The organism is Mycobacterium sp. OTB74 (genome assembly GCF_029892685.1).
Classification (GTDB): domain Bacteria; phylum Actinomycetota; class Actinomycetes; order Mycobacteriales; family Mycobacteriaceae; genus Mycobacterium.
Genome location: NZ_JARXVD010000014.1, coordinates 1 through 57,671 on the forward strand (window position 1 = coordinate 1; position 57,671 = coordinate 57,671).

A 57,671-nucleotide genomic window follows, 5' to 3' on the forward strand; every position below is an offset into this window, starting at 1 on the left:
GGCCGGTTGACCCCGATCGAATTCGAAGCAATCATGACCGCACCGGCCAGACAAGCCGCGTGAGAAAACTGTCACCTGATCGTGCAGCAGACCCAAGCGTGCGCGGAGTCAAATCGAAAATATATCTTCCAAAAAGCTCTGAACAGTGCGTTTGCTGTCGAGGTGTGTGCGAAACCGCTGAGCAGTTGCACAGCGCTGGCGTTGTAGCAAAGACATGCGAAAGCCCGCGATAGAATCGCTTGAATGCGCTGGATCCTGGGCGCCGCCCGGACGGCCGCGATTTCGCCGCCACTCACGTCATGGGTTGTGATCTTCGACACGGATTGTGATCTTCGAAGTAAGTGGTTGAACTGAACACAATTGCTGCAACCCTTGGCTTGGTCACGGTTCAGAAAGCTGGCCGTCTGGCCGACATCACTGGGCCGAAAACGACGATCAAGATTGAAGACGCGTTAGCGCTGCCGCGCTTGTTCGTCGTTGAATCCGGAGGCCCGGTAGTGCCCTCGCCGTGAGAGGTCGAGCAACTGCGCGGTTATCAGTTCGGGGCCGTCCGGGCATCCGGCCCCCAGCCACCAGGACATTACGGCGATTAGTTCGCCCACCCACACTCGGGCTAGTAGCTCGCTAGCGATGCGCTAGGGACACTCTTTGTGCTGAGCTCGCGCGGTGAAGTGCGCGGAGGCGACCGCTGTGCGATCGTCGGTGAACTGGCGCAGTGGTCGGCCGTCGCCTTCCCCGCGTAGCACGATCCGGTTGGGGCGGCGGATGGAGTCGATGGGCAAGCTGCATTTCCGGAATGCCCAAGACCCCACGGGTTTTTGAAGTTCAGTACCTGCTGCCTTTGGTTCCTCACACCGAGATCAACACCCAAAACCCGACCACCGACCCCAATATGGCTGCACCGTAACAACATAGAGCGATCACCGGGTCAAACCTGCCCAGCTGGAGCCCGTGTTCGAAGGTGAACCGGAATCGATGTGCGGCATGGAACAGGGTCAGCACGCTGACACCGATCAGCACCAACTTCGTCAGCGGATTACGGACGACGGCCAGCAGATGAGCCGGTTCGGGCGCGTCGATCAGCCCGAGCGGAATCAGTACGCCGAACAGCAACATGACGGCAGGCAGCACCAGGGCGGCGGCCATCCCGCCGGCACTGAACAGCAGCCAGAGGAACGGCTCAGGTGAGGATCGACGTGGCGCGGGGGATGCGCTCATATCAACACCACCCAGGCGATTACAGCCGTGACCGCCAGCCACGCCACGTAGTGGCCCGCAAGAACCGCACGCGCCGGAAGTCGCTGTCCCCGAACGTGGATCACCATCGCCCGTGGCGCCAGGCTGAACCAGGTCACCGCGTGCAACAGCAGGAACACCAACGTGACGATGTTGAGCGCGACGACCGGGGGAGCAGCTGCCGTGTGCATGAACTCGCGATACGAATCCCCGCCCCTGCCGACCGCGCGCACCAACAGCACCAGGTACACGACAGACCATGCGACGAAGACGCAACTGAGCTCGCGGAGCATGAACAGCAGATACGACCGTCGTTTCAGCCACCACAGCCGGGGCACCGGCGGCCGGTACGGTCGGGTGGAGGTGGTCATCGCGTCCCCCTGGGAAACACCAGATGCTTCACCGAATATGTTGCCGCCGTGAGCTTGTACCGCTGAATCGCTCCCGCGGGGTCGACGCCCTTCGGGCACGCGGTCGAACACTCGCCGACGTACGTGCATGCCCATGCGCCATCCGCGGCGGCGAGTACGTCCCTGCGATCCGCTGCGCCGTCGTCGCGGGAGTCGAGGTTGTAGCGCTGCCCCAGAGCGATTGCCGCGGGGCCCAGGAAGTCGGGATCCAGGGCGTACACCGGGCACGCCGAGTAGCACAGCATGCAGTTGATGCACATGCTGAATTGCTTGAATTCGTCCAATTCGGCTGGGGTTTGGAGGTATTCGCCGTCATCGACCGACTTCTCGTCGTCGCGAATGATCCAGGGCTTGACCTTCGGCAGCTTGGCCATGAAGTCGCTGATATCAACGACGAGGTCGCGCATGATGGGGAAGTTGCGCAGTGGCTCGACCCGAACCGGGCCGGGCAGATAGTCGACAAGGAATGTTGCGCAGGCCAGTTTCGGGTCCCCGTTGACGGTCATTCCGCAACTGCCGCAGATGCCCATCCGGCACGACCATCGAAATGTCAGGGTGCCATCGAGGTGATCCTTGATGTAGTTGAGGCCGTCCAGAATGGCCCATTCCCGGGTGAGGGGAACCTCGTAGGACTGGAACACCGGGGTGGTGTCGACTTCAGGACGATATCTGCTGACTTCCATGACGATTCGGTCCGCCATCGCTGTCCGTCTCCCGTCGCTTTGTTCGCCCGGGCTTATCGCCCGTAGACACGTTCGCCCGGTGGCCACCGCGTGATGGTGACCGGGAGGTAGTCGACTCGCGCGGTGCCGTCGGTTTCCCGATGTACCACGGTGTGTGCCAGGAAGCGCTCGTCGTCGCGTTTGGGGAAGTCGGTGCGTTGGTGCGCGCCCCGCGACTCCTCGCGCTGCAGCCCGGATTCCACGATCGTCTGTGCGATGTCGAGCATCCCGGACAACTCGAGTAGGGCTGTCAGTTCGGTGTTGAACGTGTGGCTGTGATCGTCGATACCGGCGCCCGCGAAACGCTCCTTGAGTTCGCGGATCTGGTCGACGGCTTTGGTCAGTGTCGGCCCGTCGCGGTAAATGCCTGCCGCCGTCTCCAGGGTGGTTTGCATGGCGGTGCGGATGTCGGCGATTCGTTCGCCGCCTTCGAAGCGGCGAGCGAGCTCGTGCTCTAGCCGACGCGTCTCGTCACGTGCCTGTGCCTGCACGGCGAGTGAGGCCGTGCCGGCGGTGGATACGTATTCTGCTGCGGTGCGACCGGCCCGCGTGCCGAACACCAGCAACTCGGGTAACGAGTTCGACCCGAGCCGGTTGGCGCCGTTGATGCTCACACACGCCGTCTCGCCCGCGGCGTAAAGGCCGGAAAGCGTTGTCGCGCCATTGATGTCGGTGCCGATGCCGCCCATCATGTAGTGCACCACCGGCCGTACCGGGACGAGCTCCGTGACGGGGTCGATGTGCTGGTAGTCACGGCACAGCTCACGCACGAACGGCAGCTTGGCGTCGATCAACTCGGCCCCGAGGTGCCGCAGGTCGAGGTAAACGACCGGCCCATAGGGCGTCTCGTCGGTGCGACCCTTCTCCTGCTCGTGGACGAACGCCTGGGAGACCCGGTCTCGGGGCCCGAGCTCCATGCTGCGCAGCTTGGGCGTCGGTGTCGGCTTGCCGAGGTCATAGTCCTGCAAGTAGCGGTAACCGTCCTTGTTCACCAGCCAGCCGCCCTCCGCGCGCGCGGCCTCGGTGATCAGAATTCCGGTGAACGGCAAGCCAGTTGGGTGATATTGGACGAACTCCATGTCCTTGAGCGGCGCACCGGCGCGGTAGGCCAGCGCCATCCCATCGCCGGTTTTGATGTTCGCGTTCGTGGTGAAGGGAAACACCCGCCCGCAGCCGCCGGTGCACACGATGACTGCGTTGGCGAGGATGGTTTCGACGCGGCCCGTGGCGAGTTCGATGGCGACAACACCGCGCACCGCGCCATCGTCGACGAGCAGCGTTGTGGCGAACCATTCGTCGTAACGCACGATGTCGGGGTATGCCAGAACCCGCTGAAACAGGGTGTGCAGCAAGTGAAATCCCGTTTTGTCGGCTGCAAACCAGGTGCGCAGCTTCTTCATTCCGCCGAATGCGCGAACGGCGATGTGCCCGTCCGGTTTTCGGCTCCACGGGCATCCCCAGTGTTCGAGCTGCAACAGCTCGCGCGGTGCTTCGGCGACGAATGCTTCAACCGCGTCCTGGTCGCATAACCAGTCGCCGCCGGAGATCGTGTCGTACGCGTGCTCATCGAGGCTGTCATCTTCGCCGACCACGCCTGCCGCGCCGCCCTCCGCCGAGACGGTGTGACTGCGCATCGGATAAACCTTCGAGACGATCGCCACTTTCAGTCGCGGATTCGTATCGGCGATCGCGATCGCGGCGCGTAGCCCCGCGCCGCCGCCGCCGATGACCGCGATGTCGAAGGCCGCGGTCATCGGCGTGGCTTACGCCTCGAATGTGGCGTGTTCATCGGTGTGCTCGTCGCTCAGCACCTTCCCATCGTGACGGATCGTCCGCATCCGCGTGGTGCCGTCGTGGTACACATGGCGGATTTCGCGGCAGCCGCACGAATACCTGAGGTCGTCGTAATTGAGGCCGTCGTCGTCGGATTCGATGTGCTGATCTCCCTCGGCCAGGTGGCCGCAGGGCGCCTTTTGCCTGCCAAAATGCGTCGTGGTAGCGACCATCGTTCGCCTCCTCGTAGCCGGGAGAGTGATATAGGTCACATTCAGGGTATGTCAAGACGGGCCCGCGCGTCTACGTGGTGCGCTGGGCGGCAGCTCTGGTGTGGGCGCAGGCTCAACAACTAGGCGGTGCCGCGCGTCGCAGCGCTTCTTCGCCGGCCATGTCCTACAAGGGAATTCCTTGGCGAACGGATCGCCACCCTGGCTGATCCGAAGACCTCGCACGCCGGCAGGACATGGACCCGGCAGTAGGAACTGGCTACGCCGCCATCCAGCACCAACTTAGCGAAGCCAATGGCAGGGTTGCTGCCTTGGTCAACGCGGTGGAGTCTGGTGTGGCCGTTGAGGATTTGACTGTTGTGTCGTGTCGCCACACCGCCCAGCTCGACTAGCAACCGCCTGCACCACCTCGGTATCGGCCACCACATCCACCCCGACCGCAACTACTGGCCTAACCAACAAAAAACCCCGGCCAAAAGACCGGGGTTCCCTGTTACCGATGACCCGACTCATCTGTCACCGATGACTCGACTCATCACAAATGTGTCCGAGGGGGGACTTGGCCACTTACGACACGGGTTGGGGTCTTTGAGTTGAGCCGTTGACCAGCCAGCTTTCTGGCGGCTGGCGAACGGCTGCGCTGGCAACTGGTGGTGACCTCAAAGTGGTTCGACCGGGTGCCGACGCAGTGGCGCCGGCTTCGTTGATCCCCTTGCTGCCCGGCACGCGCCGATCCGGGCAGCAGAAGGTCGAGCAGGCCCAGGCCCTCGTCGACGCCATCGAGCGGGCGCTGCCCGCCGTTACCGACGACCGGGTCCGGACGGACGCGGAGCAGTTGGCGTTGGAAATCCGTGCAGCGTCGGACTCGGAGGCGCCGAAGCCGGGCCGGTTCAAGGATTGGCCACGAAAGCAATGACTTCGCTAGCCACCTCGATCGCCACCGCGGCTGGCTCGGACCTCGGATGCAGCTCGACCTCGCCGACGCGAACCGCCTCGGCACGGTGGCACGCCGCGGCTCCCTGCGGGGAAGAGACGACTCAACGCTGCGCGGCTCGCCGCGTGTCGCTACGCGACTCCAGGGCACCTATGTGCGATCCTGTCCAGCTGCCCAACACAAGGGAGCCACAACTGCGGTGACCATATAGGGAAGCAACGAACATGGAGAACGATGAGCAGGAAGACGTAGCGCATCTGCGAGAGTGGATCGGCCGGCTGGAGGCGTTCAGCGGAGCGCTAGAAGACTTGGAAGGTGAGTCGCCAAGCGACTTCTGCGAAAGCGCCTGTGACGCTTGGAAGAACATCGCCATGACAGACAGCCCGCCACCGACAAGTCCGGCAGTGCTGGTTATTACGGAGTCGTTCGCCGTACTGACTAGAGTGATGACCAAGGTGTCCACAGACTGGGCTGACACGCCTGATGTTCGGGACCGCCTGTTAGCCGTCGCTGAAGATGACGATGACGCCGTCATTGTGTTTGCCGATGTCGTTGGCGGTGTTGGTGGGCGTGGTGACGGGGTGATCGGTGCGTTGACGGCGTCGTCGGCGTGGTGAGGGGTGCTGCACGTCATGCTGACGACGTGCTGCGGGCATGGGAATCCCGTTGACGGGTCGGTGTTTTCAGCCGGAGCGGGGTGGGGATAGCAGCCGGCCCCTGGTGTACATCCCGATCAGGGTCCAAGGCGAGTCGTCGAACCCGCATATCTGGGCGTCCCAGTAGGCCGCTGCGGCCAGTACCTGCAGGGCATGACGCAGTTGACCGCCTGCGAAGCGGAGCTGGGTGAACGCGTCCGGGTTCAGCGCGATCAGCCGTGCGGCGCCTTGTTGGTAAGCCCAGACCAGGTGTGTGTCAGTGGCGCGGCGCAGCCAGCGCCGCACCGTGGACTCGGCCCTGCCCATCACCGCCGCGATACGGCGGAAGCCCAGGCCATGGGCCTTGTGGATCAGGGCGGCACCGATGACCTCGGTGGTATCGGCGCGCCGTGGCTGTAATGCGGTGGGCAGCAGCACATGGGTGCGTACGCAGGCAGTGCACCGTACCCGGGGCGGCCGCACGGTGACCGTGGACGTACCGGGCCCGCGTACGGTGCGTGCCCGCGCGTACCCCCACCGCGTCAGGGGGCCGCCGCAGTCTGGGCACGCCATGGTGGCGTCGGTGAGCCACGTGTCGGCGTCGGCGGGCCGGCGAATAACGATCACGATCGCCCGAAGTGTCCACGGTGCACCAGCGTTACTTACCACCCCGCCCCGGGGGTAGGGGTCAGTTCGTGTTGGTGTCAACGGAATTCACCACTGCCCGTCACCGTCGATGACGACCACCCGGGCTACGTCACCATACCGGCGGCACGGACCCGGTGCGGCACTGTGACCGGCGGACCCGCTCATCATCATCACCGTGATGATGCCGACCAACCCCGATCGCCCCGATCACCGGTCCGCAACCTCAATGACGAATCCCCACCACGTGGTCGCTATTCAACGCGACGGTCAACACCGCCTGGCGCGCAGTGACGTTGAGCATCTTTTGCGAGATGGGTTGGCAAGCATCCTCGATGAGGCGCGACAGTGGCTGCAGGAGGGCCTGCCTTCGGCCGATACGATTAGTGCCCGCAACGCGTCAGTTCGTGCAGTCGTAAGTGGATCCCTGCAGTACCACGAGTCTAGAAACGCAGAGATGGACGCCGACGACGCCGAAGCTGAGGCTGATCCTTACGGAGCGGTTCTGCTGTACCGCGACACCGCGGTCTCCGACGCTCCCATCTTCACGAAGCTGTGTTCCTTCACCGAAGAAGAGCACCAGCGTTACGTAGATGCGCACGAACGGATTCGGCGCATGGTCGACAGTGAACTACTGCAACACATTTCCGATGAGAGCGACCGATTGTTGGACGTACTGATCGCTGTGATGCGCGAGCTTCAGAGCCAACGTGTGTCGCTAGGTGATCAGGACGCCATGGACGAGCGTCGGCGCAGGATTCGTTCGGCCTTGATCTCGTTCACCGCTGCGTTGCAAATCCATGAGTACCAGACGATCCGCAGCGTGCGGCAAACACATGGATTGGGTCGTGATCAGGTGGCTGAAGTCAAGGCGTTGTTTGATGCCCTGAAGACGACTTCATTTGCCTACCGCTGGTTGGAGGCCCTGCGTGATGCCCTGCAGCATGGCGATATCAACGCGTTCAAGTGGAGCTTCAACGTGAGTATGCACGCTGAGCCCGAGGTCACGATCAACCTGGACCGAGGGTTCATGCTGGATTTCATCGGTCGTGAGAACCGAAACAAGCCGTGGCTGAAGCCTCGCGAACTTCAGGAGTTGGATGGCGATCCGAGCGTGCTGGACATGATCCAGGCTGTCCAGCCGCTCATGGGTCCGCTGCAGGAAAAGCTGGACAACGTGTTGTATCCCAATGTTGCCAACGATGCTGCGACGGTACGAGAGCTGATCGCTCGATTTGAGGGCAGACAGGGCATGTACTTCCTGCAGACCGGCCCCGGCTTCACCCGCCGTCGTTTGGCCCCGCCGACAACGCCCCTGGCCCCGCGCGTGCTGCATTTCGCCGAGACTTACGAGCCGGACACCGGCAGTGGTGATGGGGACATGACAGAAGCGTGACAGCAGCGCAGCGGCAATCCGTGTATGAGGCAACGTTGGTCCAGCAGCTGCATTGCTCCGAAATGAAACCGTAAAGCACCGCTGAACTCGTCATTTAAGCCGCTGAAGAATCGCCCGGCATCGCCGCGGCGGGGCCGGAGCGATAGCTAACTCAGGGAGGAAGCGGCTTCCAGTCGTCCTCGACCCACAAAATGACGCCGTTGGCATCGATCACATGTGCGTTGAAGCGGTGCGTCCCGAACTCGTACCGTTCCAATCGACGGCGGGCGCGCTGTCGGCGCGACATGCCTGTTGGATCTGCGAGCCATTCCTGTGGCGGCTCTGGCCCTTGTTGCCACCACTCCGGTCGGTTGTCGTTCTCGAGGCGCCAAAGGGCGTACTCCTTCCCTTTGGACAGGCATTCAGTTTGGTCGACTGAGTAGTGCCGGTGCATCTCATCCCAGAACCACTGATAGAACTCACGCGCCGCCCCGGTGTACCGCTCGATTATCGGAGCCAGTTCAAACGATTCGTTCTGCCCCTCAAGATAGGAACGAGCCGCCGCCCCCCAGCTATCCCATTCGAGAAGATCGTCGCGGGTGAGCGTCAGCGTGTTTCGATGCATCAGTGGGCCGCCCTGTTCCCAACTTATGGTCGTCTCAAGCCCGGGCGAAACGATTGAACGATGCGTGCAGTAGTTCCTCAATTTGACAACGAACTCGGATTCGCCTGGGCGGAAACATTTTGCAAGGGCATCTCGGTATTCGGTCTGAGCGAACTTCGGCGTTTGACCTTCATCCGGCCACCGGTGACGCATTACCACCCGTTGCGCGTCGATCAGCGAAGTGACGGAGGCAAGAAAATTATGGAGCAAGCGGACAAGCTCGTTCTCGAAGTCATCGGACAGTTCTTCCTGCAACACCGGGGCACCCATGAACTGACGGACATGGCTTTCGAGCGCTATCCCGTTATGGCTCATGGTGTACGAGCAGAAGTTCATGGCCCGGATGTCGTCTTTGAACTGTGCGCCGGAGAGGGACTCAAGGTACGCCTCCCGAGCTTTCATTTCTTCGAGCGAGAAACCTGATCTCGGCGGTAGATACCCCACGGAAACAGGGTAGGGGTGTCAGGTGGCCCAATAGGGCGCACCTAAGGCGCCGAACCGACCGGAGCCGTGGTGGACGACGTGCTTGATCATGTCCTCGATGTCAGCGGAGTCGATGTGCGTGGAGCCGATGGTGAGGTGGTGGGTTACGTCGAGGAACTGCTCGACGCTGAGTGTCGTTTTAGGCGTCGGGTGCGTGCACCGTGCCTCCGTACACTCCGCGGCATGAACACTTTCACCGTCATCTCAACCGTCTTTGGCCTGGTCATGACTGCTTTCGGTATCTGGCTGACCATCCGCGCCAACCAAAATGCGAAGAGCGCTCCTTTCGACGAACGCCAGGCAGCTCAGCGTATGGAACTGCGAGCGCGGCTCAACTCGCAGTTCCGTTTGGTGCGAGCAGTTGAGAATGTGGATCGAGGCCTCCTTCCCGGAAGCCCCGTGGAGGCAGATCTAGACGAACTACGGACGTATCTGAACGCGAAGAAGCACCGGTTCATGGTGCCGACGCCCGAGCAGATCGAGGTGGTCATCAAGTCCATCGATAGCGCCCTGGCCGCGCTCGCAGTAGCGCACCACCCGCCAATGAACGACACCGCCTTCATCCCGCACGTGGATGAGATCAAGTGCAATGTGCTGAGGCCATGGCTGGAGAAAGCGCTCGCAGACATTAACGTGCTGCTGGACGCCCTGGCAGCGATCGAGCGGCAGCCGATGGTGCTGCCAGGTGTAAATGGCCATGGCAGCCCAACGTGTCGACGTTCACGGAATTCCCCATGTTGAGCCGGTTGTATCTGGTCTCAGGAGTTAGTTGGCGTTTGAGGCTCATGACATCGTGGGGAGTCTCAGGACATTGCTGACATTCAAATTAGATTCGGGGAGCGTGGATTTTGGCTTTCCAGCGTTTGACTGGGTCCGTTGCGGGGGTGGATGGCTAGTTCGGCGCCGTCGCAGGTGACGCGGAAATGAGTGTCCTCGACGTGGATGGTGACGATGTTGCCTGCGTAGGTGCGCCCTATTCGCAGACGCTGGCGGGCGACCATCACGACGCCGTCGGTGGGGACCTTGCGCTGGACGCTGATGGGGCCGGGTTGCGGTGGGGGCAGTTGCGTAGTGGCCACGCGGGCTCCGCGGATCTTGGTGCGCTGGTCGGCCGGGATTGGTGATGGCAGCGTCTTGGCGAGCACCCCGTTGTGCACGACGTGGACGAGGTGACCGTCCAGCCGTAGCACGACCTTCGTGCCGGCCAGGTTACGGCTGGCTAAAGGCCCCGGCACCGCGCTAACAACGGCGCGCCGCAACGTTGGTGACAGGTGATTAATATGCCCTTCACGCGGCGAAGTGACCTGCGACAGTGGTGTCACGTTCATTCACGAGATGCAGCTCCCCGACGGAACCGTGGTCGCGCGTATGAGCAGAAGGCCGCTGGATCGGTCCAGGCTTCTACGACCCTTCGCGAAGGTTAGACGCTTGCTCGATCACGTCACGTACCGCCGCATCTACCGCGATACCGATTGAGCGTCTCGTCTGCTCGGCGGCGCGCTGTGGCTCGGGTGTGCCGTGCTTGGCGAGTTCGTCAAAACCGATCGCCTCAGCCACGGCCCGCTTGACCGGCCATGCCACCGAGCGCTCGATCTCGTTCACCACCGACGCCTAGCGGGCGTCACGGCGTGCGTCGGCGAGAAACGGTTTGACCGCTGCGCGGACGGCTTGTCGGAATTCGTCGGTGTCGAGAGCCCGCCGGACCGTCGCGTCGATGGCCTGTCGGAATTCGTCAGTATCGAGAGCCTGCCGGACAGCTCGGTGGCATCGCCGGTGACGACTCTTGGCGGGGTTTTGTGGCGTCGGCATCGTGACGGGCGGGGGTCGTCTGCAACCTGGGTGACGGCACGGTCGCGTAAGTCGTTGCGCCCAACACGAACTGGCCCCTTCCCCGATTCGGGCGTGGTAGGCAAGCCTGATGGACCATGAACGCCGTGTACGGCGGTGATCGTCATCCGCCGGCCCGAGGACGCCGCGGCCTGGCTCGCCGCAGGAACCATGCGCTGCCCGCGCTGCGACGGCGCGCTGGCCAAATGGGGCAGTGACGATGAGCCCCTCCGTGGTCGTCATACACAGAGATGCTCAACACCCTCGAAGGTGCCGATGCCGACAGGATTTTGGGATGTGGGCGATCGTCTGCACCGTCAATGTGCAGACGATCTGATCGGCCGATTTCAGGACAAGCGTGGCATGTCTTTCTGAGCCTTGATCGAGATTCTGCTGGCGCACCGCACGCTGCCGCAGACCGCGTTGTTGGCGGCGATGGATACGGCGGTGGCCACCGGCATGCTGGATCCCCAGGTGGTGCTGATCGAGGCCCGCCGATGCAGCGCGGCCGAGGACCAGCCTGACGGGGCGATCCCGATCGGGGCGTGGGCTCATTACGACCGGCCCGCCCTATGGCGTCGGGTAACTATCTCAACGCCGGAGAGCCCGTCGTGCTGTTGGGTGACAGCGGAACCGGCAAAACCCACCTTCTCACCGGTCTCGGATTAGCGGGCTGCGAGCAGGGCCGCAAGGTCCGCTACGTCACCTGCGCCCAGCTGGTCAACGAACTCGTCGAAGCCGCCGACGAACGCGTCCTATCCCGCGTAGTGGCCCGCTACGGCCGCCCCGATCTGCTGCTGCTCGATGAGCTCGTCAACCAGGATCAAATCGACTCGGCCGTAGCGGTTGATCAGCTTGCTGAGCTGTTTGTCGTCGGCAGCCTCGACCAGTTCGTTGACCAGCTTGCTGGCCAGGGTGCAGCGGACGCGTTAGCCGGCCTCGGCGGCCAGGGTGCCCAGCGCGATCAGCAGATGGCTTTTGCCGGTGCCCGAGTCACCGATCAAACACAATGGGTGTCCGGCCTTGACCCAGGCGCAGCTGGCCAGTTGACCGATGACCGCAGGGTTGATGGCCGGGTTAGCCTCAAAAGAGAACTCCTCCAACCGTTTTGGCCGGGGAAACCCAGCCTCGCGGATGCGGCGCCCGGCGCGCCCGGCGGGTGCGATTCTCCCACTCGGTGATCACCAGCTCAGACAGGAACCCCAGGTAGGACATTTGTTCACGCTCGGCGGCCGCGGCGATCTCGGTGAACCGGTCGCGGATGCTGGGCAGGCGCAGCATGCGGCAGCCCTGCGTCCAAGACCTACTCGACTACCTCGATAGCCGAGCCGCCGGTCCCAATCTTCTGGGGTAACAATCCCATCTTCTGGGGGTAACAATGGAACCTTCGTCGGAGTGATGCGCACTGACCAGTTGAGCTCAAGTCAGAATATGAGATGTCCAGCGATGAGAGGACAGCCATGACTAGCCAGGATTACGTTGCCCTGGAGGGCAGCGACCGCAGTCCACCCTCCGACCCGCGCATCGGCCCGGCGCCGGAACAAGAGATCATCAAGGTCACGGTGCATCTACGTGGTCGCGCGCAGGACCAGCTTGACCGCCTACTTGCCCAGTTAGCCACAGCGCCTGCCGATGCCCGGCAGCATCTCACCCGGGAGGAGTTTGCCCAGAAGTTCGGTGCCCGACCCGAGGATGTTGCCCCCGTCCGCCAATTCGCTGCGAATCACGATCTCAATGTCGTCTCAGTCCATCCAGAGCGGCGGACGGTAGAGCTGAGCGGCACAGTGGCTGCGATGACCCACGCATTCGGCGTCGACCTGGGTCTGCACAAGTCAGCTACCGGCGTCTACAGGGGTCGCAGTGGCTCCATTAACGTGCCTAAGGAGCTTGCCTCCGCGATCGTCGCGGTACTGGGCCTCGATACGCGGCCGGCTGCCCGCCCGCACTTCAGGATGAGGCAGGCCGCGCAAGAGGCCAATCTCCCCTCGGCGGCTGCTCAGGCAGCGTTCACCCCTAACCAGGTCGCCGGCCTCTACCAATTTCCGCCCGGCGCGACCGGCGCGGGACAGTGCATCGCGCTGATCGAGCTCGGTGGCGGCTTCCGTCCGGACGATCTAGCGCAGTACTTCAGCCAGTTGGGAATTACTCCGCCGCCGACGGTGGTCGCGGTCTCTGTCGATGGAGCAACCAATGCGCCGGTCGGCAATCTCAAGAGCTTCGACGGTGAGGTTGTGCTCGACATCGAGGTCGCCGGAGCAGTGGCCCCGGGCGCGAAGATCGCGGTGTACTTTGCGCCCAACACAGAGCAAGGGCTCGCCGATGCTCTCCTGGCCGCGATGTCTGATCAAACCAACCAGCCCACGGTGATTTGCACCAGCTGGGGGTCGGCCGAGGATAAATTGACCGCTCACTTCCGTGACGCGATGAACCAGGCATTCGAGGCTGCTGCCGCAGTGGGTGTCCCCGTTTTCGCCTCAGCTGGAGACGACGGCTCAAGCGATGGGGTGCAAGATCAGCAGGCTCATGTTGATTTTCCGGCGGCGAGCCCGTTGGTTGTCGGTTGCGGGGGCACCAGCATGCGTGCCGCAGGAGGCCAGATAACCAGTGAGACGGTTTGGAATGACGGTCCTGACGGTGGCGCAACCGGCGGTGGCGTAAGCGTGATCACCCCAGTCCCTCCCTTCCAGCAAAGCATCAAGCCGATCTCGGCGAACCCACCGGGACGGCCCGGGCGTGGGGTGCCGGACGTCGCGGGTGTCGCCGACCCCGGTTATCAAATCCTCGGCGATGACACCTCCACCGTCACCGGTGGAACCAGCGCCGCTGCACCGCTATGGGCGGCTCTGATCGCCCTGATACAGCAGCAAATTGGCCAATCGGTCGCGCCACTTCTACCAGCGCTGTATGGCACACCCACTGCGTTTCGTAACATCACGCAAGGCAATAACGGCGCGTACTCCGCGGGCCCGGGCTGGGACGCGTGCACAGGTCTGGGGAGTCCGATAGGCAGCGCGCTTCTCACCGCGCTACGTGGCACGGCATCACCCGCGACGGCCCCCTGATGCAGCGTTCCTCCGATGTAAGACCTATCTGCGGCTGATGTTCTTGAAGTTTCGCTACCGGCTGGGTTATGAGTCACTGTGCCGGGAGGCGGCCGGTTTGCTTTCCTGGCGGCGGTTTTGCCGGATATAGCCGGACGGTTCGGTGCCGCATCCGACCACGTTGATGAAGATCACCAGCCGGTCGCTGTCGAACGCGACCTGCATGCCCTCGGCGTGCGCAGCGTGGCGATTCCGCCCGAAGCAAACCAACAGCCAACCGCCGCGAATTCGAATTCCGACACGCCTTCCGCGACAAAATCAAAATGGCGCACCGGATCCGACGGACGAAACAACCATCTCAAACGAAGCTACTGCTGGAACGCACCGAACTCACCGGCATCAAAGGCGCCCGGACCTGGTGCGGCCACGATATCTTCGCCCACAACCTGTCAAGATCAGCGCCCTCGCCGCATGAAACCTACCGGCAACCCACCAACCCGCTCCCGCCGCCACCCACTGAGTCCCGATCCGGCGAACCCTTCTTCAGGTGCTAGTAATTAGCCTGTTTTAAGCAGTTGCTGGCTTGACCGCGCGGTTAGACAACTGAAAATTCATCTTGATTTGCACCATGTCCATCGCCGGTGGCGTATTGTTGTTAGGCGCAGAACCCAGCGGGATTAGAAACAGGCGCTAGCAGGAGTCATGAACTCGCGCGTTTTCGTGTACGTCGCTGTTGTCGCGATCGCTGTCACGGCTCTTGTCAATGGTGTGCGCGCGCCTGCCAGCTGCTCAGCACGACATGTGGAAAGTCGAGCACAAGCAGGTAGTCGACTACCCGCGCGGGCCACTCGGAATCGCCGTAACGTCGGTCATGCCGGCATCGGAAATCGTGCAGGGGTGGCTGAATTCGACGATGTACTTTCAATGCGGGGGCGCGGCCTCGTCTTCTTCACCGGGTTGCGCACATTGTTGGGCTGTGGTTTTTGGTCGGCGAGCGCACTTGGCCAGCCCCTACCGGTGGGGAACGGATCGGTGAACATCTCCCCGGGGAAGCCAATCCTGCGGAAACGTGAGGCTAGTGCCGCTCGGCAATCCGGTCTAGTACTTAGGAATGTTAGATCGATCGGCTGCGACCGCATCGGGCACAACGCTCGTGGCCATGCGAATTTTTTTGCTTGCGGTTGTGAGGAGGGAAGTAATGTCTGAGCCTGCTACGCCGAAGGTACCGGTGCATCCGGTGCTGGCAAAGCTCGCAGAAGGTGGTACCCCACCGGCCTCGCCTCCGCAAGCGCCGGTAAAGCTCTCCGGTTACGTCGGCCCGGCCAGCCAGCCGGGGCTGGTTCGGCTCTATTCGGCAATAGGGGGATCCCATTACGCCGAATTCCCCGAAGATGCCGTTATCCACACTGCGTCTACTCCCGAGACCGTGATGCCTGACGGAGCGACGACCCTTTGGATTCGAAACGACACACCGGTGCGCTTCATTAAGGAATTTTCGACTGCAAGCGCACTGGTGACTGCCGTTACCAACATGGTTCGGCGTCGGGGTTTGCTGGCTATGCACGCGGCGGCTAGCGCCCAGAGACGTCGCCAATGGCCGTGGTCTTAATCGATGGTCTTGGTAGCGATGGACCTGCCGGCCACCGATCGACTGTTCCCGGCCCTGTCGGTGAACCGAATCCCCCAACCTCTGCACTTCTTGTGAACTAGGAAACTCGCGAACTAGGAAACCTCGAAAGCGGCTACCAAAGGGAGTGTTCCATGCGTGACGACGATGACTTCGATATCGACATCCCGTGGAGCCAAGCAGCACCACACCGCCCCGCCAAAGGCTCCTCGCCCCGAGGCGGAGGTGGTTCCTCACCGCAAGGCGAAGGAGGTTCCTCACCGCAAGGCGCAGGAGGTTCCTCGCCGCAAGGCGGTGAAGACAGCGACTGGGATCTCGACATCGTGCACAGCGGGCCCGCCGGCGCGAGTCCCGCCGCAGGGGCGTTCGAACCCCACGACTTTCTTAGCATTGCCACCTGTGGGAACACCTGTGGAATCACCTGCGGGAACACCTGCCAGGTCATCGCCACCTGCGGGAACACCTGCCAGGTCATCGCCACCTGCGGGAACACCTGTGGCGTTGCACCAGTTAGCGGCTGCAACACCTGTGGAATCACCTGCGGGAACACCTGTGGAGTCACCTGCGGGAACACCTGCCAGGTCATTGCCACCTGCCCGCACACCTGTGGCATCACCTGCGGGAACACGTGCGCGTTGTTCACGTGCGGTCACGCAACATGCGCTGGCGTCGCAACATGCGACACCACGTGCCAGGGGCAGTTCACATGCGGTCACACGTGCGGGGGCGGTGTCACGTGCCACGACACCTGCCCCGAATTTCAATCCTGTGCGGGCACCTGTCAGGGGCAAACCTGCCCGAACACGTGTAACCAGCCGACATGCATGTTCACGTGCCAGAATTGCATACAGTAAGCGGGCCCTTTTGCCATTCCCCTGGTCGTCAAGCCACAGCCATGGTAAGGACTACACCGCGTAATTGATCATGGCGATCGCAGCCGTATCGGGAGGAATATGCCGAGTGTCGGGGTTTCCCGTTGGAGCCCGCTAGCGGAGAGCACGCAGGCTGCGGCGGCCCGTGAGATCGCGCTGGCTATCGCAAACCGCCTGCGCTCGCCGGTCGAAGTCGAGGGCGCTGTTGTCGAGGCCAGACTGCAGTCGAATTTGCCGAAGGGTGGCCCGCAGTGGGCTGGCTATGGGCTGGCTCAGGGCTATGCGGGGCTTGCTCTTCTCTTTGGGCATTTGGACCGGTGCTTTCCTGGCGACGGCTGGGATCGCGTAGCTCACCGGCATCTTGAGATCGCTGCGCACGATGCCGCATCTCGCGGCTACCTTCCGCCCGGTCTTTCCGCGGGACTTAGCGGGCTGGCTTTTGCCGCGTCGTACCTCTCCCAGGGCGGTGCTCGCTACCAGCGTCTCCTGGCCACCCTGGACCAAGCCTTGATTGATCAGCTCAAGCCGTTGATCGCGAATGTTCGCGAGCAACGACACGGTGTGCCCGTGAACGCATTTGACCTGATATCCGGCCTCAGCGGTGCGGGGGTCTACCTCCTTAGCCGTCGGGAGTCCCCAGACGCAGAAGAGGTCCTGGATCAGTTGGTGGACGCCCTCATTGAGCTGTCATTAGAGGATGACGGGCTGCCACGTTGGCACACGCCACGCCATCTATCGAGCAGCAATGACGTCATGTTGGAACAGCTTCCACACGGCTATCTGAACTGTGGTCTCGCACACGGAATTCCGGGTCCGCTTGCCGTTCTGTCGCTTTCGCGCCTGGCTGGTCTCACATGCGCAGGACTCGACGAAGCGATTCATCGTTTCGCTGCCTGGATTCTGGCTCATCGGCTTGACGACCAGTGGGGCATCAACTGGCCGGCCGGCGTTGGCCTCCTGCCAGCGAGTGATGGCGGCTTCCGGATCGCGCCAGTAGAGCCCCCACAGGCCCGGGCCGGATGGTGTTACGGCAGCCCGGGAGTCTCGCGCTCCCTTTACCTGGCAGGTCTTGCCTTGCGCTCGCGGGAGTACTGTGACCTCGCCGCCGCCGCGGCAGAAGCGGTGCTGCGCCGGCCAGTAGCGATGCGTTGGATCGATTCACCTACCTTTTGCCACGGGGTAGCGGGTCTTCTCCAAGTCCTGCTACGGCTCAGCAACGACACCGGCGCAGAAACCCTTCGCACGGGCGCCTCCACAGTTCTCGCCCAGCTTCTTGCCCTCCACGAGCCCGAGTCTCTTCTCGGATACCGGAGTATTGAATTTGAAGGCAAGCGCGTCGATCAGCCAGGCCTCTTGGACGGGGCGCCCGGCGTGGCATTGGTGCTGCTCGCAGCCGCTTGCCCGGTGGAGCCAGATTGGGACCGAGCGTTTCTTGTTTCTTGATACGGTGAATCGCCATGAGAGACAGGTCCCATCGCAAGATTTTGTACCGGCCACTCGACTTCGTGTTGTTGCGGGCGCCACTGCTTCCCATCGAGAGTTATCTGGCTTTGGGGAAGCCAACCATCCCTCAATCCGGATCTTCCACTCCCACGCTTATTGATCCGCAGGTGCGGCGCGCCCTGGCGATCGGAGCTCCCTCGCTCTTAGAGGGACTGGAAAGAGCATCGGCGCATGACAAGAAGGCGGTCCAGCTTACGAGCAAGCTTCGCCGATTCCTCATCCGGATGTCGACGCGTCCGACGCCCTACGGAACTTTCGCCGGCGTCGCCCTCGCAGGTTGGGGGCAGCACACCGATGTGCTCCTGGCTGGGCCACCGCAGACGCGCACACGTGTCGACATGGACTGGCTCGTGCGCTACGTGCTCGACCTCAACACGACACCCGCCGTACGTCAGCAGCTCCGGTGGTTTGCGAACTCCTCGGCCTGGACGCGTAACGGCCGCGTGTTCCTGTCTGGAAATCAGCCATCTGGGCACGGATCGCAGGGAACCGTTTCCATAGCTGCCACCCCCGTGGTACGGCGTGTACTCGAGCTCGCGCGGGCGCCAGTCGCCTACCCGGAGCTGCTCGAGCAGTTGGTCGCCACTACCCCGTCGGCCACCCCGGGCAAGGCAGAGCGCCTCCTTAACGAGCTGTGGCAACACGGATTTCTAAGAACCGAGCTCATGCCGCCTCTCACCGTGGAAGAGCCTATGACCTGGGTCCGCGACCGCCTAAGGCCAATAGCGGCCGGTAAGGCGCTGAACGTGCAACTCGACGCGCTGTCACGCACCATCGACGCCTGCGACACGGTCCCAGTCGACCAAGGCCCATCGGCGCTGCGAAAAGCGACCACCCACTTGTCCCTTCTCGGACCTACCCAGACCGAAATGCCCCTGCAAGTCGACATGACATTTGCTCTCGGAGGGCGGCACCTTTCATCTGCCATCGGCAGAGAGGCGGCCCATGCTGCTGATCTCCTGTTGAGGCTTACCCCCGCGCCAAACGGACCGGCCCTAGTCGAGGGCTATCGACAGGTGTTCCTGGGCAAATACGGCGTTAACCGCGAAGTTCCGCTTCTCGAACTGGTCGATTCCGACTGGGGGCTTGGGCCGATCGGCCGGCACAACCCTGGCTGGACCGGCGATGCGCAGCGCCTCGCCAGCCGCTCGGAAACTTTGCAAGCTTTGGCGTTGAGCGCTATCCGGGATGGCCAGCTGTGCATCGAACTAGACGATCAACTGATAAGCAGGCTCTCAATCCGCGATTTAGCTGAAGTGAACTTGCCCACTTCGATCGACTTGAATGTGTTCGTCCTGGCCTCTTCGTGCGCAGCGATCGATGAGGGGGATTTCCAGGTCATGGTCGGCCCCAATGTCGGTGCACAGGAGGCTGGCAGGAACCTGGCACGCTTCGTGCCCTGCCTTGGGCCGGAAGCGCGCACAGCACTAGAGGGCGCCGCCCGGCGTGACGAGGAGTTCACCCCAGACTGGATCACGGCGGAAGTGGTTTACCTACCTACGAATTTCCGGATAGCGAACGTTGTTGTTCGTCCAGGCGTCCGCTACTACGAAGCCGTCCATGGGGTCACACCCGGCGTCTCGCCCCCATACGTGGTACCGCTCAACGAGCTTGTCGTCGGGGTCCGCCAAAGCCGCTTCTACGTGCGCTGGCCGCGGCGAGATGTCGTGGTCCGGTTTGCTGCCGGTCATATGCTGAATTCGAATCAGGCTCCGCCGGAATGCTCGTTCCTAACGGAGATCACTCACGACGGAATTGCGCGGCTGAGCGGCTTCGACTGGGGTCCTGCGGGCACATTCGATTTCTTGCCACGCGTTCAGGCCGGGCGCGCGATCCTTCATTGCGCCCAGTGGCGCCTTAGAGGCGCCCCTGGGAAAGACATTCCCGTCGAGAACGCCAAGGCCTTCGGTGCCTGGTTCGCGGCGTGGCGGAAGCACTGGCGTGTGCCCCGCCGGGTCTATCTGAGCTATGCCGACAATCGGCTTCTCTACGATCTCGACGACCCCGCACAGGTGGACGACTTGCGTCGCGAACTGCGTCGCGAAACAATTCGCGGCCAGGGGCTCCTTCAGGAGGCATTACCCGGACCTGAACATGCCTGGCTTCCTTCAGCTGACGGCGGCCACCATATTGCGGAGCTGGTTGTCTCTCTTGGGCTGGATGCGCGCCCTGCCGGGCGCGCTGGAGCCGCGGACCAACAGAAGCTCCATTCCAGCCCGATGATCGGGTCCGACGTTCGCGTGCGGCCCCCCGGCAGCGACTGGCTGTACCTGAAAATTTATGCGCCACGGAGCGGACAGAACGAACTCCTTGCAGGTCCAGTACGCAGTCTCTGTGATGAGGTCCAAGAATCGCAGCTGGCTGATGGGTGGTTTTTCGTGCGTTACGCTGATCCCCGCCCTCATTTGAGGTTGCGGTTTCATGGATCACCGCGAAGGCTCACCGAGGTGTTGTTCCCGCGATTGTGCGACTGGGCATCCGGCCTGGTTGCGCAGGGCCGTTGTTCGGAGTTCACTTTTGACACGTACGAACGGGAGGTCGAGCGGTACGGCGGCCCCGATGCCATGACCATTGCTGAGGAGCTTTTTGCCGCTGATAGCCGTGCCGTCGTCAAACTGATCGACAGTGGGCTTAGCGCGGACAGCGTGGTACTCGGCGTGGTCACGGTAGACGACTTGCTTGAAGCGCTTAACGTTGACGAGCCATCCCGAGTTGCGTGGCTGAAGCAGACGGTTACATCCCGGAAGGAGACAGGCGCCGAGTACCGAACAATGCGCGACATGCTAGTAACTGCATTGCGCGATCCTTCGCAAGTTGACGCATCCGTCCGCGAAGCGCTCGCTTCCCGTCGGGCGGCTGTCAGTTCTGTTGCAGCTCAGCTAGGCCAGCTGGATATCAAAGGGGTCCTGTCACAACCCCTATCGAGACTTTACGAAAGCTACGTGCACATGCACCTTAACCGGCTTTGGGGAGACCCGAGCGCAGAGCGGCGAGCGCTCGGCTTGCTGCTTCGGACGCGGGACACAATTTCGCACCAAGCGGCGACCGTGCCACGCGACCCTCAGCCCGAACCCGCCGCCTAGTGCTACCAACGGAGCGATTCAATTTTAAATGTATCCGCGGCTACGAGGATTCTAAGATAGGACGAATGAAGCAGATGTATCCAACACAATGTTGTGGGCACGGAGCAGCGGTTAGGCTCCAGACCGGATTTGGATACAGAAATGCACAGAATCTGGCCAGAGGTATGTCGACCAATACTCAATCTCTTGGCCCTAAGTGGACAGGCCTTAACGAGGGCAAGCTAGCGCTAGCGTGCCAGCTAGTGACGTTGAAATTACATACTGACAGCTCACAGCCGTTGTTTGGAACGATGGACGAATGAAAATAGGGGTACTCGATTTCGGCCGAGAGTTCGAGGGGCTGAACGCCAAAGAGCGGCTAGAGCATACCGTCGAATTGGCAAGGCTGGCCGAGAAATATGATTTCAGCCGGTATTGGCTGGGGGAACATCATGGTGCCGACACTGCCCTTGCGGCACCAGAGATAATCCTAACTCTTCTTGCCGCTAAAACAGACCGGATCAAAATAGGTCCGGGCGGTCTCCTGCTCCGCTACTACAGTCCATTTAAGGTGGCCGAACTTTATCTAACGTTATCTGCGGCGTTCCCCGGACGACTTGACCTTGGGCTCTGCCGCGGTCCGGGCGTGTTAGATCAAAATGTGGCGTTCGCGCTCGTCGGTGGAAATAATGAAGAATTGACAGATGAGAGCTATGACGCCAAGGTTGATGATCTAGTCTATCTCCTAGATCCACAGGCTAACCGCCCGGATTGGCTAACGCCGCGACCCCGCGGCGTGATGCCACCACCGATCTGGATTTTAGGATCAGGCAGTCGAAGCGCGCGGCAAGCTATCCGTATGTCTGCTCGCTACGGTTTCATGTGTATCTTCCCGGGTTCGGACGAGTTTGGTCCCGGGTTGGTTGAGCAGTATCGGACGGAAGTTAAGCCGGTTCCGATGGAGGGTCCACTGATCGCCGTATCGGTGATATGTGGCGAAACAAGCGAAGACGCTCAAGCGATCGATAGATCTGTGGTTGGGGGCAGGCCGTTTAAAAACAATGTAGTGGGTGATTGCGACTCGTGTGTAGAAAAGATCGAGAAAATTGCGTCGTGCTATGGCGTAAATGAAGTTCTGGTTGCTACCTTTTCGAAGAAATTCGAAGATCATGCACGGATGATCGCGTCGCTTGGACGTGCATTGAGATCACGATAGGTCAGTGGTGGGTGGAAGTGCCGTGTGGGGGAGCCACCCGAGCTGTGCTATCGATGCTGTTTACGAGTTAAGTTACACAGACACGGGAAACTCTGCCTACCAATCAGAGTGGCCAAAAAGGGCTTGGGCACTTGACACGAAGCGAGTTCCGTCGAACGGTCAAAAACTTATGTCGTAGCGAGAGGAATGGTTGATATTGCCCGTGAAATCGGAATACGACAAGTTGTCGGCTTCTGATATCGTTCATTCCTGCTTCTGGGTGCGATGGCTGTTTCCGATCCGCAGCTTCGAGTGGGAGTTATGTGCAGAGCGCGAAAGAGTACGGACCGCGGCGAATGTGGACGGTGATTTGTTTCCCCGCTGCTCTTGTGATTATCGCCGACAATATTGTCCATAGCGGTTCAACTCGGATGCGGTTCGCATATATCTTAAGATATTGTCACTATGATCCCAGAGCAATGCTGGTTATTTTTGAATTTCGATGGGGAGGAGGAGGAAAGTTTGCGTGAGAACGGTCTTGGGCTGCACGCACTGGCAACGCTGTTGCGACAAGACGGTTTCAATTGACTGGACTAAATCCGGTTACAAGAGAAGGGAGTCGACTTAGCCATCTAACGATCAAAAATCATTTCCTCATGTGGCGCATACAACTACTCCTGCGCCCGAGAAGGACACCGGTCATCGCGACACCACCTTCAGCTTCCGCAACTAGTTCCACCTTGATACCAGTACCGAAAATTCTCACCAAGTCGGCCTGACCGTTCCGTCTGCTCGCCATTCCGCCATAGGGATCGGCGGCCGGCGCCGTCAGCGGCGCTCACGTTCGGAGCGGACCGCGCGGTGATCCTCCTGACAGAGACTTCTCATACCGCAGGCCAGAGCCGGTTCTTGGGCTCCTTGGGTGGCGCTGGCCGGTCTGTTGGGCGGCGGCGGACGGGAGCGGCCAAGCGGACGGTAGCCGCCGCCCCTGGCTTGGTCGGCTATTGCGGTGCGGTGAGGATGTTCAGGAGGGTTTCGGCGCTGCGTCCAAGGTGGTCGAGGGCTTTTCTGCCCTTGGTGGCGGTGGCGCGGCTGGGGTAACCGATGACGCCGCTGTCGGTATATGCGGCGATGCCGAGGGTGGTCAGGTAGCGGCGGTCGTCGGCGGTGTGGTCGGCGTCAGCCCAGCCGTCTCGCAGATATTCGGGGTAGGCCGCCAGCAGTATCGAAGTTTCGAGTTCACCGGCGTGCATGTCGTCATGGCTGCTGCTGGTGATGTCGGCGGCTTCGCGGGCTTCGGTCCAGTCGTCACGGCTGGGGTACAGGCCGAGTCGGATCGGTGCGCCGGTGTGGTTGGCTTGCTGGATAACGTTGGTCAGGACAGCGTTGCCACCATGGGCGTTAACGATCATTAGCCCGCGGACATGTTGCTCGGCCAGGGAGTGGGCAATGTCGCCGATAAGAGCAGCCAGGGTGGTGGCCGTGATGCTGACAGTTCCGGCGAATGCGGCATGTTCGTGGGAGCAGCCGAAAGTGACGGGAGGAAGCTGAAAAATGTTGTGATGTTCGCTGATTGAGGTTGCAATGGCGACGGCAATGAGGGTGTCGGTGCCAAGTGGCAGGTAGGGGCCGTGTTGCTCGAACGAGCCGACCGGCAGGACCGCAAGATCGGCTCGGGGGTGGTCGCTGGCCGTGGTGATATTGGGGATGACGGTGTCGGTCATGGGGCGATTCCTTCGGTTGCGTCCTTGATCTGTCCGAAAAGTTGTTGCAGCAGTGGGCTTTTGTCGTGTCGGCGTCGATCACGCAGGAGGGTCGCGCAGCTGGCAAGGTGTCGCCGTGCGCGTTGGGATGGTGCTGCCAAGTAGCCGCGCAGGGCTTCGGCGGCGTGGGCGCAGGCGAGTTGATACTCGCGGATCACAACGAGAGCGTGCAGTAGCCGGATGTCGGCGACGGCCCGGTCGCGATGCTGATGAGAGGTCCAGGACGGTCGGTGCCGGGTGAGCAGCTCGACGGCCTGCTGTGGGTGGCCCAGTTCCAGGTATCCCGCGGCGATATCGCTGGCGACGAATCCAGCGTGGGCGTAGGTGGCGCGATCATCGACTGCCGGGTCGATATCGCCGAGTTCGAGTGCATGCGCGGCGTGACGCAAGAACCCGCGTTTGTCCTCGTTGGCGATCGCAGCGAGGGCCTGTTGACGGGCGATGCTGGCTTGCAGCCGTCCTACTTCGTGGCCGTCGATCAATCGTGCGGCATCGGCAGCGAGTTCGACGGCCAGGTCGGGGTCCTGGCTGGCGATGATGTTGGATTTGCGCATCCAAACCATGGCGCGCAGTTCAGGGGCGGCGGCCCGTAGGTGATCGGTGGCTCGATCGGTCAATTCCCGCGCTTTGGGGTGGTCGCCGAGGTCTTGCGCTATCCAGCCGGCGACTTCGGCGATGGTTCCTGCTACCTCGCGTACCTGGGTGCGCAGCTCGGCGGGCGTGGATTTGATGAGCGCTTCCACGGTCTGCAAATCGCGTTCCACCAGCGGTTGGGCGTATTCCGGGCCGAAGGTATGTTCGGCCTGGATATGAACTTGGCGCTGGTCAGCGATCACGGTCAGGACGTCACGGTCAACCGGAAGCTGCAGCAGAAGTGGGCGCGGCAGACTGGTTTCGATTGTCAGCCCGAACAGGTCGGCAGGATCGAGGCCTAACGCTTCGGCGAGGTCGCCTCGCCACATCGGCCCCGCACTGCCGCCGGCTTCGATCCGAACGATCTGCTGGCGCAACGTAGCCCGCTCCGGTGGTGTGTCGCCGCGCTGCTTGCGGACCGTCTCGACTCTGGCCGCCAGATCGCTCAGGCTCATCTTGGCGTCCTCGCGCGCTTGATGAACCCGTAGTCCGCTCTGGCGGCGAGCAGGGTCGGTCAAGGCCATACAACGATCATGCATGAACAACGCCGCAGGTCCGGGCATATCTGCGCGTTCGCAGTGTTCCTTGCTGTTCCTAGCTGCCGCTATCGACGCTTCACCCGATCGCGCTGTCCTTGATCCAGTCACCACACATCGGTGACAACGATCGGAAAGGACAGAACAGATGAAACTCAAAATCGACACCATTGCGGTGTCGTTCATGTGCACGAAAAACCCGGAGCCGCGAACCGATTTCGGCACCGGGCAGCCCAAGATCGATAAGGCCACGGGCGCGGTGCTGCATACGGTGCAGTTGATGGCGCTGGACGTCGATGGCGGGGATGTGTTGTCGGTGACCGTGCCTGGTGCACCGAAAGTCGCTGTGGGCCAGCAGGTATCGGTGACTGGTTTGGTGGCACTGCCGTGGTCGCAGGACGGCCGCAGCGGTATCGCATTCCGCGCCGAGACGATCACCACCGCCGAGGGCGGCAAGCCGGGTTCCACGCCCCGCCCGTAAAACCGGCAGGGAACCATCCCGGCAGCCACTAATTGCTGACGTTGGTTTGGAGCGCTGCCGGGGTGGTTTCCCCACTCCCACAGTCTGTTTCACGAAAGGCAGAAAATAATCGTGTCGAACACGAACAACAAGAACAACACCCAATCCTCTGGTGAGGATTGGGTCGGTGAACATATCTGGTCAATCCTGGTAGCGGCCGGGCGGCTGCTGTGGTGGGGTGCACGGTTCCCGCTGCTCGGCGCCCCGGTCGCTGTCGCCGTCGGCGTGGCGTGCTGGCAGGGCATGAACGCCGGATTCCTCACCCTCGTAGGTTTCACCGCCCTGTACGCGCTGTGGGGATTCGTCGACGAGAACAGTCTGCAGCGGTGGGTGATCGACCCACCCACCCACTCCGCGCAGACCTGGTGGCGCTACCGGCGCCGCTGGGAACACGTCTGCAGCCTGCACGGATTGACCGCCAAACTCGGTGACCGCCAACTCATTCCAGCGCTACTCGGGGTGCATATCGGCGACCACACCGACATACTTGCGGTGCGGGTGGTGACCGGCCAATCGATCAGCCACTGGCAGCGTCAAGCCGATGCGTTGGCCGCCGCGTGGACGGCCGATCGGATCACCATCACCGCCACCGCACCTGGTGAAATCCGGATCGCGATCATGCGCCGCGACGTGCTCGCCGAACCCGTCGCCCTGCCGATGCCCGAACCCGGTGCGACGGTGAACTTGTTGGCCATCGGCGTCGGGGTCACCGAGAACCGGGGCGTGTGGCGGCTGCCGATCCTCGGGCATCACCTGCTGGTGGCTGGGGCCACCGGCGCGGGTAAGGGCAGTGTGTTGTGGTCACTGATCGCCGGTCTAGCCCCGGACGTGAAGACCGGGCGGGTCCGGTTGTGCGTGATCGACCCCAAGGGCGGCATGGAACTCGGTCCCGGTGCGTCGATGTTTTCGTTCTTCGCCCACGACGCCACCGGCCAAACTCTGCAACTGCTGCGTGCGTTGGTCACGCTGATGCATGAACGCGCCAACCGGCTACGCGGGCACGCCCGCCTGCACACACCGACCACGGCCGATCCGTTGTTCGTGGTCGTCATCGATGAAATCGCGGCCCTGACCGCCTACGTCACCGACCGCAAGATCAAGACCGAAATCGAACAACTGCTAGGGCTGCTGCTCTCTCAGGGCCGCGCGGTGGGTATCTCGGTGGTGGCGGCAGTGCAGGACCCGTCGAAAGACACCCTGCCCGTGCGGCAGCTGTTCACGGTGCGGATCGGGTTGCGGCTGACTGAGGCATCGCAAACCGCCATGGTCCTGGGCCAGGGTGCCCGCGATGCCGGGGCCGAATGCGATCTGATCCCCGACGGCACACGCGGGGTCGGCTACGTCATGATCGATGGCACCGCCCACCCGCTCCGCGTGCGCGCCTTCTGGGTCACCGACGCCGATATCGCCTATCTGGTGCGCGCCTTCCCCGCGCGGCGCACACGCGGTTCCCAGGCTAGGGAGGCCGACAGCGAGAACACCACTGGCACAGACGGCGACAGCGGCAACCGTGCGGGGCACCAGTGAGCGCCGTCGACGAGACAGGGAGCCCGGCAATCACGCTGCCGGGTCTTCCCGCCGACATCGACCACCACCGCGTGATCACCCAGATGGTGCGCCGCGCCTGCTCGCCGGGATTCGACGCCTGGTGGCGGCGCGCCGGATCAGTCGGTTTCTGCGCCAACCCGATCCAACTCATCGGCACCGACGAGTTCGGCCGCGAAAGAATCGTGTGGGTGCGGTGCAACAACCGCCGCGCCACCGTCTGCCCCTCCTGCTCAGACTTGTACGCCCGCGACACTTGGCAACTCGTCGTCGCGGGAACCACCGGAGGACGCCACAACATCACCCCCACCGTGGCCGACCGGCCCCAGGTATTCGCCACGTTGACCGCGCCCAGCTTCGGCCCCGTCCATGGCAGCACAGGCAGCGTCTGCCGTGACCACAGGACGATGGGTGGCCACAGGCGATGCCCACACGGAAAACCCCTGTGGTGCAGCACCATCCACTACCGCACCGACCCCACGGTCGGGCAACCGCTGTGCACCGAGTGCTACGACTACCTCGGGCACGTCATGTTCACCTGGCACCTGCCCGAACTATGGCGGCGTTTCACCATCGCCCTACGACGCAATCTCGCCAAACACCTCAAAGCTGCTGGCATTGCACGTGGTTCGGCTAAAGCCAGTTTCATCAAGGTCGTCGAAATGCAGGCCCGTGCCATCCCCCACATCCACGCTCTCATCCGGCTCGATCCACCCGACGATCCCACCGGTACCGCCACCGCTGGCTCACGTGACCACAACGATCACGGCCCCGCCGCCACATGTGGTGGTGGGGAGCCCCGTTCGGCAACCGGCCCTGTCTGGGAGCCGCCGGTGTCAGCCGCCGAACTCGCCGCCCTTATCCAGCAGGCCGCCCGCACCGTCACTCTCGACGTCCTGCACCCCGACACCAACCACCAATCCGACAACCCCAACAAGTCTCACGACACTGCGCCACTGGTGGTCCGGTTCGGCACGCAGATCGATACCCAACCACTGGGAATCCAAAACCACGCGGTCCCAACGGAATCAGAAACACACGTCGCCATGAGTCGGACGTCGCCGCGCCGAGTCGCCGGATATCTGGCCAAATACGTCACGAAATCCCTACAAGACTTCGGTGTCGCTGCTCGCCGCGTATCCGCTGAAGCCATCGGGGACTTGGACGTCACCGACCACGTCCGGGCGATCCTGACCACCATCGCCCATCTGGCAGACGAAGCCCACACCCTCGGTATCGATGCCTTGGCGGGGATCGGGCGTTGGCTACACACCCTGGGCTACCGGGGACACGTCACCACCAAATCCCGCCGCTACTCGGTCACCATGGGCGCACTCCGCGCCATCCGAGCCACCTGGAGTCGACAACGAGCCGCCAAAGGCTGTTCGCCACAACACTATTCGCCACTCGATCTAGACGAGCAAAGCGACGAAGTGTGCTGGGAGTTCGACCGTGCCGGACACGCCACCCCCGGCGACCGCACCCTCGTCTACTCTGCCGCCCTCCAACACATCGACACCCGCCGCATCGGACTGGTAGAGGCCCGTCGCCAAGCCCGCGACGAACAATCGGATCCGCCAGGGGGACCCGATGACTGACAACTCCCGAACAGCGCATTCTCGCTCCGAGTGCGGCGCTCGACTCGACGCGCCGACCCTGTCAGAGGAGGGTGTTGAAATTGTCGTGTCCGACCACTATCGACTTCCGCGCGAGGCCAACCGCGCGCTGGTACACGTCATAATGGCTGTGCGGGACCGGATGCTTGGATCAGGGAGGGGAGTGGCGTGAGCCTGAGGTTCGCCTTCTATGGCCGAGTGAGCACCGAAGACGCTCAAGACCCGGAGGCGAGCCGCAGTTGGCAGAAACGTCGTGCCATCGACCTGATCACTCCGCATGGCGGAGTCCTCGCCGCCGACTACTTCGATATAGGACAGAGCCGTTCGCTTCCCTGGAAGCGCAGACCGGAGGCGTCACGTCTCCTTGCAGATGTCACTTCTCGTGACCCCGGGTTCGATGCCGTAGTGATCGGGGAACCCGCTCGCGCGTTCTACGGACCGCAGTTCGCGCTTACTTTCCCGGTCCTCACGCACTACGGAGTCGGCCTGTGGGTACCCGAGGTCGGCGGAGCAGTCGACCCCGGCTCCGAGGCGCACGACCTAGTGATGACTCTCTTTGGCGGCATGAGCAAGGGAGAGCGCGCGCGAGTCCAGATGCGCGTCCGTACGGCGATGTCAGCACTCGCGCAGGACACCGCCAGGTATCTCGGTGGCCGCCCACCGTACGGCTATCGACTCGTTGATGCCGGCCCGCACCCGAACCCTGCCAAGGCAAATCTTGGACAGCGGCTTCACCGCCTCGAACCTGACCGCGCGACATCTTCGGTCGTCGAGCGGATCTACCGCATGTACGCCGACGGCGCTGGCCTGCGCTACATTGCGCAACAGCTCACCGACGAAGGCATACCGTCACCGAGCCAGTACGACCCGGCCCGGAATAGTCACCGTGACCCACGAGGTTGGTCTCATTCGGCGATCCGCGCCATACTCGACAACCCGACTTACCGCGGTATCCGTGTTTGGGGCAAGCAGGAGAAATACGAAGTTCTGGTCAATCCTGACGATGTCGCCGCCGGGTATGAGACACGCATGCGGTGGCGTGATGAGTCGGACTGGATCGCACCGGACCGCCGCACACATGAAGCGTTGATACCCGACGAACTGGCGCAGGCTGTTCGTCTTCGGACGCAGGCACGGCGTGGTCCCGGTCTCGTATGCAGTAGAGAATCGACGATGCCGTATGCGCTGCGCGGGCTGTTGTTCTGCGCCGCGTGCGGACGGCGGATGCAGGGCGCCGCCCGCGTCGGGAAACGAACAACCCGCATTCTCTACCGTTGCGAGCTAGGTAAGTCGCGTTCGGTACCTACGGACCTGCGTGATCACCCGCGGACCGTCTATCTCCGTGAAGACGAGGTGACAGCGCGACTTGATGAATGGATCGCCACTCTGGCTGATCCGGAAGACCTCGCACGGGGGCACGACGCGGAGCCGGCAGTCGGTACTGCCTACGCCGCCTTGCGGCGCCAGCTTACCGAGGCGAATGCCAAGGTTGCTGCTTTGGTTACCGCCGTGGAGTCGGGTGTGGCCGTTGAGGATTTGACTGCTGCATTGCGTCGCCGCACCGCCGAGCGCGACGAGCTGAAGGCGCGTCTTGAGCAAGCGGAGCGGCCTCGCGTCATGTCTGCCGTACAGATCAGCGAATTGGTCGAGGAACTGGGCGGGCTGTCAGCCGTGTTGGGTGCGGCGACCGGGGCGGAACGCGCCGAGGTGTACGCGAGCCTCGGGCTCCGCCTTGATTACGATCCGCATCTGCGACAAATCAAGGCGACGGCCGACTTGAGTCGTGTCGCAGGATGTGTCCGAGGGGGGACTTGAACCCCCACGCCCGTTAATAGGGCACTAGCACCTCAAGCTAGCGCGTCTGCCATTCCGCCACTCGGACCTCTTAGTGGGCAGCTAAGGCTAACGGATCGGGGGGCCGAGACCCAAACCGGCTCGTCGCCGGCAGGAGTAAATCTCCAATGGCTGCACGAGGGGTAGGGCAAGCGCGGCGTAACGGGCGGTGCTACGAATGGTGACTGTGACAGCGCCCGAAGACGAAGTCGTCGACCTCGTCAGCACGCTCATCCGGTTCGATACGTCGAACACCGGCGATCCGGAGACCACCAAGGGCGAGGCCGAATGCGCTCGGTGGGTCGCCGCGCAGTTGCAAGAGATCGGCTACGAAACCGAATACGTCGAGACCGCTCCCGGCCGCGGCAACGTTTTCACCCGGCTGGCCGGCGCCGATCCGAACCGGGGTGCGTTGCTGATCCACGGCCACCTCGACGTCGTCCCCGCCGAGCCGGCTGACTGGAGCGTGCACCCGTTCTCCGGTGCGGTGAAAGACGGCTACGTATGGGGTCGCGGCGCTGTCGACATGAAGGACATGGTCGGCATGATGATCGCTGTCGCGCGGCATCTGAAGCGATCCGGAATCACCCCGCCCCGCGACTTGGTGTTCGCGTTCGTCTCCGACGAGGAACACGGCGGCACGTACGGCTGCCAGTGGCTGGTGGACCACCGTCCTGATCTGTTCGAGGGCATCACCGAGGCCATCGGCGAGGTCGGCGGCTTCTCGCTGACCGTGCCCACCCGGGACGGCGGGGAACGGCGGCTGTACCTCATCGAGACCGCCGAAAAGGGCCTGGCCTGGATGCGGCTGACCGCCCGGGGACGCGCTGGGCACGGCTCGATGGTGCACGATGACAACGCCGTCACCGAACTAGCAGAGGCCGTGGCCCGGCTGGGCCGGCACCAATTCCCGCTGGTGCTCAATGAGTCCGTCGAGCAGTTCCTGACCGCGGTCGCCGAAGAGACCGGCTACGACCTCGATCCGCACTCGCCGGACCTGGAGGGCAGCATCGCCAAGCTCGGTGGCATCGCCCGGATCGTCGGCGCCACCCTGCGCGATACCGCCAACCCGACCATGCTCAAGGCCGGCTACAAGGCAAATGTCATCCCGACCACGGCGGAGGCGATGGTCGACTGCCGGGTGCTGCCGGGCCGCCAAGCGGCCTTCGAGCGCGAGGTCGACGGATTGCTCGGACCGAACGTCAGCCGTAGCTGGGAGCGGAATCTGCCGAGCGTGGAAACCAGCTTCGACGGTGACCTCGTCGACGCTATGAATACCGCGATCTTGGCGGTCGACCCCGACGCCCGTACCGTGCCGTACATGATGTCCGGCGGTACCGATGCGAAAGCCTTCGTCCGCCTTGGTATCCGATGTTTCGGTTTTGCTCCGTTGCGGTTGCCGCCGGAGCTGGATTTCGCCGCACTGTTCCACGGGGTCGACGAGCGTGTGCCAGTTGACGCACTACAGTTCGGCGCCAAGGTCCTTCAACACTTCTTGACGCACTGCTGAACATCTAGGAAAGGGACACCATTGAGCACGTCGCCGTATGACAACCTGCCGAAGCTGCCGACCTTCACCTTGACGTCGTCGTCGCTCAGCGATGGCGGCGCGCTGGCCAACGATCAGGTCAGCGGCATCTTCGGGGCTGGGGGAGAGGACATCTCGCCGCAGCTGAGCTGGTCGGGCTTCCCGGCCGAGACCCGCAGCTTCGCGGTCACCGTCTATGACCCGGACGCTCCGACCGCGTCGGGGTTCTGGCACTGGGCGGTGTTCAACCTGCCTGCCGATGTCACCGAGCTGCCCGCCGGCGCCGGCGACGGCTCCGAACTACCCGGCGGCGCAGTCACTTTGGCCAACGACGCCAGCCTCAAGCGCTACCTGGGCGCCGCCCCGCCGGCTGGCCACGGGCTGCACCGGTATTACATCGCGGTGCACGCGCTTCCGGTCGAAAAGCTGGAGATCACCGAGGACGCCACCCCGGCTTTCCTGGGCTTCAACCTGTTCATGCAGGCCATCGCCCGGGCCGTCATCCACGGCACTTACGAGCAGAAGTAACAAGCTCTGCGACGGACTTCGTCTGCAGCACGACTGCCGTATCCATCAGTCCTGTGATGCCATGGCTTTTCGGCTCACTCATAGGGCCGACGCGTAGATGGCGTCGGCGGCGACTGGCTGCACACCGAGTTCGGCCGCGACCGCATCGATAGCGCTCTTGGCGACGTCGAGGTCCACCCGGCCGTCGGAGGTGTAATAGGGACGGATGTAGCGCTCGTAATAGCGCTGCACCTCGTGATGCGTCATCCGGTCCAGAAACGACGCCAGATATTCGATCGCCAGATCAGGCTGGTCCGCCATCGTTTTCAGGGCCCGTTGGTTGGCGCGCACCAGCGCCTGCACCGCCGGACTGTCGATCGCGTTGTGGGTCGGGTCAACCGCGATCCCTACGGTGGGAATCTGGAAATGGTCGCCAACCCAGGCCAGTACGTGGAAGCCCTCCTCTGCGGCGACTTGTTCGGGTCCGATAGTGCTGCCGACGTAGGCCGCATCGATGGAGCCGTCGCGGAGGCGCCGCAGATCCATCTGGTAGTCCCCGGGATGCCGCACCACGCATTGCACGTCGTGATCCGGGTCCAGACCGTGCTTGCGCAGGACTATGCGCGCGAAGCACCCGGGCGGGCTGCCTGGCGCGTGTACGGCGACTCGACGTCCGCGAAGGTCGGCCATAGACGTCACGTTGGCGTTGCCGAGGAACCAGAACAGCGGACGGTCGGTGTTGACGCTCAGCACCGACCACGTGAAGCCGTCGGTGAGCTGCGATAACACTGCCCGGCCCAGCCCGATGGTTGCACAGGTACGTACCCGAGTTATGTCCCAACGGGTTCCATCCCGCAATGCGACGTGAAGGCCTTCGTCTTCGAAATAGCCTTCCTGATCGGCAACGTAGGCAATCAGCTCTTCGTGAATACCGCGCCCGACATAGGCCAGATCGATCGTGTGCATGGCTCGGAGTCCTTCCGTGATCCGATGAGATCCGATGCGGTGCAGTCGCATTCAGTCCATCGTCAGACCGCCGTCGAGCGGGAGATAATGGCCGGTGGTGAAGCCGGATTCCTCGCCGGCCAGAAAAGCCAACGTGTTGGCCACTTCGTCAGGCCTGACGAGCCGTCCCATTGGCGCCGCCGCGCCAAGGGCGCGCAACTGCTCCGGTGCCAGTTTCTGATTCATCGCCGTACCCTGCACCGTTGCCGGTGCGACGAGGTTGGCGGTGATTCCGTGCGGCGCCAACTCGAGCGCGACGTAGCGGACGAACTGATTCATGGCCGCTTTCGCGACGCCAAGGTTGATCATGCCGTTACGCGGATGCCGCGAAGGTTCGGCGGTCAGATAGAGCAGACGGCCATAGCTACGGGAAATCATGCCCGGCACAACGGCCTTGGTGAGTAGAAATGCGGCGTGTAGCTCTCTGTCCAGCTTTCCGCCGAGCTGCTCCCAGGTCAGATCGGCGAACGACGTTATGTCATAAGGAATTAATGCGTTGTGCACCAGCACGTCGACCGGACCCCAGTGCCGCTCGGTTTCCTCGAACATGTTGGTGACATCGCCGGCGACCGTCACGTCAGCCCGCACCGCCATCGCAGCGCCGCCGTCCGCGGCGATGGCTGCGACGACCTCGTCGGCCTCCGCGGCGCTCGATCGATAGTTCACGATCACCTGAAAACCGCGTTTGGCGAGGACCTGGGCAGTGGCCGCACCGATCCCGCGGCTGGCTCCGGTAATCATCGCTACTCGCGACATCAGGGTCGGCCTCCGGGTGAAGGGAAGAGCTGGCTGACTAGACCGTCATACGTTCGCGCGTCGGGTTGGCCCCCGCCGCATTGCGAAATCATACGGCCGAAGGTGTCGGCGGTGCAGACGCCCAGTGCGATATTTACCCGAGCAGCGGGCAGCATTCCGTGTCGGTACATTGAGACGACGCCGTCGACTCGTCGCGAGGAGGCACACGTGGCCAGGCTTGTTTCAGTCAACGTCGGGATGCCGAAAAACGTGAAATGGCGGGATGAGACTGTCCTTACGGGTATCTGGAAGATGCCTGTGGAAGGTCCAGTCATGGTGCGGCGCCTGAATATCGACGGGGACGGTCAAGGCGATCGAGAAGGCCACGGTGGCGAACAGCGCGCCGTCATGGTCTATCAGACAGAGTCCTATGACTTCTGGCAGGAATACCTGAACAGAGACGATCTGTTGCCGGGAAACTTTGGCGAGAACTTCACTGTTAGCGGGCTTGCCGATGACGACGTCTGCATCGGCGATCGCTACCGCGTCGGGGATGCCGAATTCGAAGTCACCCAACCGCGGGTCACCTGCTTTCGCGTCGGTCTGCGACTGAATGAGCCGCAGATGCCCAATCTGCTTGTGTCTCAGCACCGTCCGGGTTTCTACTTTCGCGTCATCAAAGAAGGAACGGTGCAAGCAGGCGACGACATTGTCCGTATCCGACGCGGCCTTCATCAGCTCAGCGTCGTCGACGTCGACGCTCTGATGTACCTGCCCGACCGCGACGTCAGCCAGCTGCGCAAGATTGTCGAAGTTCCGGCTCTGAGCCCGGGCTGGCAGCAGTCGTTTCGCGAGATGCTCTCGGCACACGAAGACTCTGTGCCTGTTGCGGCACCGCCGATCGGAACCGAACCGGGCTGGAACGGATTTCGCGACTTCCGGGTCAGCGCCATCCGTCACGAAACGCCGTTGGTGATGTCCATATGGCTGGAAGCGCAAGACCACAGCCCGTTACCGAAACCACGAGCCGGCCAGTACCTGACGGTCAGGATTCCCATGGCGGGCAGTCCTGCGCTTGTGCGCAGCTACTCCATATCGGGCAACGCGACTGAACGTGACTACCGCATCAGTGTCAAACGCGAAGAACACGGCACGGCGAGTCGCTGGTTGCACGCCCACGTCGCGCCGGACCTAGCACTTGAGGTAGCCGCTCCCCGTGGCGATTTCTATCTCACCGACGATACGGGCCCTGTGGTGCTGGTGTCGGCAGGCATCGGAATCACCCCGGTTCTGGCAATGCTCTATTCGCTGTCGGCGGGGCACAGCAACCGTGAAATCTGGTGGCTGCACACCACTCGTAGCCCTGAGACACACTGCTTCGCAGGTGAAGTCGACGCATTGATCGCAGCACTTCCGAATGCGCGTCAGAAAACGATCTACACGCAGACTCAGGGGCGATTGAACCAAGCGACGATCACCGCGCTGGGTCTACCGGCGGCTGCCGCGGCCTACCTGTGTGGGCCTGCCGGTTTCATGACTGACATGAGCGACGGTCTCGTGGCAGCTGGGCTGGAGCCCGCGTGCATTCACACCGAAATGTTCGGCGCCTTGCCGGCGATACGCCCGGGTGTCGTTGACGGAGCGGCCCGCAAAACGCCGCATCCACCTCCGGGCCCGGTACATTCTGGCCCGGCCGTTACCTTCGCCCGCAGCGGTCTCACAGTGCCCTGGTCGCCCGATTACGACAACGTGCTCGACTTGGCTGACGCGTGCGATGTTCCCACTCGCTTCGCCTGCCGAAGTGGGGTGTGCCACGTATGTGAGACCGAAATCATTTCTGGCACAATGAAATACATTCGGCAGCCACTTGATCCACCTGGAGCCGGAACGGTGCTGATCTGTTCGGCCGCCCCGGAAAGCGACGTGGTACTGGACATTTGACCACCGTGTGCGGCTGCGATTAAGGCGTGGCCCCCGAGCCGACCGCGTCAGCCAGCGAGGCGAACCCGCCGGCCCGCAACTTCGCGGCAATGCCGTCGTGAATGTGCTTGGCCCACAACCCGCCTACGTAGATGAACCCGGTGTAGCCCTGCACCAGCGAGGCCCCGGCGATGATCCGTTCCCAGGCATCGTCGGCAGTCTCGATACCGCCCACGCTGATCAACACCAACCGATCACCGACCCGCCGATACAGGCGCCGCAGAATCTCCACAGAACGCGCCGCCACCGGCGGTCCGGACACCCCGCCCGAGCCAAGGTCGTCAACCCCCGGGGTCAGCAGACCGGCCCGAGAAATGGTGGTGTTGGTCGCAACAATCCCAGCCAGCCCCAATTCGACAGCTAGATCAGCGATTTCGTCGACATCCTCATCGGACAAGTCGGGTGCGATCTTCACCAGCACCGGCTTGGTGGTCTCGGCCCGAACGGCCGCCAGGATCGGCCGCAGGGACGACACCGCTTGCAGATCGCGCAACCCTGGTGTGTTCGGTGAGCTGACGTTGACCACCACGAAATCAGCCAACGGCCCTACCAGTCGGGCGCTTTCGGCGTAGTCGGCTACCGCTTGTTCCGGTGGGGTCACCTTGGTCTTGCCGATGTTCACCCCGATCGGCACGGTCGATTGACTGTGCGCCAGCGACACCGCCATCGAACCTGCGCCGTGGTTGTTGAAGCCCATGCGATTCAGTAGCCCACGGTCGTCGGGCAGTCGGAACAGTCGAGGCGGCGGGTTGCCCGGCTGTGCCTGAGCAGTCACGGTCCCGACCTCGGCATAGCCGAATCCCAGTGCACCCCAGACATTTATCCCGGAGCCATCCTTGTCGAACCCGGCCGCCAAGCCGGCCGGCCCCGGGAATGTCACACCGAACAGCGTCGACGCCAACACGGGATCGGTAGGAGCCAGCCAGCGGGCCAGCAGTCTGCGACTGAACCCGAGGAACGTCACGAGGCGAAACAGCGAAAAAACCAGAGTATGGATGTTTTCGGGCGGTAGCCGGAACATCAGCCATCGCAGCGCGCGATACATCAACAGCTCCTCACATCGCCGGCTGTTCGGGCAGATTCAGCCGGTCCTCACCAGTCTTGCGGCGGCGCAACAGCACCCGCCTTGAACCGTCGGTGTACAAACGCACCTTGGTCAGTTCCCAGCCGCGGTACTCAGCTTCGATCGACAATCGGATCGATGCAGTCACCCGGCTGACATCGGGGGGCAGGCGCAACGGGATCCATTCATAGTCATCGGACAGGTCCGACTCCCATGCCGCCGGCATGCGCCCCCGGTGAATCATCGGCCGGGTCCCGTCCCGGCTCGCGACAGGACTTGCACGCCCGCACCTGACCCCGACACCACGAACACGGTGCCGGTCGTGTCGTCAAAAGCCAGGACATCGGGTTGTTGCACGGTTCGGTAACGCACCTTCTCGACGGGAATACCAGTCGACAGATCGTAACCAACGACACTGTTAGTTGCCGTTTCCGAAACCCAAGCCAGTCCAGATGTCCCGACCAGCCCGTACGGTGCCCCGCGCACCGGCGCCCGCTGGCGCAGCAGCAGTGGCGTGGTGCCGAACACCAATAGGCCGTCCCCGCGCGTATCGGCTACCAGCACCCGGCCGGCCGGATCGGCGGCCACCGTGGTGGCGCCTTCGCCGGCCCGCAGTGCCTGCGTGGCCCCGGTTCCCGACGCGTCGATCTCCGTGATCGAGGTCTGCCCACGGTCCAGCACTACTACGGTATTACCTTGTGCCGCAAGGCCGTCCACTCTGGCGAAGGCCTTCATCCGCGCCTCGACGCCAGTCTCCGACACAGTCAGCACCGCACCGTCAGCGGTGCCCAGCACCAGCTTGCCGTCGGCGCGCCGGGTGATGGCGGTGAAGTCGGTGGCGGCCTGGCCGTCGACATTCACCATGCTCACTGCGCGGTGGGCGATGTCGAAGCGGAAATACCCGCCGCGGGTGGACAGGAACGCCACCCCGTGGCCGTCGCCGACAACACCGGTGGCCGGTGCGGGCAAGGTGATCGGCGCCGTGCCCGGCACCGTGACCACAGGGTGCTGTGCGCTATCGAAACCCAGCACCACCAGCGACGATGTCGCCGCGTCGAACGCTGCGGCCACACCGGGACCGGGCAACGGCCGCACCACCCCGTCGGGGGCCCCGCTGACCGCCGGGGACACCGCAGGCTGAGCTGGTGAGATGGTCGGAGGCGGAGCGTCAGCCGAATGCGACGAACATGCCACCGCACTCAGGGCGACGAGTCCGACCGCAAAACTTCGTGTGCGGTCTCGAAACCGAGGCTGGCGGCGATTCTGTGACACAGATTGGCTTTCGGTTCGGGGCGGCAGACCACTGTCGCACGTTTAAGCAAATATATTGTCCCGGATTGCCCGAGTCCTGACGGCATTGTGCATACGGAGCGGTATCGTTCGGGCATGACAATGGCTGTCGACGGTGATGTGACTGGAGCCCGCTTCAAGGGCCAGTTCATCATCGAGGATATTTCGACAGGCTTGCATGCCAGCGGTTTTGGCCAGGTCGGCGATGGTCGGCCTTTCTCCTTTCACCTCGATGACAAGCGCACGCTGACCGTCGAGGTATACCGCCCGCGGTTATCGAGCCTCGTCCCGCACGAAGAAGACGTTGTCGCACGGGCTTCGCGCAGGCTCGCCCACGTCGACGTGGACGACGAGCGCAGCCTGGCCGCGGCGGTACGCGATGCCGTCGCCGACGCGCAGCCCGTGCAGCGCGCACAGCTCTGAGGTACTAGTCACGGTACGGTCGTCGGCGTGACTGACGTGACGGCCGTGACAGCGATGTCTTGGACACAGACCATCGTGCTGGCCGTGATTCAAGGTCTCACCGAATTTCTGCCTGTTTCATCCTCGGGGCATCTGGCCATCGCGTCACGGGTGTTCTTCTCGGGTGATGCGGGGGCATCGTTCACTGCCGTCAGCCAATTGGGCACCGAGGCCGCGGTGCTCATCTACTTCGGCAAAGACATCATTCGCATCCTGAAGGCGTGGTTCGGCGGGCTGACCGACGCCGCGCGGCGCAGCGCCGATTACTGGCTGGGCTGGTGGGTGATCATCGGCACCATCCCGATCGGGGTGTTCGGCCTTGTGTTCAAGGACGCGATCCGTTCCGGCGCCCGCAATCTGTGGATCGTGGCCACTGCGTTGATCGTGTTCTCCTTGGTGATCGCCGCCGCCGAATACCTGGGTAAGCAGACCCGCGACGTCGAGCAGCTGACCTGGCGCGACAGTGTCATCGTCGGCTTGGCGCAATGCCTGGCGCTCGTGCCGGGGGTTTCGCGTTCGGGGGCCACGATCAGCGCGGGGCTGTTGCTGGGCATGAAGCGTGAGCTGGCCGCCCGGTTCGGTTTTCTGCTGGCCATCCCGGCGGTGTTCGCGTCCGGACTGCACGAGTTGCCCAACGCGTTCAAACCAGTGACCGAGGGCATGAGCGCCACCGGTGCCCAGTTGGCGGTGGCCATCGTGATCGCCTTCGTCATTGGGTATGCCGCCGTGGCGTGGTTCCTGAAATTCCTTGTGCGACACAGCATGTACTGGTTCGTCGGGTACCGGATCGCGCTGGGTGTGACCGTGCTGATGCTGGTGGGCACTGGCGTGGTGGCGGCCCAGTGAGGACGCAATCGGTGCACGAAAAAGTGGGCCCAGCGCCCCAAACTGTGCACAAATTACTAGGAAGGGGAGCGCGATGACGGTCATTCTGCTGCGGCACGGACGGTCGACCTCCAACAGCGCGCACACCCTGGCCGGCCGCTCGGAAGGCGTCGACCTGGACGACAAGGGTCGTGAGCAGGCCGACGCGATCGTAACCAGGATCGGCGACCTGCCGGTCAAAGCCATCGTCCGCTCACCCCTGCTGCGCTGCGGCAACACGGTGGCGCCCCTGGCCGCCGCTCTGGGAATCGAGCCCGCCGTTGATGAGCGGCTCACCGAGGTCGACTACGGGGCCTGGACCGGTCGCACACTCGGCGAGCTGGTCAAAGAGCCACTGTGGGCGGTGGTGCAGCAGCAGCCCAGCGCCGCGGTGTTCCCGGACGGCGAGGGCCTGGCCCAGGTCCAGACCCGCGCGGTGCAGGCGGTCCGCGAACATGACCGCAGACTCGCCGAAGAGCATGAGGGCGACGTGCTCTGGGTGGCCTGTACGCACGGTGACGTCATCAAGTCTGTGCTGGCCGACGCGTTGGGCACGCACCTCGACAGCTTTCAGCGGATCACCGCCGACCCCGCGTCGATGAGCGTCATCCGCTACACCCCGGTGCGGCCGTTTGTGCTGCACATCAATCACACCGGCGCCGGCCTGAGCTCAGCGCTGAAGCCCAAGCCTGACCAGCAACCCGACACGGATGCCGCTGTCGGAGGCACGACGGACTAGCACTCCCGGCGCTGCACCATACGGTGAGCACGCCGAACCGGTATTTTGAAAGGTGCCATGGCCCGCGCAATTCACGTCTTCCGCTCGCCCGACCGCTTCGTGGCCGGGACCGTTGGGCAACCGGGCAACCGGACCTTCTACCTGCAGGCCGTCCACGACCAGCGAGTGGTTTCGGTGATGCTGGAGAAGCAGCAGGTCGCCGTCCTGGCCGAACGCATCTCAGCGTTGCTGGTCGAGATCAATCGCCGTTTCGGGACCCCGATCCCGCCCGACAATGGCGATGTCGTCGACCTCAGTCCGCTGCTGATGCCGGTCGATGCGGAGTTCCGCGTGGGCACCATGGGGCTGGGTTGGGACGCCGAGGCGCAGACCGTCGTGGTCGAGCTGCTGGCCGTCACCGACTCGGAGTTCGACGCGTCGGTGGTGCTCGACGACGCCGAGGACGGCCCGGACGCGGTGCGGGTGTTCCTGACGCCGCAGTCGGCGCGTGATTTCGCGAACCGGTCCAATCGCGTCATCTCGGCCGGCCGGCCGCCTTGCCCGTTGTGTGAAGAGCCGTTGGACCCGGAAGGGCATATCTGCGTGCGCACCAACGGGTATCGGCGCGGAGTCCTGGGTGCCAGTGGTGATGAGCCGGATGACGCGTCCTCCTGACGACGCTGCAGAGGTACTTCTGAGCGGCGATCTGACCGTCCTGGGACGGATTCGGTCGGCCAGCAACGCGACATTTCTGTGCGAGGCCACTTTTGGTGAGCTGCAGCAGCATTGCGTGTACAAGCCGATCTCCGGCGAGGCGCCGCTGTGGGATTTCCCCGACGGCACCCTGGCTGGGCGCGAGCTGGGCGCCTACCTGGTGTCGGCTGCGCTCGGGTGGAATGTGGTGCCGCACACCATTATTCGAAACGGTCCGGCTGGGCGGGGCATGGTGCAGCGCTGGGTCGACCGGCCCGGTGACGCGCTCAGTGACGCCGACGAGCCGGATCCGGAGGGGCCCGATCTGGTGGATCTGGTGCCGGCGGGCAAGCTGCCGTCCGGTTACCTGCCCATCCTGCAGGCCTATGACTACGCCGGCGACGAGGTCCTGCTGGTGCATGCCGACGATCCTCGCCTGTACCGAATGGCCGTGTTCGACGTGTTGATCAACAACGCAGACCGCAAGGGCGGCCATGTGCTGGCCGGAACCGACGGCGGCGTGTACGGGGTAGACCATGGCGTGAGTCTGCACAGCGAGGACAAGCTGCGCACAGTGCTGTGGGGCTGGGCCGGTAAACCGCTGGAAGACGACACGCTTACCGACATCGCCGCGTTGGGTGATGCGTTGCGCGATGGGCTGGGCGCCCAACTGGCGGAACACCTGACCCGCCGTGAGATCGCTGCGCTGCAGGCGAGAGTCGTTGCGCTGCTGAGTAATCCGGTGATGCCGACGCCGGATCGGCATCGGCCGATCCCGTGGCCGGCCTTCTGATTGCAGTTTGCGCACATCGGTTGTGATTTCATCCTTCGTACCGATCAGTAGTGCTTTAGGCTCGGTCTCATGACCGATCATGACCGGGCTGCCGCCCGCCGCGAGATCGCCGATGCACTCCAGAAGGCACTCGACCGCCGGCATGAGGTGCTAGACGTCATTGTCGAGGCCGACAACAAGGCCGCCGCTGTCGATGCCATTTCCAACCTGCTGGGTACCTCCGAGGCCGGCGGGGAACAGGTCATGGCGATGTCCTTCGCGCTGCTGACCAAGGACGCCCGCAAGCGGATCGCCGAGGAACTGGAAGACCTGAACTCCCAGCTGTCATTCGCCATCGCCGACCGGCCCGCCAGCTTTGGTGATCACCTGGTGCTGCGCCCGTTCTCCGGGACCGCGGACCGCGACATCTTCGCCGCCCGCACCGCTGACGTGGGGTCCTCCGGCGACGGCTCGGGCCGCGCCGCCGGCGACTTGGATGAGGAGATCAAGGCTGCGGTGCACCGGGTCGACGACGAGGAAGCCGTCTGGTTGGTGGCCGAGGAAGACGCCGACAAGGTCGGCATGGTGTTCGGCGAGTTGGTCGGTGGTGAGGTGAACGTCCGCATCTGGATCCGCCCCGAGCAGCGGCACCGTGGCTACGGCACGGCTGCGCTGCGTCGTTCCCGTTCGGAGATGGCGTCGTACTTCCCGGCTGTGCCGATGGTGGTTCGCACGCCGGGAGCCACTCCGAACTAGACTGCGTGACAACGAAAATGGGCTTCGGGGGCATCCCCGGAGCCCATTTTGCGCAGGTGGTGTGCCGGCGGTCGATTGGGCGGGCCGGGCCACTTCGGCAATACTCAGACGGTGGAGCAAAGCGATGCCGCACTGGCGGCCGAGGTTGCGGAGGAGGCCGGCGAGTTCCTGCTGGCCGTGCGCGACCGCTTCCGCTTGCACGATCCGTACACGCTGGGTGCGGCCGGTGACCGGCACGCCAACACCCTGATCCTGGACCGGCTGCGGGCGGCCCGCCCCGGTGACGCCATCTTGTCCGAGGAGGCCGTCGATGACCTTGCGCGGCTCCGTGCGGACCGGGTGTGGATCGTCGACCCGGTGGACGGCACCCGCGAATACGGCGTCGGGAGCCCAGAGTGGGCTGTGCACATCGCGCTGTGGCAGCGCGGGCTCGGCCCGCACGGATCCATCACCGATGCGGCGGTCGCGCTACCGGACCTCGGCGAGGTGCACCGCACCGACACCGTCACCCCACCGCCTGAGCGCAGGCCGGGCCCCATCCGGGTCGCCACCAGCACTCACCGCCCGCCCGCGGTGGTGTGGTGGATGCGCGACGTGCTCGACATGGAGCTGGTCGGTATCGGCTCGGCCGGTGCCAAGGCCATGGCGGTGGTGCGCGGCGACGTCGATGCTTACCTGCACGCCGGCGGGCAATGGGAATGGGACTCGGCAGCCCCGGCCGGCGTGGTCCTTGCCGCCGGGCTGCACGTCTCGCGGCTGGACGGTTCGCCCATGCGCTACAACCTGCCCGACCCCTACCTGCCGGACTTCGTGATGTGCCGCCCAGAGCTGGCCGGCACCTTGCTCGACGCCGTACGGGCTGTCTCGTAGTTCACTTGCCGCACTCCTCATCGCGGCTCGTGCCTCGCCGCTTGATCGTCGTGCGACGGAGTCGCACCCGAAATCACCCCGGCCGAGCTCCGATAGAGTCGGAGTCATGAGATCGTGGCTGGCGCCCAGCGTCCCGAATCTGCCGGGCAAGGGCCCGCAGCTCCGGCTTTATGACACCGCCGACCGTCAGGTCCGGCCGGTGTCGCCGGGTCCGACGGCCACCATGTACGTCTGCGGCATCACCCCGTACGACGCCACCCACCTCGGCCACGCCGCCACGTATCTGACCTTCGATCTGGTGCACCGACTCATGCTCGACGTCGGCCACCAGGTGCACTACGTGCAGAACGTCACCGACGTCGATGACCCGTTGTTCGAGCGCGCCGAGCGCGACGGCGTGGACTGGCGTGAATTGGGCGATCGCGAGACCGAGCTGTTCCGGCAGGACATGACGGCGTTGCGCGTCCTGCCGCCGCACGACTACGTCGGCGCCATCGAGTCCATCGACGAAGTGATCGAACTGGTCGAGAAGCTGCTGGCCTCGGGGGCGGCGTACGTCGTCGATGACGCCGAGTACCCGGATGTGTACTTCCGGGCCGACGCCACCGCGCAGTTCGGCTATGAGTCAGGCTACGACCGCGACACCATGCTGAAGCTGTTCGGTGAGCGCGGCGGCGACCCGGATCGGGTGGGCAAGGTCGGCCCACTCGACGCGCTGCTCTGGCGGGTGCAGCGTCCGGGCGAACCCAGTTGGCCCTCGCCTTTCGGGGCCGGACGCCCGGGCTGGCACATCGAGTGTTCGGCGATCGCGCTCAACCGCCTCGGCATCGGCCTGGACATTCAGGGCGGCGGCAGCGACCTGGTGTTCCCGCACCACGAGTTCTCCGCAGCGCACGCCGAATCCGTCACGGCGCAACGGCGTTTCGCACGGCACTACGTGCACGCCGGGATGATCGGCTGGGACGGGCACAAGATGAGCAAGAGCCGCGGCAACCTGGTGTTAGTGTCGCGGCTGCGGGCGGACGGCGTCGATCCGGCTGCCATCCGGCTGGGACTGATGGCCGGGCACTATCGCGCCGACCGGTTCTGGAGCGACGAGGTACTGCAAACGGCCCAGGACAGGTTGCAGCGCTGGCGCGCGGCGGTCGCACTGCCTGCGGGGCCGGACGCCACCGATGTCCTCGCCCGGGTTCGCCAGTACTTGGCCGACGATCTGGATACGCCGAAAGTCCTTGCTGCCCTTGATGGTTGGACCACGGATGCACTGGAGTACGGCGGTCACGACCAGACTGCGCCGCAGACCGTGGCCGCTACGGTCGACGCGCTACTCGGGGTAGCCCTGTAGAACGTCTTGGTGGGGTACGTTTTTCGGCTATGGGTTCTGCGAATGGGAAAGTCGTATTCATCACCGGCGGCGCAGCCGGTGTCGGGGCCGAGGTCGCTCGCCGATTGCACGCTAAGGGCGCCAAATTGGTGCTGATCGACGTCGATGCCGCGCAACTGGAATCGATCTCCGGTTCGCTGGGCAAGGACGTGTTGACCGTGGTCGCCGACGTGCGTGATCTGACCGCCATGCAGGCCGCCGCCGCCGCCGCGGTCCAGCGCTTCGGTGGCATCGACGTGGTGATGGCCAACGCCGGCATTGCGTCCTACGGGTCGGTGCTACAGGTCGATCCCGTGGCGTTCAAACGTCTACTCGACATCAACGTCCTCGGTGTCTTCCATACCGTACGGGCCACGCTGCCGTCGGTCATCGACCGTCGCGGCTATGTGCTGATTGTGTCGTCGCTGGCGGCCTACACCGCCGCGCCCGGCCTGGCGCCGTACAACGCCTCCAAAGCCGCCGTCGAGCAGTTCGCCAACGCACTGCGCCTCGAACTCGGTTACCGGGGTGTCAAGGTCGGCTCGGCGCACATGTCCTGGATCGACACCGCCCTGGTGCGCGACAGCAAGGCCGACCTGCCGACGTTCACCGAGATGCTCACCAAGCTGCCCTGGCCCATCAGCAAGACCACCTCGGTCGAAAAATGCGGCGAGGCGTTCGTGGCCGGCATCGAGGGCCGCAAGGCCCGGGTGAACTGCCCGCGCTGGGTGGGTGCGTTGCGCTGGCTGCGGCCCGTGCTGTCCACTAGCGTCGGCGAGGCACCGGTGGCCAAGTTCGTTCCCGACCTGCTGCCGCGGATGGACGCGGAAGTTGTGGCGCTGGGTCGTTCCGCAAGCACGCATACCGAAGGACTGGACAAGCCATGATGAGGTGGGTCGGCGCTGTCATCGCCGTACTTTTGACAGTGGTGGTGGCGGGCTGTAGCGGTAAGCACGGTTCATCGGCGCCGCCTCAAACCCAGGCGCCGACCCCCGAACTGATTCGGTCTATCGCGAAATCGGCTTATACGTACGGCTTTCCGATGGTCGACAACTATCGGGTCATGCACTCGTATTTCGTTGACAAGTCCAGCCCGGAGTACAAGGGCCCGTGGAACCAGGTACACAACTCCGCGCGGGTCTACACGCCGCAGGACACGGCGATCCAGACGCCGAATTCGGACACCCCGTACTCGGTCGTCGGTGCTGATCTGCGCACCGAACCCCTGGTCTTCACCTTGCCGCCGATCGAGCCGGGCCGTTACTACTCAGCGCAATTCGTCGACCTCTACACCTATAACATCGCCTACGCCGGCAGTCGCACCACGGGCAACGGTGGCGGCAAATTCCTGCTGGCCGGGCCCAGTTGGCGAGGCGAGACACCGCTGGGCATCGACCAGGTGATCCACAGCGACACCGACCTGAACATGGTGCTGTTCCGCACGCAGCTGTTCGGTCCTTCAGACCTTGAGAATGTCAAGAAGATTCAGGCCGGCTATCAGGTGACGCCATTGTCAGCGTTCCTGAATCAGCCGCCTCCGCCGCCGGCCCCGCCGATCGACTTCATCGCGCCGCTCTCGGTGCAGGACCAGCGAACTTCGCCGAAGTTCTTCGAGATCCTCAACTTCGCGCTGAAGTTCGCGCCGGTCCAACCTGCGGAAGAGGTTATGCGGCAACGGTTTGCGATCCTGGGCATCGGTCCTGACGGCAATTTCGATGCGGCCAAGCTGACCCCGGAAGCGCATAAGGCCGTCGAGGCCGGGATGGCCGACGCGTGGACGGCGTTCGAAACCTTCAAGAAGGAGAAGTTCGACACCGGCGAGGTGACCTCGGCCCAATTATTCGGTACTGCAAGCGATTTGCGGGGTAACTACCTGTACCGGATGGCCGGTGCGGTGCTGGGCATCTACGGCAACACCGCTGCCGAGGCGATCTATCCGAGTGCAGCCAACGATAGCACTGGTGCGCCCCTGAACGGCGCCAACAACTACACGCTGCGGTTTGCGCCCGGGCAGCTGCCGCCGGTCAACGCATTCTGGTCGGTGACCATGTACGAGATGCCGCAGAGCCTGCTGGTGGCCAACCCGATCAACCGATACCTGATCAACTCGGCCATGCTGCCCACTCTGGTCAAGGATCCCGACGGCGGTATCACGCTGAACCTGCAGAACAAGTCACCCGGCCCGGCTCGTGAGCCCAACTGGCTGCCGACACCGGCCGGCCCGTTCGCCATCGCAATCCGGTTGTACTGGCCCAAGCCCGAGGCGCTGGACGGCACCTGGAAGGCACCCAAGCCGGTGAAGGTGCCCTAGCTACCGCCCGCTGAAGCCGGACTGCGGGCTACCGCCCGCTGAAGCCGGACTGCGGGCTACCGCCCGCTGAAGCCGGACTGCGGGCTACCGCCCGCGGCGCTTCAGGTAGCGCTCGAACTCCGCAGCCAACGCGTCACCGTCGATCTTGCCCAGCGCCTCGTGCAGGTCCACCTCGGCGTCGCCGCGTTCCTCCAACGACTGCACGTACTCGGCGATTTCCTCGTCCTCGGCAGTCATCTCGGTGACCGACTGCTCCCATTCCTCGGCCTGCGCCGGCAGGTCGCCCAGGGGGACCTCGATGTCCAGCACATCCTCTACCCGGCGCAGCAGCGCAACGGTGGCTTTCGGACATGGCGGCTGCGATACGTAATGCGGCACGGCCGCCCAGAACGTCACCGCCGGAATACCAGCTTGCACGCAGGCGTCCTGGAACACCCCGGCGATGCCGGTCGGCCCCTCGTAGCGGGTCTCTTCCAGCCCGAACGTCTTGGCCGACTCGGGGGAGTAGGCCGCGCCCGACACCGGGACCGGCCGGGTATGCGGGGTATCGGCCAGCAGCGCACCCAGGATGACGACGGTGTGCACATTGAGCTTGTCGGCGATGGCCAGCAGCTCGGCGCAGAAGGTCCGCCACCGCATGTTCGGCTCGACACCGTGCATCAGCACCACGTCGCGATCCGAGCCCGGCGGCCGGCAATGTGAAATCCGCATCGAGGGCCACACCAGTTCGCGGGTGACGCCGTCGACCTGGCGGATCACCGGGCGATTCACCTGGTAGTCGTAGTAGCTCTCGTCGTCGATTTCGACGACCGTTTGCCCCTCCCAGATGGCGTCGAGATATTCCAGCGCGTCACTGGCGGCATCACCCGCGTCGTTCCACCCCTCGAACGCCGCGACGACGATGGAATCGTGCAGGTCGGGGAGCTCGGATCCCCAGTGCTGGGTCGGGATCGAATCGGACGGACTCACACCGCCAGCGTAAGCCCTGGAGGCCCTCGATGAGCGCTGGTGGTGTGCGGGTCGGAGACGCCATCAGAGTCTTGCGCTGCCGATACCTTGGGTGTCCAAACGTCTGTCAGTGTTACGACGTAGACTCTTCTGGTCGAGAGGCGTTGCAACGGGTCCGGATTTCTCAGCCGTATCCGCCACGCTCGGCAGAGTCAAGGACGCCTTCCATTATGGAAGGAATGTGCGTGATCATCGTTGAGCCGAAAACCTTTGCGCCGAACATCCGCCCGGACTGCACCGACGAACTGACGGCAGCTCTGGGCCAGCGGATCATGGTGATCGACGGCGCGATGGGCACGGCCATCCAGCGAGATCGGCCGGATGAGGCCGGCTACCGCGGCGAGCGGTTCATAGAGTGGCCGACCGCCTTGCAAGGCAACAATGACCTGCTCACCCTGACGCAGCCGCAGATCATCGAAGGGATTCACCGCGAGTACCTCGAAGCGGGTGCCGACATCCTGGAGACCAACACGTTCAACTCCAACGCGGTCTCGCTGTCTGACTACGAGATGCAGGAGCTGGGCTACGAGCTGAACTACGCCGGCGCTGCCCTGGCCCGCAAAGCTGCCGACGAATTCAGCACCCCGAAGAAGCCCCGCTACGTCGCCGGCGCAATCGGCCCAACGACGCGCACCGCATCGATCTCGCCGGACGTCAACGACCCCGGAGCCCGCAACGTCTCCTATGACCAGCTTGTCGCCGCCTACCTCGAAGCCGCCAACGGCCTGGTCGACGGTGGTGCCGACCTCCTCCTCATCGAGACCATCTTCGACTCGCTGAACGCCAAGGCGGCGGTGTTCGCCGTCGAGACGCTGTTCGAGCAGCGCGGACGCCGCTGGCCGGTGATCATCTCGGGCACCATCACCGATGCCTCCGGGCGGACGTTGTCCGGTCAGGTCACCGAAGCGTTCTGGAACTCGATCAGGCACGCGAAGCCGATCGCGGTGGGCCTCAACTGCGCCCTGGGCGCGCCGGAGATGCGGCCCTACATCGCTGAGATGGCGCGGATCGCAGACACATTCGTCTCCTGCTACCCGAACGCCGGCCTGCCCAACGCCTTCGGCGAGTACGACGAGTCCCCCGAGGCGCAGGCCGGCTACATCGCCGACTTCGCCGATGCTGGCCTGGTCAACCTGGTCGGAGGGTGCTGCGGCACGGCGCCGCCGCATATCGCCGAGATCGCCAAGATCGTCGAGGGCAAACCGCCGCGCGAGCTGCCGGAGATCGAGGTCGCCACCCGGCTCTCGGGCCTGGAGCCGCTCAACATCACCGACGGCTCCCTGTTCGTCAACATCGGTGAGCGCACCAACATCACCGGCTCCGCGCGGTTCCGCAACCTGATCAAGGCCGAGGACTACGACACCGCCCTGTCGGTCGCCCTGCAGCAGGTCGAGGTCGGTGCGCAGGTCATCGATATCAATATGGACGAAGGCATGATCGACGGCGTCGCCGCGATGGACCGATTCACCAAGCTGATCGCGGCCGAGCCGGACATCAGCCGCATCCCGGTGATGATCGACTCCTCCAAATGGGAGGTCATCGAGGCCGGTCTGAAGAACGTGCAGGGCAAGCCGATCGTCAACTCGATCTCCATGAAGGAGGGCGAGGAGAAGTTCATCCGTGAGGCACGGCTGTGCCGAAAGTACGGCGCCGCCGTCGTCGTGATGGCCTTCGACGAACAGGGGCAGGCCGACAACGTGGAGCGCCGCAAGGAGATCTGTGGGCGCGCGTACCGGATCCTGACCGAAGAGGTCGGCTTCCCGCCCGAGGACATCATCTTCGACCCGAACTGCTTCGCGCTGGCGACCGGTATCGAGGAGCACGCGACATACGGGATCGACTTCATCGAGGCCTGCGCCTGGATCAAGGAGAACCTGCCCGGGGTGCACATCTCCGGCGGTATCTCGAACGTGTCGTTCTCGTTCCGGGGCAACAACCCTGTGCGCGAGGCGATCCATGCGGTGTTCCTCTTCCACGCCATCAAGGCCGGCCTGGACATGGGCATCGTCAACGCTGGTGCGCTGGTGCCCTACGACTCGATCGACCCCGAGCTGAGGGATCGGATCGAGGACGTCGTCCTGAACCGTCGCGAGGACGCGGCCGAACGGCTCCTGGAGATCGCCGAGCGGTTCAACAGCAAGGACAAGGGCGAGGACCCTGTCGCGGCCGAATGGCGCAGTCTTCCTGTCCGCGAACGGATTACACACGCCCTGGTCAAGGGCATCGATGCCCACGTAGACGACGACACCGAGGAACTGCGGGCCGAGATCGCCGCCGCGGGTGGTCGCCCGATCGAGGTGATCGAGGGCCCGCTGATGGACGGCATGAACGTCGTTGGCGACCTCTTCGGCTCAGGCAAGATGTTCCTGCCCCAGGTCGTGAAGTCGGCCCGGGTGATGAAGAAGGCTGTCGCGTATCTGCTGCCGTACATCGAGGCGGAGAAGCAGCCGGGTGACGCCGTGACCACCAACGGCACCATCGTGATGGCCACGGTGAAGGGCGACGTCCACGACATCGGCAAGAACATCGTCGGGGTTGTCCTGCAATGCAACAACTACACCGTGATCGACCTCGGTGTGATGGTGCCTGCGCAGAAGATTCTGGACGCGGCCAAGGAGCACAACGCTGACATCATCGGGCTGTCCGGCCTGATCACCCCGTCCCTGGACGAGATGGCCAACTTCGCCGTCGAGATGGAACGTGAGGGGCTGAAGATCCCGCTGCTGATCGGCGGTGCGACCACCTCGCGCGCCCACACGGCGGTGAAGATATCGCCGCGTCGTAGCGGTCCCGTGGTTTGGGTCAAGGACGCTTCCCGCTCGGTGCCGGTCGCTGCCGCGCTCCTCGACGACAAGCAGCGCGGTCCCCTGCTGGAGGCCACCGAGGCCGACTATGCGGCCCTTCGTGAACGGCACGCCCAGAAGAACGAGCGGCCGATGCTGACGCTGGAGAAGGCCCGCGCCAACCGGACGCCGATCGAGTGGGACGGCTACACGCCGCCGGTGCCCGCCGCGGGGATCGGCGCGCGGGAGTTCGAGAATTACGACCTCGCCGAGCTGCGCGAATTCATCGACTGGCAGCCGTTTTTCAACGCTTGGGAGATGAAGGGCAGGTTCCCCGACATCCTCAACAACCCGGTCGCGGGCGAGGCTGCCCGCAAGCTGTACGACGACGCCCAGGAGATGCTCGACACCCTGATCAAGGAGAAGTGGCTGACTGCCAACGGGGTGATCGGGTTCTTCCCGGCCAATGCGGTCGGCGACGACATCGCGGTCTACACCGACGAGACCCGTACTGAGGTGTTGACCACGTTGCACAACCTGCGCCAGCAGGGCGAGCATCGTGACGGCATCCCGAACCGGTCGCTGGGCGACTTCGTCGCCCCCAAGGGCACCGGTCTGGCCGACTACATCGGCGCGTTCGCCGTCACCGCGGGGCTCGGCAGCCAGGCCAAGATCGCCGAGTTCAAGGCAGCCAATGACGACTACAGCGCCATCCTGCTGGAGTCCATCGCAGACCGGCTGGCAGAGGCTTTCGCCGAGCGGATGCACCAACGGGTCCGTAAGGAGTTCTGGGGATACCAGCCCGACGAGCAGCTGGACAACGAGGCGCTCATCGATGAGAAATACGTAGGAATCCGTCCTGCCCCCGGCTACCCGGCCTGCCCGGAGCACACCGAGAAGGCGGCGCTCTGGGAGTTGATGGATGTCCAGGCCCGGACCGGCATCGAGCTGACCGAGTCGATGGCGATGTGGCCCGGCGCTGCCGTCAGCGGCTGGTACTTCTCGCACCCGCAGTCGCAGTACTTCGTGGTCGGCCGGATGGCCCAGGACCAGGTCGCTGACTACGCGAAGCGCAAAGGCTGGACCCTGGCCGAAGCCGAGCGCTGGCTCGCCCCCAACCTGGGCTACAACCCGGAGGACTGATCCCATCTCCCGTCCCTGTGTCGCCCGCCCAAAGTTCCAAGCTGTCCTCTTCGATATGGACGGCACACTCGTCGACTCCGAAAAGCTTTGGGAAGTCGCGATGCACGCTTTCTACGCCCGAAAGGGTGGAGTGCTGACCGACGAGGTGCGGGTGGCGACGGTCGGTGGTTCGGCGGAGAACGTCATGCGCATCGTCTACGACGATCTGGGTCTGGACCCCACGCCCGAGGCCATGGCGGAGTCCGCGGACTGGTTGCACGACTACACCGGTGAATTGTTCGAGCAGGGGCTGCCCTGGCGGCCGGGTGCGCAGGAGTTGTTGGAAACATTGGCCGCCAGCGATCTTCCGCTGGCGCTGGTGACCAACACTCGGCGCACACTGGCCGAGCAAGCGCTGAAAACCATTGGCCGCCACTACTTTACGGTCACGGTCTGCGGTGACGAGGTTCCCGACGGTAAGCCCCATCCGGCTCCGTACCTGCGGGCCGCGGAGCTGCTCGGGGTGGCACCGGAGGATTGCCTGGCCATCGAGGATTCAGTGACCGGTGCGCAGTCGGCGGACGCCGCGGGCTGCGCGGTTCTGGTGGTGCCCAACGACGTCCAGGTGCCGGATGGCCCGCGCCGCAGGCATATCGACACGCTGACCGGCCTCGGCGTCGCCGAACTGCGAAGCATTTACACGCAGATCGTGACCTGACCCCGCCTCGATTGACCGATTCGTGCCCCGCGATTGTGCGATTGTTGACGCACATAACGCAGTGCTGCGAAAGGACATCCGGTGACTCATGGTCCGATCGGCGAGGAATCCGCGCCGGTAATCGCTACCGAGGTCTTCCACTCCGGCACCAGCCCCGTGCGCATCGCAGCGGTGGCGGCGTTGGGCGGGCTGCTCTTCGGCTATGACAGCGCGGTGATCAATGGTGCGGTGAAGTCGATCCAGCAGGCCTTTGCTATCGACGACGCGCGCCTCGGAATGGCGGTGGCTTCCGCGCTACTTGGTGCGGCGGTCGGTGCCATGACGGCCGGCAGGCTGGCTGACCATGTCGGCCGGCTGGCGGTGATGAAGTTGGCCGCGCTGCTGTTCTTGATCAGCGCGTTCGGAGCGGGTTTGGCCCCGAACATCTGGGTTCTTGTCGCGTTCCGGATCGTCGGCGGTCTCGGTGTCGGTTTCGCTTCGGTGATCGCTCCGGCCTATATCGCGGAAACCTCACCTGTAAACATCCGTGGCAGGCTCGGCTCTCTGCAGCAGCTCGCCATCGTCAGCGGTATTTTCCTGGCCTTGGCGGTCGACGCGTTGCTGGCCCACCTGGCCGGCGGCGCCAGCAATGAGCTGTGGCTTGGTCAAGAAGCCTGGCGATGGATGTTCCTGACCATGGCCATCCCCGCTGTCGCCTACGGTCTGCTTGCTTACACCATTCCCGAGTCGCCACGTTATCTCGTTGCCACGCACCGCATTCCGGAAGCCCGCAAGGTGCTCACCATGCTGCTCGGGGAGAAGAACCTGGAAATCACGCTGGACCGTATCCAGGAGACACTCGACACGGAGAGAGCACCGTCGTGGCGGGACATGTGCAAGCCCGGCGGCGGCCCGCTGAACTTCTACGGCATCGTGTGGGTCGGTCTGGCGCTGTCGGTGTTCCAGCAGTTCGTCGGAATCAACGTGATCTTCTACTACTCGAACATCCTGTGGGAGGCCGTCGGTTTCGACGAGAGCTCCTCGTTCATCATCACGGTGATCACCTCGGTCGTGAACATCCTGACGACGGTGGTCGCGATCATGTTGATCGACAAGATCGGCCGGAAGCCCCTGCTGCTGATCGGTTCGGCCGGTATGACGCTCACGCTCGCCACTATGGCGGTCATCTTCGGTACTGCTCCGCAGGTCAATGGCGTGCCCCAGTTGGACCACATTGAAGGGCCGATCGCGTTGGCGGCAGCCAATCTGTTCGTGGTGGCGTTCGGTATGTCCTGGGGTCCGGTGGTTTGGGTGCTGCTGGGCGAGATGTTCCCGAACCGTATCCGGGCCGCGGCTTTGGGTCTAGCCGCAGCCGGCCAGTGGGTGGCCAACTGGCTCATCACCGTCACGTTCCCGGCACTGCGCGACATGTTGGGCCTGGCGTACGGGTTCTATGCGCTGTGTGCGGCGCTGTCCCTGCTGTTTGTGCTCCGGTGGGTGCGGGAGACCAAGGGCGTGGCCCTGGAGGACATGCACGCCGAACTCCTGGAGGCCTAGCGCAACCGCCGGCGGTTCCGCCGGCACTCAACGGCGTGGATCACCACACCCGCATGCTACTGGTCAATCTCGTTGCCGGACTGTTTGTTTCGTCGTCTTCGTTTTCGGGTGGGTACAGGCTCGGGTGGTGGTACTGATTCGTGCGGGGTTGGCCTACGTCGAGTAGTGGTGGTGGGGTCCAGTGGGGGCGGCCGTCGGGGCCGATGGTGGTGGTCCAGCCGTGGGGTTGGTCGGCGAGGCGGTTGTCGGGGCCGCAGGCCAGGGTGAGGTTGGTGATGTCGGTGGGGCCGCCGTCTTTCCAGGTGCAGACGGCGTGGTGGGCTTGGGTGCGGGAGGCCGGTTGGGTGCAGTTGGGGCGGGTGCAGCCGCGGTCGCGGGCGAAGAGCATCAGGTGTTGCCCTGGTGAGGCCACTCTGCGGGTGCGGGCGAGGTAGAGCGGGATGGTGGTGTGTTTGTCGAACACCGCGAGGTAGCAGTAGGACCGTGATGCCATCCGGATCAGCTCGCCCATCGGCAGGGTGGTGCCGGTGTGGGTGAGGGCCAGGCCCGCACCGGCTTGGAGTTCCTGCAGGGTGGTGGTGACCACGACGGAGACGGGGATGCCGTTGTGCTCGCCTAACTCCCCGGACGTTAAGGCGCGGCGGGCCAGGGTAGCCAGGGCGTCGTGGGTGCGTTGGGCGGCGGTGCGGGTGTCGGACTGAATCTGGTCGGCCGAAGCGGTGCCGGTGGTGCAGGGTGTGGGGTCGTTGGGGTTGGCCATGCCGGGGGCCGCTAACTTCTCGAGTACTGCGTCGAGTAGGGCGCGGCATGGTGGGTCGAGCCAGCCTTCGATGCGGGACATCCCGTCGGGTTGTTGTTTGCCGATGGTGACGCCGCGGCGGCGGGCGCGTTCACGGTCGTCGGGTTCGGGGCCGTCCTGGTCGAGGCGGTAGCGCAGTTGGTTGGCGGCTTGGCGGAGTTCTTCGGGGGTTTGATGCCGGGCCCCGGCGATCAGGGTCTGTTCGCACTGGGCGATGGTGGTGGGGTCGACCCAGTTGGGCAGGTTGGTGAGGAAGTGACCGATCGCTTTGACGTGGTCGGTGTTGATCTCGCCATCGGCCTGCGCCGCGGCCGCGTGCTCCCATAGCGGCGGCAGTGGCTCGCCGGTCAGCCCTATCCGTGGGCCGAGGTGTTCGGCGTCGCGGACCCGGCGTCGGGCCTCCTCGCGGCTGATCCGTAGTCGGATGGTCAGGACGTCGGCCCAGTTTTTGGCGCCGATCGCTGTCGGGGTGGTTCGGGCCTGCAGCGCGGCCAGCAGGGAGTGGTCGACCACCGCGCCGGCGCAGGACACCTTCTCGCGGCGGGACTGCAATTCCAGCAGGTCGGGCACGGAGAGCCCGGTGTAGTCGAAGGCGGCGAGCCGGGCGTGCAGGGTTTCGAGTTCGGCGTAGGCCTCCTCGATCGCGGCCCGGTCGATGGTCATAATCGAACACTAGTTCGAACCACCGACAAGAATCGGCACTGGATGTGACGCCAGTTACCTACCGTGACCAGCGCAAACAAAGTGACCAAAGTTTTTCGCGCCAAGACGCGGTGGCGTGCTGACAGTGGCTGATTGGCGTCGTCGACACGCCTGCGAAACCGGTTTGCACAGCATGAAACAATTCAAGCCCGTGAAGACCTTCGACGCGCTGTTCGCTGAGTTGAGCGAGAAAGCGCAGACCCGCCCGGCCGGCAGTGGCACCGTCGCAGCCCTGGACGCAGGGGTCCATCATCTGGGCAAGAAGATCATCGAAGAAGCCGGTGAAGTGTGGATCGCCGCCGAGCACGAGAGCGATGACGAACTGGCCGGCGAGATCAGCCAGCTGCTGTACTGGACCCAGGTGTTGATGATCAAGCGCGGTCTCACCCTCGACGACGTGTACGGCAAGCTGTGAACACGTTGACGAGCGGGATGAATGAGACGAACGGAATGTTGCGCGTTGCCGTCCCCAACAAGGGTGCGCTGAGCGAGTCGGCTGCGCACATCCTGTCCGAGGCCGGCTATCGCCGTCGGACTGACCCCAAAGACCTGACGGTTGTCGACCCGGCCAACAAGGTCGAGTTCTTCTTCCTGCGGCCCAAGGACATTGCCATCTACGTCGGCTCCGGGCAGCTCGATTTCGGCATCACCGGGCGTGATCTGGCGGCCGAGTCGATGGCGCCGGTGCAGGAGCGGCTGGCGCTTGGTTTCGGTTCATCGACCTTCCGGTACGCCGCACCCGCCGGGCGGGACTGGACGGTCGCCGACCTCGCCGGCAAGCGGGTCGCCAGCGCCTATCCCAACCTGGTTCGGAAGGACCTGGCGGACAAGGGAATCGAAGCCACGGTGATCCGGCTGGACGGGGCGGTGGAAATCTCGATCCAGCTCGGGGTGGCGGACGCGATCGCCGATGTGGTCGGCTCTGGTCGGACCCTGGCACTGCACGATTTGGTGGCCTTCGGCGAATCGCTGTGTGACTCGGAGGCGGTGCTGATCGAACGCGTGGACGTCGAGCCGTCGGCCGCCCGCGATCAGCTCGCCGCCCGAGTGCAGGGCGTGGTGTTCGGGCAGCAGTACCTGATGCTCGACTATGACTGCCCGCGAAGCGCTTTGGAGCGTGCGACCGCGATCACGCCGGGGCTCGAGTCGCCGACCATCGCCCCACTGGCTGACCCGGATTGGGTGGCGGTAAGGGCATTGGTGCCACGCCGTCAGGTCAACGCCATCATGGATGAGCTTGCGACCATTGGGGCGAAGGCGATCCTGGCGTCCGATATTCGGTTCTGCCGCTTCTGAACCCGACCGGTGCTAGCGTCTGCTGAGGTTGTCCCTTGGCTCACCGCCGATTCGGAGGTCGATGTGACGCACGCACTGGTAATGCTTTTGGCTCTACTGATCGGCGTGGT

52 protein-coding genes, 1 tRNA gene and 3 pseudogenes (1 of these 56 running past the window's edge) are annotated in these 57,671 nt (G+C 63.7%); 35 read left to right on the forward strand and 21 right to left on the reverse strand.

Annotated elements, in window-relative coordinates; all coding sequences use genetic code 11:
- The first annotated feature begins 341 nt into the window (after positions 1-341).
- Positions 342-512, forward strand: a complete 171-nt coding sequence (locus M2432_RS18305) for a hypothetical protein (RefSeq protein ID WP_280828253.1) — start codon at positions 342-344, stop codon at positions 510-512.
- Positions 513-849: 337 nt separating this feature from the next.
- Here the strand turns inward: M2432_RS18305 and frdD are convergent, their stop codons facing one another.
- Genes frdD through M2432_RS18330 form a run of 5 tightly spaced genes read right to left on the reverse strand, consistent with a single transcriptional unit; the run spans position 850 to position 4,374 of the window.
- A complete protein-coding gene (gene frdD / locus M2432_RS18310; RefSeq protein WP_280828254.1) occupies positions 850-1,218 on the reverse strand; it encodes a fumarate reductase subunit FrdD in 369 nt (122 codons plus the stop codon).
- On the reverse strand, positions 1,215-1,607 hold the full coding sequence (locus tag M2432_RS18315) for a fumarate reductase subunit C (RefSeq protein WP_280828255.1): 393 nt from the start codon (positions 1,605-1,607) through the stop codon (positions 1,215-1,217). The genes frdD and M2432_RS18315 overlap by 4 nt, the downstream gene beginning before the upstream one ends.
- On the reverse strand, positions 1,604-2,347 hold the full coding sequence (locus M2432_RS18320) for a succinate dehydrogenase/fumarate reductase iron-sulfur subunit (protein ID WP_280828256.1): 744 nt from the start codon (positions 2,345-2,347) through the stop codon (positions 1,604-1,606). The genes M2432_RS18315 and M2432_RS18320 overlap by 4 nt, the downstream gene beginning before the upstream one ends.
- Before the next feature lie 35 nt (positions 2,348-2,382).
- On the reverse strand, positions 2,383-4,122 hold the full coding sequence (frdA, locus tag M2432_RS18325) for a fumarate reductase (quinol) flavoprotein subunit (RefSeq protein WP_280828257.1): 1,740 nt from the start codon (positions 4,120-4,122) through the stop codon (positions 2,383-2,385).
- A gap of 9 nt (positions 4,123-4,131) precedes the next feature.
- Positions 4,132-4,374, reverse strand: coding sequence for a hypothetical protein (locus M2432_RS18330; RefSeq protein ID WP_280828258.1), 243 nt, complete (start codon positions 4,372-4,374; stop codon positions 4,132-4,134).
- A gap of 598 nt (positions 4,375-4,972) precedes the next feature.
- Between M2432_RS18330 and M2432_RS18335 the strand changes: the two genes are divergently transcribed.
- Both M2432_RS18335 and M2432_RS18340 read left to right on the forward strand, forming a co-directional pair.
- Positions 4,973-5,287 carry a hypothetical protein gene (locus tag M2432_RS18335; protein WP_280828259.1) on the forward strand — a complete coding sequence of 105 codons (315 nt, stop codon included), beginning with the start codon at positions 4,973-4,975 and terminating at the stop codon, positions 5,285-5,287.
- A gap of 242 nt (positions 5,288-5,529) precedes the next feature.
- Positions 5,530-5,922, forward strand: a complete 393-nt coding sequence (locus tag M2432_RS18340; protein ID WP_280828260.1) for a hypothetical protein — start codon at positions 5,530-5,532, stop codon at positions 5,920-5,922.
- A gap of 66 nt (positions 5,923-5,988) precedes the next feature.
- On the opposite strand, the gene M2432_RS18345 is transcribed toward M2432_RS18340, so the two are convergent.
- Entirely contained in the window at positions 5,989-6,567 is a 579-nt protein-coding gene (locus tag M2432_RS18345; protein WP_280828261.1) for a DUF6431 domain-containing protein, read from the reverse strand.
- Positions 6,568-6,766: 199 nt separating this feature from the next.
- Here M2432_RS18345 and M2432_RS18350 point away from each other — a divergent pair, with 199 nt between their 5' ends.
- Entirely contained in the window at positions 6,767-7,981 is a 1,215-nt protein-coding gene (locus M2432_RS18350; RefSeq protein ID WP_280828386.1) for a hypothetical protein, read from the forward strand.
- A 151-nt stretch (positions 7,982-8,132) separates the two neighbouring features.
- Here the strand turns inward: M2432_RS18350 and M2432_RS18355 are convergent, their stop codons facing one another.
- Positions 8,133-9,068 (reverse strand): hypothetical protein, encoded by a 936-nt coding sequence (locus M2432_RS18355; RefSeq protein ID WP_280828262.1) that lies wholly within the window; start codon positions 9,066-9,068, stop codon positions 8,133-8,135.
- Positions 9,069-9,290: 222 nt separating this feature from the next.
- Here M2432_RS18355 and M2432_RS18360 point away from each other — a divergent pair, with 222 nt between their 5' ends.
- Positions 9,291-9,848 (forward strand): hypothetical protein, encoded by a 558-nt coding sequence (locus M2432_RS18360; RefSeq protein ID WP_280828263.1) that lies wholly within the window; start codon positions 9,291-9,293, stop codon positions 9,846-9,848.
- An 80-nt stretch (positions 9,849-9,928) separates the two neighbouring features.
- On the opposite strand, the gene M2432_RS18365 is transcribed toward M2432_RS18360, so the two are convergent.
- Together M2432_RS18365 and M2432_RS18370 are read right to left on the reverse strand one after the other, a co-directional pair.
- Positions 9,929-10,342, reverse strand: coding sequence for a hypothetical protein (locus tag M2432_RS18365; RefSeq protein ID WP_280828264.1), 414 nt, complete (start codon positions 10,340-10,342; stop codon positions 9,929-9,931).
- A gap of 166 nt (positions 10,343-10,508) precedes the next feature.
- A complete protein-coding gene (locus M2432_RS18370) occupies positions 10,509-10,709 on the reverse strand; it encodes a hypothetical protein (protein ID WP_280828265.1) in 201 nt (66 codons plus the stop codon).
- A 603-nt stretch (positions 10,710-11,312) separates the two neighbouring features.
- Between M2432_RS18370 and M2432_RS18375 the strand changes: the two genes are divergently transcribed.
- Together M2432_RS18375 and M2432_RS18380 are read left to right on the forward strand one after the other, a co-directional pair.
- The gene (locus M2432_RS18375; protein WP_280828266.1) at positions 11,313-11,603 is read left to right on the forward strand and encodes a hypothetical protein; all 291 of its coding nucleotides are present in this window, start codon (positions 11,313-11,315) and stop codon (positions 11,601-11,603) included.
- Positions 11,507-11,746: pseudogene (locus tag M2432_RS18380) on the forward strand (ATP-binding protein); the annotation flags it as partial. The gene M2432_RS18375 and the pseudogene M2432_RS18380, both read left to right, overlap by 97 nt.
- Here the strand turns inward: M2432_RS18380 and M2432_RS18385 are convergent.
- A pseudogene (locus M2432_RS18385) lies at positions 11,711-12,275 on the reverse strand (ATP-binding protein); the annotation flags it as partial. The pseudogenes M2432_RS18380 and M2432_RS18385 overlap by 36 nt on opposite strands.
- A 119-nt stretch (positions 12,276-12,394) precedes the next feature.
- On the opposite strand from M2432_RS18385, the gene M2432_RS18390 reads away from it, so the two are divergent.
- On the forward strand, positions 12,395-13,996 hold the full coding sequence (locus M2432_RS18390) for a S53 family peptidase (RefSeq protein WP_280828267.1): 1,602 nt from the start codon (positions 12,395-12,397) through the stop codon (positions 13,994-13,996).
- Positions 13,997-14,062: 66 nt separating this feature from the next.
- Here M2432_RS18390 and M2432_RS18395 read toward each other — a convergent pair whose 3' ends face one another.
- Entirely contained in the window at positions 14,063-14,200 is a 138-nt protein-coding gene (locus M2432_RS18395) for a hypothetical protein (RefSeq protein ID WP_280828399.1), read from the reverse strand.
- On the opposite strand from M2432_RS18395, the pseudogene M2432_RS18400 reads away from it, so the two are divergent.
- The 4 genes and pseudogenes from M2432_RS18400 to M2432_RS18415 all read left to right on the forward strand — a co-directional run.
- A pseudogene (locus M2432_RS18400) lies at positions 14,180-14,450 on the forward strand (ISNCY family transposase); the annotation flags it as partial. The gene M2432_RS18395 and the pseudogene M2432_RS18400 overlap by 21 nt on opposite strands.
- Positions 14,451-16,555: 2,105 nt before the next feature.
- The gene (locus M2432_RS18405; RefSeq protein WP_280828268.1) at positions 16,556-17,917 is read left to right on the forward strand and encodes a lanthionine synthetase C family protein; all 1,362 of its coding nucleotides are present in this window, start codon (positions 16,556-16,558) and stop codon (positions 17,915-17,917) included.
- Between the two features lie 14 nt (positions 17,918-17,931).
- The gene (locus M2432_RS18410) at positions 17,932-21,060 is read left to right on the forward strand and encodes a lantibiotic dehydratase (protein WP_280828269.1); all 3,129 of its coding nucleotides are present in this window, start codon (positions 17,932-17,934) and stop codon (positions 21,058-21,060) included.
- Positions 21,061-21,358: 298 nt separating this feature from the next.
- Positions 21,359-22,255, forward strand: coding sequence for an MsnO8 family LLM class oxidoreductase (locus tag M2432_RS18415; RefSeq protein ID WP_280828270.1), 897 nt, complete (start codon positions 21,359-21,361; stop codon positions 22,253-22,255).
- A gap of 980 nt (positions 22,256-23,235) precedes the next feature.
- Here M2432_RS18415 and M2432_RS18420 read toward each other — a convergent pair.
- Both M2432_RS18420 and M2432_RS18425 read right to left on the reverse strand, forming a co-directional pair.
- Positions 23,236-23,958 (reverse strand): creatininase family protein, encoded by a 723-nt coding sequence (locus M2432_RS18420; RefSeq protein ID WP_280828271.1) that lies wholly within the window; start codon positions 23,956-23,958, stop codon positions 23,236-23,238.
- Positions 23,955-25,154, reverse strand: coding sequence for a hypothetical protein (locus M2432_RS18425; protein WP_280828272.1), 1,200 nt, complete (start codon positions 25,152-25,154; stop codon positions 23,955-23,957). Before M2432_RS18425 ends, M2432_RS18420 begins: the two co-directional genes overlap by 4 nt.
- 160 nt (positions 25,155-25,314) lie before the next feature.
- Between M2432_RS18425 and M2432_RS18430 the strand changes: the two genes are divergently transcribed.
- From M2432_RS18430 to M2432_RS18445, 4 genes are all read left to right on the forward strand, one after another.
- Positions 25,315-25,647: a hypothetical protein gene (locus tag M2432_RS18430; protein ID WP_280828273.1), complete on the forward strand. Its 333-nt coding sequence runs from the start codon at positions 25,315-25,317 to the stop codon at positions 25,645-25,647.
- A 111-nt stretch (positions 25,648-25,758) separates the two neighbouring features.
- Positions 25,759-27,213, forward strand: a complete 1,455-nt coding sequence (locus M2432_RS18435; RefSeq protein ID WP_280828274.1) for an FtsK/SpoIIIE domain-containing protein — start codon at positions 25,759-25,761, stop codon at positions 27,211-27,213.
- Positions 27,210-28,829, forward strand: coding sequence for a replication initiator (locus M2432_RS18440; protein ID WP_280828275.1), 1,620 nt, complete (start codon positions 27,210-27,212; stop codon positions 28,827-28,829). Before M2432_RS18435 ends, M2432_RS18440 begins: the two co-directional genes overlap by 4 nt.
- A gap of 186 nt (positions 28,830-29,015) precedes the next feature.
- The gene (locus tag M2432_RS18445; protein WP_280828276.1) at positions 29,016-30,662 is read left to right on the forward strand and encodes a recombinase family protein; all 1,647 of its coding nucleotides are present in this window, start codon (positions 29,016-29,018) and stop codon (positions 30,660-30,662) included.
- Here the strand turns inward: M2432_RS18445 and M2432_RS18450 are convergent.
- Positions 30,644-30,729, reverse strand: a tRNA-Leu gene (locus M2432_RS18450). The two genes, M2432_RS18445 and M2432_RS18450, sit on opposite strands and share 19 nt — an antisense overlap.
- Positions 30,730-30,858: 129 nt before the next feature.
- Between M2432_RS18450 and M2432_RS18455 the strand changes: the two genes are divergently transcribed.
- The gene (locus tag M2432_RS18455) at positions 30,859-32,190 is read left to right on the forward strand and encodes a M20/M25/M40 family metallo-hydrolase (protein ID WP_280828277.1); all 1,332 of its coding nucleotides are present in this window, start codon (positions 30,859-30,861) and stop codon (positions 32,188-32,190) included.
- A 21-nt stretch (positions 32,191-32,211) separates the two neighbouring features.
- Positions 32,212-32,736 carry a YbhB/YbcL family Raf kinase inhibitor-like protein gene (locus M2432_RS18460; protein WP_280828278.1) on the forward strand — a complete coding sequence of 175 codons (525 nt, stop codon included), beginning with the start codon at positions 32,212-32,214 and terminating at the stop codon, positions 32,734-32,736.
- A gap of 78 nt (positions 32,737-32,814) precedes the next feature.
- Here the strand turns inward: M2432_RS18460 and M2432_RS18465 are convergent, their stop codons facing one another.
- Both M2432_RS18465 and M2432_RS18470 read right to left on the reverse strand, forming a co-directional pair.
- Positions 32,815-33,681 (reverse strand): ABC transporter substrate-binding protein, encoded by an 867-nt coding sequence (locus tag M2432_RS18465; RefSeq protein ID WP_280828279.1) that lies wholly within the window; start codon positions 33,679-33,681, stop codon positions 32,815-32,817.
- Between the two features lie 51 nt (positions 33,682-33,732).
- Positions 33,733-34,476, reverse strand: a complete 744-nt coding sequence (locus M2432_RS18470; protein WP_280828280.1) for an SDR family oxidoreductase — start codon at positions 34,474-34,476, stop codon at positions 33,733-33,735.
- Between the two features lie 207 nt (positions 34,477-34,683).
- Here M2432_RS18470 and M2432_RS18475 point away from each other — a divergent pair, with 207 nt between their 5' ends.
- A complete protein-coding gene (locus M2432_RS18475) occupies positions 34,684-36,396 on the forward strand; it encodes an MOSC domain-containing protein (RefSeq protein WP_280828281.1) in 1,713 nt (570 codons plus the stop codon).
- A 19-nt stretch (positions 36,397-36,415) separates the two neighbouring features.
- Here M2432_RS18475 and M2432_RS18480 read toward each other — a convergent pair whose 3' ends face one another.
- From M2432_RS18480 to M2432_RS18490, 3 genes are read right to left on the reverse strand one after another with little or no spacing between them, the layout of a single operon-like run.
- On the reverse strand, positions 36,416-37,480 hold the full coding sequence (locus M2432_RS18480) for a quinone-dependent dihydroorotate dehydrogenase (protein ID WP_280828282.1): 1,065 nt from the start codon (positions 37,478-37,480) through the stop codon (positions 36,416-36,418).
- Between the two features lie 10 nt (positions 37,481-37,490).
- On the reverse strand, positions 37,491-37,724 hold the full coding sequence (locus tag M2432_RS18485) for a DUF5703 family protein (RefSeq protein ID WP_280828283.1): 234 nt from the start codon (positions 37,722-37,724) through the stop codon (positions 37,491-37,493).
- Positions 37,725-37,738: 14 nt separating this feature from the next.
- A complete protein-coding gene (locus M2432_RS18490) occupies positions 37,739-38,692 on the reverse strand; it encodes a hypothetical protein (RefSeq protein WP_280828284.1) in 954 nt (317 codons plus the stop codon).
- Between the two features lie 192 nt (positions 38,693-38,884).
- Here M2432_RS18490 and M2432_RS18495 point away from each other — a divergent pair, with 192 nt between their 5' ends.
- The 10 genes from M2432_RS18495 (at position 38,885) to M2432_RS18540 (ending at position 47,597) form a co-directional block, all read left to right on the forward strand.
- On the forward strand, positions 38,885-39,211 hold the full coding sequence (locus M2432_RS18495; protein ID WP_280828285.1) for a hypothetical protein: 327 nt from the start codon (positions 38,885-38,887) through the stop codon (positions 39,209-39,211).
- Positions 39,212-39,265: 54 nt separating this feature from the next.
- Positions 39,266-40,096: an undecaprenyl-diphosphate phosphatase gene (locus tag M2432_RS18500; protein ID WP_280828387.1), complete on the forward strand. Its 831-nt coding sequence runs from the start codon at positions 39,266-39,268 to the stop codon at positions 40,094-40,096.
- A gap of 73 nt (positions 40,097-40,169) precedes the next feature.
- Complete coding sequence (locus M2432_RS18505) at positions 40,170-40,853, forward strand: histidine phosphatase family protein (protein WP_280828286.1); 684 nt, start codon at positions 40,170-40,172, stop codon at positions 40,851-40,853.
- Between the two features lie 57 nt (positions 40,854-40,910).
- On the forward strand, positions 40,911-41,507 hold the full coding sequence (locus M2432_RS18510; protein ID WP_280828287.1) for a DUF3090 domain-containing protein: 597 nt from the start codon (positions 40,911-40,913) through the stop codon (positions 41,505-41,507).
- A complete protein-coding gene (locus M2432_RS18515; RefSeq protein ID WP_280828288.1) occupies positions 41,491-42,318 on the forward strand; it encodes an SCO1664 family protein in 828 nt (275 codons plus the stop codon). Before M2432_RS18510 ends, M2432_RS18515 begins: the two co-directional genes overlap by 17 nt.
- A gap of 69 nt (positions 42,319-42,387) precedes the next feature.
- The gene (locus tag M2432_RS18520; protein ID WP_280828289.1) at positions 42,388-43,053 is read left to right on the forward strand and encodes a GNAT family N-acetyltransferase; all 666 of its coding nucleotides are present in this window, start codon (positions 42,388-42,390) and stop codon (positions 43,051-43,053) included.
- A gap of 111 nt (positions 43,054-43,164) precedes the next feature.
- On the forward strand, positions 43,165-43,923 hold the full coding sequence (locus tag M2432_RS18525; RefSeq protein WP_280828290.1) for a 3'(2'),5'-bisphosphate nucleotidase CysQ: 759 nt from the start codon (positions 43,165-43,167) through the stop codon (positions 43,921-43,923).
- Positions 43,924-44,029: 106 nt separating this feature from the next.
- Entirely contained in the window at positions 44,030-45,268 is a 1,239-nt protein-coding gene (gene mshC, locus M2432_RS18530) for a cysteine--1-D-myo-inosityl 2-amino-2-deoxy-alpha-D-glucopyranoside ligase (RefSeq protein WP_280828291.1), read from the forward strand.
- A gap of 29 nt (positions 45,269-45,297) precedes the next feature.
- A complete protein-coding gene (locus M2432_RS18535) occupies positions 45,298-46,173 on the forward strand; it encodes an SDR family oxidoreductase (protein WP_280828292.1) in 876 nt (291 codons plus the stop codon).
- Positions 46,170-47,597, forward strand: a complete 1,428-nt coding sequence (locus M2432_RS18540) for a DUF1254 domain-containing protein (protein WP_280828293.1) — start codon at positions 46,170-46,172, stop codon at positions 47,595-47,597. Before M2432_RS18535 ends, M2432_RS18540 begins: the two co-directional genes overlap by 4 nt.
- Positions 47,598-47,681: 84 nt before the next feature.
- Here M2432_RS18540 and M2432_RS18545 read toward each other — a convergent pair whose 3' ends face one another.
- Positions 47,682-48,548: a PAC2 family protein gene (locus tag M2432_RS18545; RefSeq protein ID WP_280828388.1), complete on the reverse strand. Its 867-nt coding sequence runs from the start codon at positions 48,546-48,548 to the stop codon at positions 47,682-47,684.
- 236 nt (positions 48,549-48,784) lie between these two features.
- On the opposite strand from M2432_RS18545, the gene metH reads away from it, so the two are divergent.
- From metH to M2432_RS18560, 3 genes are all read left to right on the forward strand, one after another.
- Positions 48,785-52,531 carry a methionine synthase gene (gene metH / locus M2432_RS18550; RefSeq protein WP_280828294.1) on the forward strand — a complete coding sequence of 1,249 codons (3,747 nt, stop codon included), beginning with the start codon at positions 48,785-48,787 and terminating at the stop codon, positions 52,529-52,531.
- Between the two features lie 4 nt (positions 52,532-52,535).
- Positions 52,536-53,228: an HAD family phosphatase gene (locus M2432_RS18555; RefSeq protein ID WP_280828389.1), complete on the forward strand. Its 693-nt coding sequence runs from the start codon at positions 52,536-52,538 to the stop codon at positions 53,226-53,228.
- Between the two features lie 81 nt (positions 53,229-53,309).
- Positions 53,310-54,764, forward strand: coding sequence for a sugar porter family MFS transporter (locus M2432_RS18560; protein ID WP_280828295.1), 1,455 nt, complete (start codon positions 53,310-53,312; stop codon positions 54,762-54,764).
- Positions 54,765-54,804: 40 nt separating this feature from the next.
- On the opposite strand, the gene M2432_RS18565 is transcribed toward M2432_RS18560, so the two are convergent.
- Positions 54,805-56,226, reverse strand: a complete 1,422-nt coding sequence (locus M2432_RS18565) for an HNH endonuclease signature motif containing protein (RefSeq protein WP_280828296.1) — start codon at positions 56,224-56,226, stop codon at positions 54,805-54,807.
- Between the two features lie 172 nt (positions 56,227-56,398).
- Here M2432_RS18565 and M2432_RS18570 point away from each other — a divergent pair, with 172 nt between their 5' ends.
- The 3 genes from M2432_RS18570 to M2432_RS18580 all read left to right on the forward strand — a co-directional run.
- Positions 56,399-56,680, forward strand: a complete 282-nt coding sequence (locus M2432_RS18570; RefSeq protein ID WP_280828297.1) for a phosphoribosyl-ATP diphosphatase — start codon at positions 56,399-56,401, stop codon at positions 56,678-56,680.
- 35 nt (positions 56,681-56,715) lie between these two features.
- Complete coding sequence (gene hisG / locus M2432_RS18575; RefSeq protein WP_280828390.1) at positions 56,716-57,561, forward strand: ATP phosphoribosyltransferase; 846 nt, start codon at positions 56,716-56,718, stop codon at positions 57,559-57,561.
- A 63-nt stretch (positions 57,562-57,624) separates the two neighbouring features.
- On the forward strand, positions 57,625-57,671 hold the 5' end (the start) of the coding sequence (locus M2432_RS18580) for a DUF4126 family protein (protein ID WP_280828298.1). It continues 436 nt past the right edge of the window; 47 of the gene's 483 nt are visible here — the first part of the coding sequence; its start codon is at positions 57,625-57,627; its stop codon lies beyond the right edge, outside the window.

Coding starts and splice junctions, on each gene's coding strand:
- frdD (WP_280828254.1), bottom strand. CDS start 1,218: ATGAGCGCATCCCCCGCGCCACGTCGATCCTCACCTGAGCCGTTCCTC.
- M2432_RS18315 (WP_280828255.1), bottom strand. CDS start 1,607: ATGACCACCTCCACCCGACCGTACCGGCCGCCGGTGCCCCGGCTGTGG.
- M2432_RS18320 (WP_280828256.1), bottom strand. CDS start 2,347: ATGGCGGACCGAATCGTCATGGAAGTCAGCAGATATCGTCCTGAAGTC.
- frdA (WP_280828257.1), bottom strand. CDS start 4,122: ATGACCGCGGCCTTCGACATCGCGGTCATCGGCGGCGGCGGCGCGGGG.
- M2432_RS18330 (WP_280828258.1), bottom strand. CDS start 4,374: ATGGTCGCTACCACGACGCATTTTGGCAGGCAAAAGGCGCCCTGCGGC.
- M2432_RS18340 (WP_280828260.1), top strand. CDS start 5,530: ATGGAGAACGATGAGCAGGAAGACGTAGCGCATCTGCGAGAGTGGATC.
- M2432_RS18350 (WP_280828386.1), top strand. CDS start 6,767: ATGATGCCGACCAACCCCGATCGCCCCGATCACCGGTCCGCAACCTCA.
- M2432_RS18360 (WP_280828263.1), top strand. CDS start 9,291: ATGAACACTTTCACCGTCATCTCAACCGTCTTTGGCCTGGTCATGACT.
- M2432_RS18390 (WP_280828267.1), top strand. CDS start 12,395: ATGACTAGCCAGGATTACGTTGCCCTGGAGGGCAGCGACCGCAGTCCA.
- M2432_RS18395 (WP_280828399.1), bottom strand. CDS start 14,200: ATGCAGGTCGCGTTCGACAGCGACCGGCTGGTGATCTTCATCAACGTG.
- M2432_RS18405 (WP_280828268.1), top strand. CDS start 16,556: ATGCCGAGTGTCGGGGTTTCCCGTTGGAGCCCGCTAGCGGAGAGCACG.
- M2432_RS18410 (WP_280828269.1), top strand. CDS start 17,932: ATGAGAGACAGGTCCCATCGCAAGATTTTGTACCGGCCACTCGACTTC.
- M2432_RS18415 (WP_280828270.1), top strand. CDS start 21,359: ATGAAAATAGGGGTACTCGATTTCGGCCGAGAGTTCGAGGGGCTGAAC.
- M2432_RS18420 (WP_280828271.1), bottom strand. CDS start 23,958: ATGACCGACACCGTCATCCCCAATATCACCACGGCCAGCGACCACCCC.
- M2432_RS18425 (WP_280828272.1), bottom strand. CDS start 25,154: ATGGCCTTGACCGACCCTGCTCGCCGCCAGAGCGGACTACGGGTTCAT.
- M2432_RS18430 (WP_280828273.1), top strand. CDS start 25,315: ATGAAACTCAAAATCGACACCATTGCGGTGTCGTTCATGTGCACGAAA.
- M2432_RS18455 (WP_280828277.1), top strand. CDS start 30,859: ATGGTGACTGTGACAGCGCCCGAAGACGAAGTCGTCGACCTCGTCAGC.
- M2432_RS18465 (WP_280828279.1), bottom strand. CDS start 33,681: ATGCACACGATCGATCTGGCCTATGTCGGGCGCGGTATTCACGAAGAG.
- M2432_RS18470 (WP_280828280.1), bottom strand. CDS start 34,476: ATGTCGCGAGTAGCGATGATTACCGGAGCCAGCCGCGGGATCGGTGCG.
- M2432_RS18480 (WP_280828282.1), bottom strand. CDS start 37,480: ATGTATCGCGCGCTGCGATGGCTGATGTTCCGGCTACCGCCCGAAAAC.
- M2432_RS18485 (WP_280828283.1), bottom strand. CDS start 37,724: ATGCCGGCGGCATGGGAGTCGGACCTGTCCGATGACTATGAATGGATC.
- M2432_RS18495 (WP_280828285.1), top strand. CDS start 38,885: ATGACAATGGCTGTCGACGGTGATGTGACTGGAGCCCGCTTCAAGGGC.
- M2432_RS18500 (WP_280828387.1), top strand. CDS start 39,266: ATGTCTTGGACACAGACCATCGTGCTGGCCGTGATTCAAGGTCTCACC.
- M2432_RS18505 (WP_280828286.1), top strand. CDS start 40,170: ATGACGGTCATTCTGCTGCGGCACGGACGGTCGACCTCCAACAGCGCG.
- M2432_RS18510 (WP_280828287.1), top strand. CDS start 40,911: ATGGCCCGCGCAATTCACGTCTTCCGCTCGCCCGACCGCTTCGTGGCC.
- M2432_RS18515 (WP_280828288.1), top strand. CDS start 41,491: ATGACGCGTCCTCCTGACGACGCTGCAGAGGTACTTCTGAGCGGCGAT.
- M2432_RS18520 (WP_280828289.1), top strand. CDS start 42,388: ATGACCGATCATGACCGGGCTGCCGCCCGCCGCGAGATCGCCGATGCA.
- mshC (WP_280828291.1), top strand. CDS start 44,030: ATGAGATCGTGGCTGGCGCCCAGCGTCCCGAATCTGCCGGGCAAGGGC.
- M2432_RS18535 (WP_280828292.1), top strand. CDS start 45,298: ATGGGTTCTGCGAATGGGAAAGTCGTATTCATCACCGGCGGCGCAGCC.
- M2432_RS18540 (WP_280828293.1), top strand. CDS start 46,170: ATGATGAGGTGGGTCGGCGCTGTCATCGCCGTACTTTTGACAGTGGTG.
- metH (WP_280828294.1), top strand. CDS start 48,785: ATGTGCGTGATCATCGTTGAGCCGAAAACCTTTGCGCCGAACATCCGC.
- M2432_RS18565 (WP_280828296.1), bottom strand. CDS start 56,226: ATGACCATCGACCGGGCCGCGATCGAGGAGGCCTACGCCGAACTCGAA.
- M2432_RS18570 (WP_280828297.1), top strand. CDS start 56,399: ATGAAACAATTCAAGCCCGTGAAGACCTTCGACGCGCTGTTCGCTGAG.
- hisG (WP_280828390.1), top strand. CDS start 56,716: ATGTTGCGCGTTGCCGTCCCCAACAAGGGTGCGCTGAGCGAGTCGGCT.